At 72.3% G+C, this 57,671-nt stretch carries 42 protein-coding genes and 1 pseudogene (1 of these 43 running past the window's edge); 17 read left to right on the plus strand and 26 right to left on the minus strand.

All coding sequences use genetic code 11. The annotated features are described in order from the left end of the window. Nucleotides 1–106 precede the first annotated feature (106 nt). From Pma05_RS34975 to Pma05_RS34985, 3 genes are all read left to right on the plus strand, one after another. Nucleotides 107–1,732, plus strand: coding sequence for a sigma-70 family RNA polymerase sigma factor (locus tag Pma05_RS34975; protein ID WP_203861809.1), 1,626 nt, complete (start codon nt 107–109; stop codon nt 1,730–1,732). 575 nt (nt 1,733–2,307) lie between these two features. Continuing rightward, nucleotides 2,308–3,570 carry an endonuclease/exonuclease/phosphatase family protein gene (locus Pma05_RS34980; RefSeq protein WP_203861810.1) on the plus strand — a complete coding sequence of 421 codons (1,263 nt, stop codon included), beginning with the start codon at nt 2,308–2,310 and terminating at the stop codon, nt 3,568–3,570. A gap of 182 nt (nt 3,571–3,752) precedes the next feature. Then, nucleotides 3,753–4,922 (plus strand): Rossmann-fold NAD(P)-binding domain-containing protein, encoded by a 1,170-nt coding sequence (locus tag Pma05_RS34985; protein ID WP_203861811.1) that lies wholly within the window; start codon nt 3,753–3,755, stop codon nt 4,920–4,922. A 131-nt stretch (nt 4,923–5,053) separates the two neighbouring features. Here the strand turns inward: Pma05_RS34985 and Pma05_RS34990 are convergent, their stop codons facing one another. The 3 genes from Pma05_RS34990 to Pma05_RS35000 all read right to left on the minus strand — a co-directional run bounded on the left by Pma05_RS34990 (nt 5,054) and on the right by Pma05_RS35000 (nt 8,063). After that, nucleotides 5,054–6,601, minus strand: a complete 1,548-nt coding sequence (locus tag Pma05_RS34990; protein ID WP_203861812.1) for a golvesin C-terminal-like domain-containing protein — start codon at nt 6,599–6,601, stop codon at nt 5,054–5,056. Between the two features lie 216 nt (nt 6,602–6,817). Next, entirely contained in the window at nt 6,818–7,546 is a 729-nt protein-coding gene (locus Pma05_RS34995) for a hypothetical protein (RefSeq protein ID WP_203861813.1), read from the minus strand. 262 nt (nt 7,547–7,808) lie between these two features. Next, complete coding sequence (locus Pma05_RS35000; protein WP_203861814.1) at nt 7,809–8,063, minus strand: hypothetical protein; 255 nt, start codon at nt 8,061–8,063, stop codon at nt 7,809–7,811. 73 nt (nt 8,064–8,136) lie between these two features. Between Pma05_RS35000 and Pma05_RS35005 the strand changes: the two genes are divergently transcribed. The 3 genes from Pma05_RS35005 (at nt 8,137) to Pma05_RS35015 (ending at nt 10,962) form a co-directional block, all read left to right on the plus strand. Further along, nucleotides 8,137–8,985, plus strand: a complete 849-nt coding sequence (locus Pma05_RS35005; RefSeq protein WP_203861815.1) for a copper resistance CopC family protein — start codon at nt 8,137–8,139, stop codon at nt 8,983–8,985. 279 nt (nt 8,986–9,264) lie between these two features. Further along, complete coding sequence (locus tag Pma05_RS35010; RefSeq protein WP_203861816.1) at nt 9,265–9,642, plus strand: cupredoxin domain-containing protein; 378 nt, start codon at nt 9,265–9,267, stop codon at nt 9,640–9,642. 6 nt (nt 9,643–9,648) lie between these two features. Further along, a complete protein-coding gene (locus Pma05_RS35015) occupies nt 9,649–10,962 on the plus strand; it encodes a hypothetical protein (protein WP_203861817.1) in 1,314 nt (437 codons plus the stop codon). A gap of 112 nt (nt 10,963–11,074) precedes the next feature. Here Pma05_RS35015 and Pma05_RS35020 read toward each other — a convergent pair whose 3' ends face one another. Continuing rightward, entirely contained in the window at nt 11,075–12,004 is a 930-nt protein-coding gene (locus Pma05_RS35020; RefSeq protein ID WP_203861818.1) for a diacylglycerol/lipid kinase family protein, read from the minus strand. A 75-nt stretch (nt 12,005–12,079) separates the two neighbouring features. Then, on the minus strand, nt 12,080–13,174 hold the full coding sequence (locus Pma05_RS35025; protein ID WP_203861819.1) for an NYN domain-containing protein: 1,095 nt from the start codon (nt 13,172–13,174) through the stop codon (nt 12,080–12,082). 146 nt (nt 13,175–13,320) lie between these two features. Here Pma05_RS35025 and Pma05_RS35030 point away from each other — a divergent pair, with 146 nt between their 5' ends. Beyond that, a complete protein-coding gene (locus Pma05_RS35030) occupies nt 13,321–14,385 on the plus strand; it encodes a serine hydrolase (RefSeq protein WP_239313746.1) in 1,065 nt (354 codons plus the stop codon). Between the two features lie 59 nt (nt 14,386–14,444). Here the strand turns inward: Pma05_RS35030 and Pma05_RS35035 are convergent, their stop codons facing one another. From Pma05_RS35035 to Pma05_RS35075, 9 genes are all read right to left on the minus strand, one after another. Then, complete coding sequence (locus Pma05_RS35035; protein WP_203861820.1) at nt 14,445–15,431, minus strand: NAD(P)-dependent alcohol dehydrogenase; 987 nt, start codon at nt 15,429–15,431, stop codon at nt 14,445–14,447. Nucleotides 15,432–15,639: 208 nt separating this feature from the next. Further along, nucleotides 15,640–16,341 (minus strand): TetR/AcrR family transcriptional regulator, encoded by a 702-nt coding sequence (locus tag Pma05_RS35040; RefSeq protein ID WP_239313748.1) that lies wholly within the window; start codon nt 16,339–16,341, stop codon nt 15,640–15,642. Nucleotides 16,342–16,421: 80 nt separating this feature from the next. After that, a complete protein-coding gene (locus tag Pma05_RS35045) occupies nt 16,422–18,728 on the minus strand; it encodes an alpha-glucuronidase (RefSeq protein ID WP_203861821.1) in 2,307 nt (768 codons plus the stop codon). Continuing rightward, nucleotides 18,725–20,815, minus strand: a complete 2,091-nt coding sequence (locus Pma05_RS35050; RefSeq protein WP_203861822.1) for a beta-galactosidase — start codon at nt 20,813–20,815, stop codon at nt 18,725–18,727. The genes Pma05_RS35045 and Pma05_RS35050 overlap by 4 nt, the downstream gene beginning before the upstream one ends. After that, entirely contained in the window at nt 20,812–21,501 is a 690-nt protein-coding gene (locus tag Pma05_RS35055; protein ID WP_203861823.1) for a DUF624 domain-containing protein, read from the minus strand. Before Pma05_RS35055 ends, Pma05_RS35050 begins: the two co-directional genes overlap by 4 nt. Before the next feature lie 72 nt (nt 21,502–21,573). Then, on the minus strand, nt 21,574–23,214 hold the full coding sequence (locus tag Pma05_RS35060) for an ABC transporter substrate-binding protein (protein WP_203861824.1): 1,641 nt from the start codon (nt 23,212–23,214) through the stop codon (nt 21,574–21,576). A gap of 56 nt (nt 23,215–23,270) precedes the next feature. Continuing rightward, nucleotides 23,271–24,233, minus strand: a complete 963-nt coding sequence (locus tag Pma05_RS35065) for a carbohydrate ABC transporter permease (protein WP_239313750.1) — start codon at nt 24,231–24,233, stop codon at nt 23,271–23,273. After that, nucleotides 24,230–25,225 (minus strand): ABC transporter permease, encoded by a 996-nt coding sequence (locus Pma05_RS35070; protein WP_203861825.1) that lies wholly within the window; start codon nt 25,223–25,225, stop codon nt 24,230–24,232. Before Pma05_RS35070 ends, Pma05_RS35065 begins: the two co-directional genes overlap by 4 nt. Beyond that, the gene (locus Pma05_RS35075) at nt 25,222–27,651 is read right to left on the minus strand and encodes a beta-xylosidase/alpha-l-arabinosidase (RefSeq protein WP_203861826.1); all 2,430 of its coding nucleotides are present in this window, start codon (nt 27,649–27,651) and stop codon (nt 25,222–25,224) included. Before Pma05_RS35075 ends, Pma05_RS35070 begins: the two co-directional genes overlap by 4 nt. A gap of 310 nt (nt 27,652–27,961) precedes the next feature. Here Pma05_RS35075 and Pma05_RS35080 point away from each other — a divergent pair, with 310 nt between their 5' ends. Then, a complete protein-coding gene (locus Pma05_RS35080; protein WP_239313752.1) occupies nt 27,962–28,981 on the plus strand; it encodes a LacI family DNA-binding transcriptional regulator in 1,020 nt (339 codons plus the stop codon). A 123-nt stretch (nt 28,982–29,104) separates the two neighbouring features. Here the strand turns inward: Pma05_RS35080 and Pma05_RS35085 are convergent, their stop codons facing one another. Continuing rightward, nucleotides 29,105–30,487, minus strand: coding sequence for a cation:dicarboxylate symporter family transporter (locus Pma05_RS35085; RefSeq protein WP_203861828.1), 1,383 nt, complete (start codon nt 30,485–30,487; stop codon nt 29,105–29,107). 85 nt (nt 30,488–30,572) lie between these two features. On the opposite strand from Pma05_RS35085, the gene Pma05_RS43625 reads away from it, so the two are divergent. Both Pma05_RS43625 and Pma05_RS35095 read left to right on the plus strand, forming a co-directional pair. Then, the gene (locus tag Pma05_RS43625; protein ID WP_203861829.1) at nt 30,573–32,144 is read left to right on the plus strand and encodes a sensor histidine kinase; all 1,572 of its coding nucleotides are present in this window, start codon (nt 30,573–30,575) and stop codon (nt 32,142–32,144) included. Further along, complete coding sequence (locus Pma05_RS35095) at nt 32,141–32,824, plus strand: response regulator (protein WP_203861830.1); 684 nt, start codon at nt 32,141–32,143, stop codon at nt 32,822–32,824. The genes Pma05_RS43625 and Pma05_RS35095 overlap by 4 nt, the downstream gene beginning before the upstream one ends. A 102-nt stretch (nt 32,825–32,926) precedes the next feature. Here Pma05_RS35095 and Pma05_RS35100 read toward each other — a convergent pair whose 3' ends face one another. Then, nucleotides 32,927–33,841 carry a cation diffusion facilitator family transporter gene (locus Pma05_RS35100; RefSeq protein WP_203861831.1) on the minus strand — a complete coding sequence of 305 codons (915 nt, stop codon included), beginning with the start codon at nt 33,839–33,841 and terminating at the stop codon, nt 32,927–32,929. Between the two features lie 439 nt (nt 33,842–34,280). Further along, complete coding sequence (locus Pma05_RS35105; RefSeq protein ID WP_239313754.1) at nt 34,281–35,270, minus strand: LacI family DNA-binding transcriptional regulator; 990 nt, start codon at nt 35,268–35,270, stop codon at nt 34,281–34,283. Between the two features lie 420 nt (nt 35,271–35,690). Here Pma05_RS35105 and Pma05_RS35110 point away from each other — a divergent pair. Continuing rightward, nucleotides 35,691–36,896 (plus strand): annotated as a pseudogene (locus tag Pma05_RS35110) (MFS transporter); the annotation flags it as partial. A gap of 166 nt (nt 36,897–37,062) precedes the next feature. Here Pma05_RS35110 and Pma05_RS35115 read toward each other — a convergent pair. Further along, nucleotides 37,063–39,195: an MMPL family transporter gene (locus tag Pma05_RS35115; protein WP_203861834.1), complete on the minus strand. Its 2,133-nt coding sequence runs from the start codon at nt 39,193–39,195 to the stop codon at nt 37,063–37,065. 184 nt (nt 39,196–39,379) lie between these two features. On the opposite strand from Pma05_RS35115, the gene Pma05_RS35120 reads away from it, so the two are divergent. Both Pma05_RS35120 and Pma05_RS35125 read left to right on the plus strand, forming a co-directional pair. Then, a complete protein-coding gene (locus Pma05_RS35120) occupies nt 39,380–40,540 on the plus strand; it encodes a sensor histidine kinase (protein WP_203861835.1) in 1,161 nt (386 codons plus the stop codon). Then, complete coding sequence (locus Pma05_RS35125; protein WP_203861836.1) at nt 40,537–41,184, plus strand: response regulator transcription factor; 648 nt, start codon at nt 40,537–40,539, stop codon at nt 41,182–41,184. Before Pma05_RS35120 ends, Pma05_RS35125 begins: the two co-directional genes overlap by 4 nt. A 70-nt stretch (nt 41,185–41,254) precedes the next feature. On the opposite strand, the gene Pma05_RS35130 is transcribed toward Pma05_RS35125, so the two are convergent. The 4 genes from Pma05_RS35130 to Pma05_RS35145 form a co-directional block, all read right to left on the minus strand. Continuing rightward, the gene (locus tag Pma05_RS35130; protein WP_203861837.1) at nt 41,255–41,980 is read right to left on the minus strand and encodes a cutinase family protein; all 726 of its coding nucleotides are present in this window, start codon (nt 41,978–41,980) and stop codon (nt 41,255–41,257) included. Nucleotides 41,981–42,216: 236 nt separating this feature from the next. Further along, nucleotides 42,217–43,533, minus strand: coding sequence for a family 43 glycosylhydrolase (locus Pma05_RS35135; RefSeq protein ID WP_203861838.1), 1,317 nt, complete (start codon nt 43,531–43,533; stop codon nt 42,217–42,219). A gap of 195 nt (nt 43,534–43,728) precedes the next feature. Continuing rightward, on the minus strand, nt 43,729–45,372 hold the full coding sequence (locus Pma05_RS35140; RefSeq protein ID WP_203861839.1) for an MDR family MFS transporter: 1,644 nt from the start codon (nt 45,370–45,372) through the stop codon (nt 43,729–43,731). Beyond that, nucleotides 45,369–45,872 (minus strand): MarR family winged helix-turn-helix transcriptional regulator, encoded by a 504-nt coding sequence (locus Pma05_RS35145; protein ID WP_239313756.1) that lies wholly within the window; start codon nt 45,870–45,872, stop codon nt 45,369–45,371. Before Pma05_RS35145 ends, Pma05_RS35140 begins: the two co-directional genes overlap by 4 nt. Before the next feature lie 108 nt (nt 45,873–45,980). On the opposite strand from Pma05_RS35145, the gene Pma05_RS35150 reads away from it, so the two are divergent. Both Pma05_RS35150 and Pma05_RS35155 read left to right on the plus strand, forming a co-directional pair. Further along, nucleotides 45,981–46,562 carry a TetR/AcrR family transcriptional regulator gene (locus Pma05_RS35150; RefSeq protein WP_203861840.1) on the plus strand — a complete coding sequence of 194 codons (582 nt, stop codon included), beginning with the start codon at nt 45,981–45,983 and terminating at the stop codon, nt 46,560–46,562. Beyond that, nucleotides 46,559–47,188 (plus strand): TetR/AcrR family transcriptional regulator, encoded by a 630-nt coding sequence (locus Pma05_RS35155; protein WP_203861841.1) that lies wholly within the window; start codon nt 46,559–46,561, stop codon nt 47,186–47,188. Before Pma05_RS35150 ends, Pma05_RS35155 begins: the two co-directional genes overlap by 4 nt. A gap of 128 nt (nt 47,189–47,316) precedes the next feature. On the opposite strand, the gene Pma05_RS35160 is transcribed toward Pma05_RS35155, so the two are convergent. From Pma05_RS35160 to Pma05_RS35170, 3 genes are all read right to left on the minus strand, one after another. Further along, a complete protein-coding gene (locus Pma05_RS35160) occupies nt 47,317–50,700 on the minus strand; it encodes an AfsR/SARP family transcriptional regulator (RefSeq protein WP_203861842.1) in 3,384 nt (1,127 codons plus the stop codon). A gap of 298 nt (nt 50,701–50,998) precedes the next feature. Continuing rightward, complete coding sequence (locus Pma05_RS35165) at nt 50,999–52,039, minus strand: TolB-like translocation protein (protein ID WP_239313759.1); 1,041 nt, start codon at nt 52,037–52,039, stop codon at nt 50,999–51,001. Next, nucleotides 52,036–53,376: an MFS transporter gene (locus tag Pma05_RS35170; protein ID WP_239313762.1), complete on the minus strand. Its 1,341-nt coding sequence runs from the start codon at nt 53,374–53,376 to the stop codon at nt 52,036–52,038. Before Pma05_RS35170 ends, Pma05_RS35165 begins: the two co-directional genes overlap by 4 nt. A 276-nt stretch (nt 53,377–53,652) precedes the next feature. Between Pma05_RS35170 and Pma05_RS35175 the strand changes: the two genes are divergently transcribed. After that, nucleotides 53,653–55,044 carry a CBM96 family carbohydrate-binding protein gene (locus Pma05_RS35175; protein ID WP_203861843.1) on the plus strand — a complete coding sequence of 464 codons (1,392 nt, stop codon included), beginning with the start codon at nt 53,653–53,655 and terminating at the stop codon, nt 55,042–55,044. Nucleotides 55,045–55,134: 90 nt separating this feature from the next. Here Pma05_RS35175 and Pma05_RS35180 read toward each other — a convergent pair whose 3' ends face one another. Then, on the minus strand, nt 55,135–57,024 hold the full coding sequence (locus Pma05_RS35180) for a pectate lyase-like domain-containing protein (RefSeq protein WP_203861844.1): 1,890 nt from the start codon (nt 57,022–57,024) through the stop codon (nt 55,135–55,137). Between the two features lie 576 nt (nt 57,025–57,600). Between Pma05_RS35180 and Pma05_RS35185 the strand changes: the two genes are divergently transcribed. After that, nucleotides 57,601–57,671, plus strand: the 5' end (the start) of a protein-coding gene (locus Pma05_RS35185) for a M14 family zinc carboxypeptidase (protein ID WP_203861845.1). The gene runs 2,596 nt beyond the window's last position; 71 of the gene's 2,667 nt are visible here — the first part of the coding sequence; its start codon is at nt 57,601–57,603; the stop codon falls past the right edge of the window.

A 57,671-nucleotide genomic window follows, 5' to 3' on the forward strand; every position in this document is an offset into this window, starting at 1 on the left:
GGGAATCTCCGCCCTTTAGAGCGGAGAGGATGTCAATTCTTGACTCGGCCGCCAGCGTCCATCACAGTCAACCACCACCGTCCAGGCCATCTGACAGCGATGGGACATGCGAGCTACCCGTACGAACGAGACGAGTCTGGTCGTCGCCGCACAGGCCGGCGACCGGCAGGCGCTTGACGAGCTCACCGTCGCGTACCTGCCGATCGTGTACACGTTGGTGCGCAGGGCGCTGAGCGGCGATCCGGACGTCGACGACGTCGTGCAGGAGAGCATGCTCCGCGCCCTGCGGGAACTGCGGATGCTGCGGACGCCGGAGAGCTTCCGGCCCTGGCTGATGGCGATCGCGTTGCGCCAGGTCAGCACGCATCTACAACGGCAGCAGCGCGCCGCCGAACGCGCCGTACCCCTGGACGAGGTGGTCGCGGAGCCGGACGCCGACGCGGACTTCGAGGATCTGACGCTGCTGCGCCTGGACCTGTCCGACCAGCGCCGGCAGGTGGTACGCGCCGGTCGCTGGCTCGACCCCGAGGACCGGGCGCTGCTGTCGCTGTGGTGGCTGGAGACCGCGGGGCGGCTGAGCAGGGCGGAACTGGCGGCATCGCTCGGCGTCGGCGTGGCCCACGCCGCGGTACGCGTCCAGCGGATGCGCGGCCAGTTGGACCTCAGCCGGACGCTCGTGGCCGCGTTGGACGCCAGGCCCGGCTGCGACCGTCTCGGGACCGTGCTGGTCGGCTGGGATGGCCGGCCGAGCCCGCTGTGGCGCAAGAGGATAAGCCGGCACACCCGGTCCTGCCCGGTCTGCCTCCGCCGCGCCGACGGCCTGGTCGCGCCGGAGCGCCTGCTGGTGGGTCTCGCGCTGATCCCCGTGCCCCTGGCGCTGGCGGCGGCGCTGACCGCCAAGGGCGCGGTGTCGGGAAGTGCCGTCGGTGCCGTCTCGACGGCGGTCGTCTCGGGCGCGAGCGGCGTCGGCGGCTCCGGGACGCTCGGCGCGGGCCTCAAAGCCGGGCTCCTCGGTCAGCTCGGCCAGCTCGTCGGGGCGCACCCCGTCGTGGCCGCGGTCGCCGCCGGTACGGTCGTCGCCGGTGCCACGGTCACCACGGCGACCTGGCCGACGCCGGACCCACGGCCACCGGTGGGCATCGCCGCGCCGACATCGGCACCTGCCGCCGCCGCGCGGTCGGCGTCGGCACCCGCGGTCGTCGTCCCGCCGACGTCGGCGCCCCGCCCGGCCAGCCCGAGCCCGAGCCGCCGGAGCCCGACCGACGCCACGCCGCCGAGCAGCGGACCGCGACCGCTTCCGCCGGGGGACGTGTCGATGGAGTCGATCAACCAGGTGGGGCTGGTCGTCACGACGGCCGAGGGTCTCGGAGTACTGGCTCGGGTCGGCGCGGACAGCGACGGGGCAGCCCGGCAGCGGGCGACGTTCGAGGTGGTTCCGGGCCTGGCGGACGCCGGCTGTGTCTCCTTCCGTGCCGAGGACGGACGGTACCTGCGCCACTCGTCCTGGCGGCTCCGGTTGAGCGGGGACGAGGGCAGCCGACTGTTCCGTGGTGACGCGACGTTCTGCGTGCGTGCGGGCACGGCGCCGGGCTCGGTGTCGCTGGAGTCGTCGAACTACCCCGGCTGGTTCCTGCGGCACCGCAACCTCGAGCTGTGGGTGGACCGGGCGACCGACAACCCGGGATTCCGTACCGACGCGTCCTTCCGGGTCCGGCCCCCGCTGGTCGGGTAGCAACCGCCCGTCGCTGTTCCCGTCGCTGTCGTCGTCCCCGTTCCCGCCGGCGGCCTCGGCGTCGCGACCGTCCGGCACCGGTGTCGATAACAGAAAACGACGTGAGACTTCTGCCGGTAGCCGATCCGCTCGTCGTAGGTGAAAGGTGTTATCGGTCGCCGGTGTCCGGGGCGGAGTAGGAGTGAGCCCGTGTACGCCTTCCGGGGAGCGGGGTTCCGGTTCATGTATTGACGAGTCCTCTTGAAAGACCTCGAAATAGTCTGCCAATGTGCGGTACGTCCGCCCGAGCGGTTCACCGAGGTTCCGTTTGATGTGGTGGGACATCCCGATGTCAGCGCTAACACGCGCTCGCCCCGTTCGGCGGCTACCAGCAGTCCGGCGACGGCCGCGAGTTCGGCTGCGCCGGGCCCGACGGGCTGGGTACGCGGATCCGCGGCTCACCTTCGACGAGGCCAGCGGCCGAGGACGCACCGACAACCAGACGCGGCGGGACGCCTAGTATTCACGTCCTCGCCACCGGCTGGTCGGTGCCCGGCGATAGACACGCGGACGGATATCAACGCCTAGGAGGAAGCATGTCCCTGAGTTCCAGGCGAACCGGCCGGCTCGCGGCCCGTGCGGGGTTGCTCGCCGCCGCCGTCACCGTCGCCGGTCTCCCCGCCGTCGCGTCGCCGGCCGTGGCGCACGGTGGCGGTGAGGTGCGGTTCGCCACCTTCAACGCATCCCTCAACCGTGGCGCCGAAGGGGCGCTGCGGTCCGACCTTTCCACTCCCGGCAACGCCCAGGCCCGGACGATCGCCGAGATCGTGCAGCGCACCCGGCCGGACGTGGTGCTGATCAACGAGTTCGACTTCGACCCGGTGGCCGCGCGGCTGTTCCAGGAGAACTACCTGTCGGTCGGCCAGAACGGTGCCCGGCCGGTCGGATATCCGTACCGGTTCATCGCGCCGAGCAACACCGGCATCGCCTCCGGCTTCGACCTGAACAACGACGGTGTGGTGGTCACCCAGCCGGGCGCGGCCGGCTACGGCGACGACGCGCTCGGCTTCGGCGCCTTCCCCGGGCAGTACGGCATGGTGGTCTACTCCCGCTATCCGATCGACGTGCGGCAGGCCCGTACCTTCCAGAACTTCCGCTGGAAGGACATGCCCGGTGCGCTGCTGCCGGACGACCCGGCCACCCCGGCGCCGGCCGACTGGTACTCGCCGGAGGAGTTGGCGGCGGTCCGACTCTCGTCGAAGAGTCACTGGGACCTGCCGATCCAGCTCGGACGCCGTACGGTGCACTTCCTGGTCAGCCACCCCACGCCGCCGGTCTTCGACGGCGCGGAGGACCGCAACGGGCGGCGCAACTTCGACGAGATCCGGTTCTGGGCCGACTACGTACGGCCGGGTGGTGGCCGCTACATCCACGACGACCGGGGCCAGCGGGGCGGCCTGCGGCCCGGCGCGGAGTTCGTGATCGCCGGGGATCTGAACTCGGATCCGTACGACGGTGACAGCATTCCCGGCGCGGCGCAGCAACTGCTGGACCACCGGTGGATCGACGGCCGGTTCGTGCCGTCGAGCGCGGGCGCACCCGAGGCCAGCGCCGCGCAGGGGGGTGCCAACACCACGCACCGGAGCGACCCGGCGCACGACACGGCCGACTTTGCCGACGTACCGGGGCCGGGCAACGTGCGCGCCGACTACGTGCTTCCGTCGCGGGGGCTGGACGTGCGCGGCGGGGGCGTGTTCTGGCCGGCGGCCGGCGATCCGCTGTCGCGGCTGACCGGGACGTTTCCGTTCCCCAGCTCCGACCACCGGCTGGTCTGGCTGGACCTGCGCGTCCGGCGGTAACGACTACCGGTCCTGATCCGGCGCATCCGTCGGTGCCCCTGGCGAGGCAGCCCGGGGCACCGACGTCCGGGCTACGGAGGACGCGGGAGGTGGCAGGCGTACCAGGCGTGCCGGCCGATCTGAACGGTTGACTGGGCGGCGGTCGACGGCGGACTGTCGGGGGCGGGTAGTAGCTTGCCCGGGTGACCGAGATCGACGCCGGAGAGTTCGCGACGCTGCTGCACGCGTACGGCCGGGCCAGCGACACCCCCGAGCACCTGGCCGCACTGGTCGATGCCGACCCGGCCGGCCGGCGGGCCGCGCTGGAACACCTGTGGTCGGCCGTGATCCACCAGGGCACGCCATGGACGGCGACCCCGCCCGCCGCCGTCACGGTCGCCGCGTTACTCGGCGATCCCCGGCTCTCCGGCGCCGCCGACGCGGAGCTGCGGGCCGACCTGCTTCGATTCCTCGCCGCCGTCGCCGAGGCCGGCCGGTCGCACCCCGACCCCGACGAGTTCGCCCCGCCGGCCGGGTTCGACGTGGACGCCGCCCTGACCGCCGCGCTCGACTCCGGCGACGAGGACGAACTCTATGCGGACGAGGTGATGGCCAACGCCCTGTACGCCCGCGCCGTACTGGGCTGCCGCGAGATCGTCCCCACCCTGCTCACCGCAGCCGCGTCGGCGCTCTCCGACCCCGAACCGACGGTACGCGCGGCGGCGGCGCACGCGGTCGGCGCGTGCTGCGCGGCGCCGGCCGCCACGACCGAGGTGATGCCCCTCGCCCGGCGCCTCGACGCCCTTGCCGCCGAGGCCGGGCCGGACGAGCGTGCCGCGCTGGTCCTGGCAATGGGCGAGCTGGGGCTGGAACCGCGCGGCTACCTGGACGACCCGCATCCGGGTGTGCGAGCCTGCGCCGCGCTGGCACCCGCCCTGGCCGACGATCCGGCCGCCACCGCCGAACTCCTCGCCGCCCTGGCGGACCCGGCCGCCACCGACGGCTGGTTCACCCACCGCCCGCCGCAGATATCCACCTGGATCCGGTTCACGCTCGTCGCCGCGGCGATCGCCCGGGTCGACGGCCCCGGCCGCCTGTTGCCGGCCGCACTGGCCATCGCTCCGATCGCCAGCCGCTACACGGCGCAGCGCGACTGGGGACCGCTGCTGCACGCGCTCTTCGCCGGCCGCGACCCCGGTCCGCTCTCCCCGGCTCAGCGCCGCTACCTCGGCGCGCTCGTCGACAACGAGGATCTGTGGGACCCGAGCAACGGCAGCGTCGGCCTGGTATTCCGCGACGCCGGCCTGCCCTACGACCGGGACGCCTGCCGCGACCTGGTCGGGGAGAGCACACCGTCCGCACCGACACGTTAGGCTCGGCCCTTCGTCGACGACCCCCGGGCGGTCACCGCGTGCCGGGACCGCGCATCCGCCCGGAGCAGCCAGCCGACAGGGCGGAAGAGCGGCGTTCAGCGGCGGGCCGCCAGGAGGTCGACAACCGACGCTCAGACCCGGGTGACCCGCACCGCGTCGGCGATGACGTAGCCGGTGCCCGATGTCCATCGGCTCACCCCCACCGTGTTCGCATCTCCCGCGGCCAGGGTGAACACCCCGAGTGACACCCATCGGCCGCCGTTGCCGCGCTGGTTCACCCGTACCGTCTGGTTGCCGCTGGTGGTGGCCACGATGAACGGCGTCGAGTCGTTGTATCCGGGGTCGGCCGGATACCAGACCGAGACCGCGTAGCTGGCGGTCTCCGGGATGTTCACCCGGTACCAGGCGACGTCGCTGGACAGGACCGGGTCGGCGAATCGGTAGTCGGCTCCGAACCGCTGGCTGGAGTAGCTGGACGTTCCCCAGTTCGCGCTCGCGGTGAACCGGTCGGCGGTGGTGTTGTCGACCGTACTGCTCCACGGCTGTGCGGTCGAGACGAAGCCGATCCCGTTCGGCACCGCTCGTTGCGCGCCGTCCGACGGCGTGTTGCGGACCGACACCGAGGTCGCTCCGGGCATCCGGGCGACCAGGGTGCTCGAACCTCCGCCGTCGAGGTTGATCGCGTCGTCGGCACCGAGCGACTTCATGTAGTTGGCGAGTTCCACATAGGTCATGCCGACGCTCGCGCTGGACCGCCCGTCCACCACGACCATCCACATGGTGAGACCGTCTGCCGAGAAGCCGACCGCGGTGCGGGGATTCCGGGGATGCGACACCGTGGTGGCCGCCCCGTCCTTGACCAGTACGAGGTTGCCGCCGATCGCGACCTGGGCTCCGGTACCGCCCCGCGGCGAGTAGTTGACCGTGACCGTGTCGCCGACCACGATCCCGGCCAGGGCGTCGGCACCGGTGTTCACGCCGAGCACGACGACGGACCCGGCCGCGACCTTGCCGCCGGGAGTACTGCTGACCCTGCTCACCCGGCCACCGGCAATCTCCACCTCCCGGCTGCGGGTGGCGCCGTCGAGTACCTGACTGCGGGGCTGGTCGCCCCAGAGCGCGTTGTAGACGCCGATGCCGTTGGCGGCGATGTTCGGCGAGTTGAGGTTGGTGGCGGTGAGCTGGGTACCGCCGGGCAGGGTGATCTTCGCGTCGAGGAAGATCTCGGCCAGGCCGCCCCGGCTGCCCGCGCCGTTGGCGTAGAGCGCGGCCACGTTGTTCCAGCCGGACGCGGGACCGTGCAGCAGCGTGCCGTCGTCCAGCCCTGTCCCCCGGGGTGCTCCGGTGGCGCCGATGTCGAAGAAGTCCCCGTTCACGGCGGCGACCGCACCCACCCGGTTCGCCTGGGTGGTCAGGGTGGCGGTGGCGCCGACGGTCCCGGGATTGAGGTATTTCGGTTTCAGGGTGGGCTCGGACAGGTTCGCGGTGAGGACGTTGATCTGATTCGGACCGGCCGCCGAGCTGGTGCTCAGGGAGAGGCCGGGGGCCAGCGACGTGGTGGCGAGCGTTCCGACGTCGGAGCCGACGACGACCGCGACCGCCGGGGCGGGTGTCGCGGCAGCGATGCCGACGAAGGCGATCAGTGCGGAGAGCGGGACAGCGAGGGCTGATCGTCGCATGGCGTCTCCCGTGAGCGCAGGGGGGCGAGATCGGAGATCGGCGAAACCGTGCGAAAGTTATTGTCACGTGCCGATGTGCACTTGGCAACAAACTCCGCCGCACCCATGCTCCCGGGAGGCGGCACGACCGTACCTTTCTGGACGCGTGAAACCCGCGAGGAGTTCGCGATCTCGTCGAAGCTGGCCTTGGACCGGCCGTCGGTTCGGTCGTACTCGTCAGCGCACTTGTTCAGCGTTCCCGAATTCGTCGACCCTGGTCGTCGCGTCCCGGAACAAGCCGGAGAACCAGTACGTCGGATCTTTCTCTCGGGTGGCCTGTCGCAGGGTCGCCCGCGCGTCGTCGGCTATCGCGTCGGCGTCCCGCGCGGCGATCCGCGGGTTGACCTCCGCGCTCGCCACCGTGAACCCGACCAGTGTCAGGTGGAACAGGCCGCGGGGTCCGGAGATCGTCCTCGGCTCCGCCGAGTCCCGGGTCTCGACGACCCGGTCCGCCGCCGCCATGGTGTCGTATCCCCGTTGGACCCGTGCCTCCGCCGCCCCCCACTCGGCCCAGATGTCCCCTGGCCGGGCGGCGAACTCGTCGTGCTGGAACCGGTCTCCGGTCGGTGGGGCCGGCAGCGTCCGACCGTGGCGACGCAGCACGGCCATGGCCAGCATCGCCTTGTCCTGGGCGTACTGGAGCGCGTCGAGGATGGCTGAGGCGACCCCCGACGGACCCAGCGTGTACCACCAGTCGGAGCGGACGCGCAGGTCCACGAAGTCGCCCCGGGCGTCGACCACGCAGGTGACCGTGCCGGTCTGGTCGTCGCCCCCGATGCGGTCCAGCCCGTCGACCGGCAGGTGACGGGGCGTGCTCGCCAGCGACTCCTCCAACTGCCGCACGAAGCGCCGGGCCTGATCCAGCCGGGGGTCGTCAGGAGTGACGGTGCGCGATGTCTGCAACATGCTTCCCCCATGCCCCGTCGCCGTGGCGGAGAACGGATCCGATCCAGGATCCCGGCCTCCGGCCGGCCCACCTCGTGGTTCTCAGGGGCTCGATGGTAGCCGATCAACGCCGGTCCTGGTGGCGCCCTGTGAGCGGTCGACGTCGCCCCGTGAGTCGGAGTACGGTGTGCCGCTGGTGGCGTTCCTGCGCCGCACCTGAGGGCGGTCGGCCGGGTGCGCCGCCGGTGCCGGGACCACCGGCCCGACCCGCCGTCGGGCGAGTTCACCGCCCCGTGGCTCTCCGCTCGAACGTGCCCGCGACCGCATGGTCGGTGTCGGTCACCGTCCCGGTCTCCAGTACCTGCTTGAGCCGGCGCAGGTTCGCGGCCACCTCGGCGGCGGGCGGCTTGCCGACCAGGGTCAGCACGATGCCGCGCGGGCCCACGATCGGCCACCGGAACACCGCTGGGCCGACCCGTTCGACGGGCATGACGTCGCCGAGCAACCGGGGCAGATTCTCGAAGTTTCGTCGAGACATCGAAAAGTCTATTCAGATCTAACAAAAGCGGTTAGCCTCGCGGAAGGTTTCTACCCGAGAGCCGAGGTACCCGATGGGTCGTGCGGCACCGCGCCTGCTCGCCGCCGTTGCGCTGAGCCTGCTCACCGTCGCGCTGGGCAGCACCGTGCCGGACCCCCGACCGGCGTACGCGCACGGGCAGCTCGCCGTCTCCACCCCGGCCGACGGCGGCACCCTGACCGCGCCGGTCGAGTCGGTGTCGCTGGCCTTCACCGAGCAACCCGCGCCGTTCGGGTACTTCACCGTGACCGCGCCGAGCGGGGTCCGGGTCGACCGGCGCTGGTCGACCGGCGCCCCGATCCGGCTCGACGAACCCGTGCGCGAATACCAGTTGGTCGACGGCGCATGGCAGCCGCGGCTGTACCACGTCGGGTTCACCGTGCAGGTGCCGGTGGCGTACTGGCCGGAGCAGGGCCGGTACGTGGCGCGCTACCAGACGGTGGCCTCCGACGGCGAGGAGGTCGAGGGCGAGGTCCGGTTCACCTACACCGGCGCCAGTACCCCCGCCCCGGCGGGCTGGCAGGCCCCCACCGACCAGCCCGCTCCGGAACTGGTCGCGGCGGCCGGGCAGGCCCGGCCCACCGCCGGAGCGACGGTACCCCCGTCGGCCCCGCCGTCGGTGTCGGCCGCGCCTCCGGCCTCCGACGGTGGACCGAGCGTCTCCGTCTGGCTGGTGCCGGCGCTGCTGCTGGTCGGGGCCGCCGTCCTGATCGCCGGGGTCGCCCGCCGCCCGGCTCGCGCCGGCCCGGCCGCCGCCCGCCGCAGCACCCGGTCCGGCTCGGCCGGCTCCCGCGCCACCTCCCGCTCACGCGACCCGGCCGGCGCCTCGACGCGCCGCCGGGCCGGCCCCGCCCCCGCCGCGAACCGCCGCAAGCGCCGCTGACCGCCCGTCCCTCCCGACACCCACAGGCGTCGCCGACCGTCCCCCTGGCGGATCGCGGATGTCGCCGACCGTCCCCTCCCGGCGTCACGGGCGTCCTGAACCCGCTCTCCCGGCGCCAACAGCGTCGTCAACCCGCTCTCCCAGCGCCAACAGCGTCCTGAACCCGCTCTCCCGGCGCCACCGGCGTCGCCAAACCGCCCCTCCCAGCGCCGCAGGCGTCGCCAGACCGTCCCTGGAGACCACGCAAGCGCCGCTGACCGTCCCCTGGAGACCCCCGCCATGATGCCGCCCCACCCCCGGCGACCCCGGTCGGCGTACGCCGCCGTCGCGCTGCTCGCCCTGCTCCTGATCGGACCGACCGCGTGCGGGGACGGCGAGCCGGCCGCCACCGGTACCGTCGAGACCGTCACGGTCACCGTCGCCGGCGGCACCGTCTCGCCCGCACCGAGCCGGATCGAGGTGACCCGGGGCCAGACCGTCCGGATCACCGCGACCAGCGACGTCGCGGACATGGTGCACGTGCACGGGTACGACAGGTCGGTGACCCTGCAACCCGGAGTCGCCGGCACGGTCGAGTTCGTGGCCGACCGCGACGGGCTCTTCGAGGTGGAGACGCACGGGCAGGACCTGCAACTGTTCCAGCTCGTGGTCCGGTAGCCGGCGTTGTGGCTCGCACACGGCGTCGGTGGACGCCAGGACCTGCCCATCCCGTTCGGACTCGCCCTGACCGGCGCACTGGTCGCCCTGGTGGTGTCGTTCGTGGCGCTGGGTGCGCTCTGGCGGGAGCCGCGACTCGGCACCGGTACCGAGCCGCCGCGACCGTTGCCGGCACCGGTACAGCGGGTGGCGTCCGCCCGGGCCTGGCCGTGGCTGTGCCGGCTGGTCGGGCTGGTCGTCGCGGCGTACGTCGGGCTCGGCTTCGCGGGTCCGGACACGGCCGACAACCCGACGGCCGGCGTGGTGTACGTGCTGTTCTGGGTCGGGCTGCTCCCGCTGTCGCTGCTCTTCGGTCCGGTCTGGCGGGCCCTGAACCCGCTGCGTACCCTGCACCTGCTGGCCTGCCTGGCGCTGCGCCGGGACCCGTCGCGCGGCCTGCGTGACCTCCCGTCCGGGCTCGGCTACTGGCCGGCGGCCGGTGGGCTGTTCGCCTTCGTCTGGCTGGAACTGGTGGCGCCGCATCGGGTGAGCCTCCCGGTCATCGGCGGCTGGCTCGGCGGCTACGCCGTCGCCATGCTGGCCGGCGCGGTCGTCTACGGTTCCCGGTGGTTCGACCGGGGCGACGCGTTCGAGGTCTACAGCGCCGTCGTCGGGCGGCTGGCGGTACTGGCCCGGCGCCGGGACGGGACGCTGGTCCGACGGCATCCGCTCGACGGGATCGCCGGGCTGCGACCGGCTCCCGGCCTGGTGGCCTTCGTGGTGGTACTCCTCGGCTCCACCATGTACGACAGCCTCTCCAACGCCCCGATCTGGGTCCGTGTACTCCAGTCGGGCGCCGCGCCGGCCCCACTGCTCGGCACGATCGGGCTCGCCCTGGTGTGCGCGCTGGTGCTCGCCGCCTACCTGGGCGCGACCGGTCTGGCCGGCCGGTTCGGTGGCCGGCCGGTTCGGGAGTGCGCCGGGGAACTGGCCCACTCGATCGTGCCGATCGCCGTGGGCTACCTGGTCGCACACTACTTCACGCTGTTCGTGCTGGAGGGGCAGCGTACCCTCGCCCTGCTCGCCGATCCGCTCGGTACCGGCGCGGACTGGCTGGGCACCGGATCGTGGACCGTACGGGCGCTCGGCACCTCGCCGGCCGGTACGGCGCTGCTCCAGGTGACTGTGATCGTTCTCGGCCACGTCTTCGGCACAGTACTCGCGCACGACCGGGCGTTACGGCTCTTCGACCGGCGTACGGCGGTGGTCGGCCAACTGCCGCTGTTGGCACTGATGGTGGTCTACACGACGGCCGGACTGCTGCTCCTCTTCGCCGCCTGAGCGACGGCTACCGCCGGGACGCGCCGGCCAGGCGGTCGAGCCGAGGACGTCACCGTGAGGCAGCGGCCGAGGACGTCACCGTGGGTCAGTGGCCGAGGACGTCGCGGTGGGTTCAGCGGTCGAGGGTGTCGGTGGGGGCCATCACCCGCAGCGCGTTGGCGTCGAGTCCGATCCGGATCGGGGTACGGCCGCGTACCTCGCCGTCGACCTCGACCGGCGCCGGCCGGTCGGTGGAGAGCAGGATCTCACCGGCGGTCAGGAAGGGCTCGTCGTCGAGGGTGCGGCGATGGCCGGTCGCCGCGTTGCGCGCCGTCGCCCGCAACAGGTCGCGCCGGGTCGGACCACCCACCGGGTACGCGACCAGCAGCCGGTCGTCGGCGTTCGCGTCCGCGGTGATCGGCCGGCCGGCGTGGAAGCCGCCGTTGGCGACGTAGAGCTGGTGGGTGACGAACTCCCGGGCCTGCCCGTCGGCCAGCACCGTGACCCGCATCGGGCGGTGTCCGGTGAGCAGCGCCAGGGCGGTCACCGGGTACGCCAGCCGGCCGGTGACCCGCTTGAGCCGGGCCGGTGCCCGGGCCATCACGTCGGCGGAGAGCCCGATCCCGACGTGGTTGGCGAACGGCATGCCGTCGGCGAGCCCGAGGTCGACGTCGACCACCTTGCCACCGGCCAGGGTCGCGACGGCCGCGTCGAGGTCGAGTGGGATGCCGATGGTCCGGGCGAAGTTGTTCGTGGTGCCGAGCGGCAGCAGCCCGAGCGCGATGTCCCGGTGTGCGAGCAGCCGTGCGGCGGCCCCGATGGTGCCGTCCCCGCCACCGACGGCCAGCAGGTCCGGGGCCAGCTCGGCGGCGGCGGTCAGGCTCGCCTCGAGTTCACCCGGCCGGTCCGCCGGGAACGTGCCGAGCAGCCTGAAGCCGGCACCGGTCAGCCGGGTACGCGCCTCCGCGTAGAGCCGGCGGCCCCGGCGGGAGCGGGCGTTGACCACCAGTGCCGCCCGGCGCTCCCGCCGGATGTCGGCGTCCAGCTCCTGCTTCGACCGCATGGGCCAAGACCCTATCGCCAGCCGTCCACCCGGCCCCCGGCGGCGGGGAACCGGCGCCACGGTCGGGGGCCGGGGTCAGCCGGGGCGCGCGGTGAGCAGGTAGTCGTCGGTCTCAGGGCTCCACCGCAGTTCGACCGCACCGCCGGTGGCAGCCGCCTTGCAGAACTGGAGGAAGCTGCGGTAGCCGAGCTTCTTCTCGCTGAAGTCGGGGCGGGCCCGGCGGAGCTGGTTCTTCAGCCCGGAGAGCGCCACCGAGCCGTCCGTGCCGGCCAGGTCGAGGACCACGGTACGCAGCAGCCCGAACGCCACCTCCCGGTCGCCGTGCTCGGGCAGCGACACACCCGGGTCGCCCTTTGCCGGGCCCTCGGTCAGCTCGACCACGTTGTGCTCGGCGAGGTGCCGGAGCAGTTCGCCGAAGGCCCGGAACCCGTAGTCGGACTCGCTGAACGTCGGGTCCTTGCGCAGCAGGGTGCGCTTGAGCGTGGAGGCGGTCACCTCCCCACTGGAGCTGCCCTGCAACCCCGCCACCGTCTGTGCGACCAGTTCGGCGAGGGTGTCGACGTCGCGTACCGGCTCCTCGATCCCCTGCGCGGGCTCGGCTCCCGGCTCCGCCTGCTGGCCAGGCTCGGCCTGCGGCGCCTCCGGGCCGGCGGGCCGGGCCGGCCGACCCCGCCGGGGGCGGGCCGAGGGGATGTCCACACCTTCGAGCCGGTCGTAGTAGAGGAACTCGTCGCAGGCGGGTGGCAGCAGTGCGGAGGTGGACTTCTCCACGCCGACGCCGATCACCCGCTTGTTGAGTTCGCGGAGCTTGTGCACCAGCGGAGTGAAGTCGCTGTCGCCGGTGCAGATCACGAAGGTGGAGAGATATCCGCGCTCGAAGGCGAGTTCGACGGCGTCGACCGCCATCTTGATGTCGGCGGCGTTCTTGCGGCTCGCACCCATCCGCTGCGGGATCTCGATCAACTCCACATGTGACCGGGTGAGCATCCGGCGGTCCTCGTCAAAGAACGACCAGTCGGCGTACGCCCGGCGGACCACCACCCGGCCGCGCTCGGCCAACGCGTCGGCGATCGGGCGGAAGTCGAAGACCAGGCCGCCGAGATGGTCCCGCGCGCCGAGCGCGAGATTCTCGTAGTCCAGGAAGAGGGCGATCCGGTCTTCTTGATCCACGTGGCTCAGCCTACGCCCGGCGGACCGCGCTGGCCGGGCGCGTGGGCGGTGCCGCTCGGCGTGTCCGGTCTCGTCCGGGTTGTTGCCTGAAATCACGCTCGGTACGCTCCACCACGGCAGTCTTCGATGATCACGGGGGAGGAACTGTGCCGGAGCACGTCAGTCGCCGCGCGGCGATCGGGATGGGAGCGGCGGCAGCCGCACTGGTGGCGACCGGTCGGCCTGCTGCCGCCGCACCGGCCAACACGGTGGCGGTCGGTCGGGCACCGGTCGCGGGGCCGGGCGTACCGGGCGGCTCGCTGGGCCCGACCGGCACCTCGCAGACGGCGATCCAGCAGGCGTACGCCACCCAGAAGGCCCGGGCCGGCGGGGTGTGGCACTCGCACATCGCGATGGTCAACGCCGCCGGAACGCTGGAGACCGTCGTGGCGGACGACGCCGACCGGGTGACCCACGGCTACAGCGTGCAGAAGCTCGCGGTGGCGGTGGCGGTGATGGACAAGATCGACCGTGGACAGCTCCGGCTCGACCAGAAGCTCGACCTCACCGCCGACATCATCCTCGGCGGCACCGGGATCTACTTCCTGCACACCGTCTGGGGCGACGACGTCACGGTCGCCAACTTCCTCACCGCGATGCTGCTGGTCTCGGACAACACGGCGGTCCGGATGTGCGGCCGGGTGGTTCCGGCGCTGGAGATCAACGAGATTCTCGCCAGCAAGGGCTTCACGCACACCAGGGTCGAGCCGGTCGCCAACCCGAACCGGTTCTTCCTCGGCGTCACCACGCCCCGGGAGACCCACGACCTGCTGTGGCGACTGGCCAACAAGACCATCGTGACGCCGAAGTCGGCCGACTTCCTGCTCGGCATCCTGCGCTGGATCAACGGATACCACGACGGGGTGCGCCGCAACATGTCGTCGGCCGAGCGCAGCCGGGTCGCCACCAAGTACGGCGCGGACTTCGACGAGCGGGGCGCGGCCCGGCACGAGGCCGGGATCATGTTCGACGCGGGCGGCGCACCGACGCTGACGTACGCGATGTTCGCCGACTCCCTCGGCGACCGGGACAACTACGGGGCGACGCACCCGGCGGTGCAGGCGCACGCGGCGCTCGGCCGGGTCATGTTCGGCGCGATTGCGACGATCACCAACCGGACGGCGAAGTCCCGGCACTCGGTCGACCCGTTCCGCCCGGTCAGCGGCGGCTGACCAGCGCCGATGCCCGGCCGCCGGGGCGACCGAGGTCGCACCGGCCGCCGGGCGGGCGCTCAGAGCGTCACGACCACCTTTCCCGCGCTGTGCCCCTCCTCCTGATAGCGGACGGCCGCCCGGATCTCGGCGAACGGGTAGCGGCGGTCGATGACCGGGGTGACCTTGCCGTCCTCGATGAGTTCGGTCAGCAGCCGCAGGCACTGCTTCTTCTCCGGGGTGCGGACCGCGTCGGCCAGCGCGATCCGCTGGGACACCAGCGGGCTCACCGCGAGTGCCGCGAAGACCCGGCCGGCGGGCTGTAGCCAGCGGCTGGCCGGGCCACCGACGACGACGAGGGTGCCGTTGCGGGTGAGCGCCCGCCGGTACGCCGACACGGAACGGCTGCCCGCGTTGTCCAGCAGCAGGTCGTAGCGGCGCCCGCGCCGGGTGAAGTCCTCGGTGGTGTAGTCGACGGCCTCGTCCGCACCGAGTGAGCGGACCAGCTCCACGTTCCGACCGCTGCACACCCCGGTCACGGTGGCGCCGAAGACCCGGGCGAGTTGTACGGCGAAGGTGCCCACCCCGCCTGAGGCGCCGTTGACGAGTACCTGCTGGCCGGGCTGGAGCCGACCCGAGTCGCGCAACCCGACCAGGGCGGTGACGGCGGCCATCGGCACCGCCGCCGCCTGCTCGTAGGAGAGGTTCGCCGGCTTCGGTGCCAGCAGGTCCTCCCGGACGCAGACGTACTCGCCGAAGCCGCCTCCCGGCAGCAGGGCGTAGACGTCGTCGCCGGGGCGGAACTCCGTCACGTTCCGACCGACCGCCTCGACCTGACCGGCCATGTCGCAGCCGAGGATGCCGATGCTCGGTCCACGCAGCGCGGGGCCGTCGGGCATCAGGCGGGCCACCAGCGGCTCGCCGCGGATGTGGTGCCAGTCGTACGGGTTGACCGAGGTGGCCCGGACCCGGACCAGTACCTCGTCGTCGCCGGGAGCGGGCTGCTGGACGTCGGTGAGGTCCAGGGCATCGGGTGGGCCGTACGAGCGCAGGACTGCCGCCTTCATCGTCGTCTCCTCGTCCGGGGTGGTCGGGGGGCGGATGGGCGGCGTCCGAGTGGACCCGGCAGCCGCCCTTACGTTGTAAGTCTTACGACGTAAGGTACTCGTACGGCGTAAGGTTGTCGAGGGGGTTCGGGCGGGGCGATACCAACGGGGGAGTGGAGTCAGGCCGTCCGGCCGAGACGAGCGGGACTGGCGGGGCGGGCGGGGCGGGTCAGGCCCGCTCGCGGATCCGGTCCAGGCCGTCCAGGATCAGGTCGAGTCCGAACTCGAACTCGCTCTGGTCGTCACACCAGCCCAGCGTCGAGTCGGGATCGTCGTGGGCGATCTCGGCCAGCATCCCGACCAGATTGGGGAACTGCCCGGCCATCTCCGCCAGGTCGGCCGCCTGATCGGTGGCACCGGCGCCGCTGTTCGGGTCGAACAGCTCCTGGGTGAAACCCAGCGCCCGGCTGCCCAGCGCGTGCAGCGCGTGGTGCGCCAGGTCGTTCGAGAAGCCGCCCGCGCGCATCAGCCCGAGCAGGGCGTCGTAGTAGCGCAGCACCGCCAGGCTGGTGTTGGTACGCGTCTCGAAGACCCCGGGCGCCCACGCGTGCCGGAGCAGCACCTCGCGGGCGGAGAGGATCCGCTGGCGTACCGCCTTCTTCCAGTCGGCGCCCTCGGCCGGTACGTCGATCCGGTCGACGACCTCGTTGATCTCCGTGGCGATCACGTCCACGACGCCGTCGAGCACGTCTTCCTTGTTGGCCACGTGGTAGTAGAGGGACATCGCCTCGGCCCCGAGATGCTCCGCGAGACGGCGCATCGTCAGCGACTCGATCCCGCCGGAGTCGGCAACGCTGATCGCGGCCCGCAGCACCCGCTCACGGCTCAACGGGGTCCGGGGCTCGGCACCGGGCACGGCTTGGCTGGCCACCTACCTCAACTTTCCTCCGGGACGACATCGTACCGGGCACGCCGGGACCCGGACCGCAGGTGGCGGCTGGCCCGGCGGGGTCAGTAGATCCGTCGGCCGTGCGCGTCCGGTACTCCGGACTTGCGGAGGAAGTAGGTGTTGACCTTGTCGCGCCACTCCTCGGCACAGCGCTGCTGCTCGGCGAGCCGGTCGGTGACCCGGGCGTGCAGCGCCGGGTCCACCAGACCCGCCGGGCCGATCCGCTCCCACCGCCGTACCAGCTCCGCCACCTGCTCGACCCCGGCGAAATGGGTGTCGTAGATGTGCTGGATCACCGTCGACCCGGAGTGCAGCACGTGCCGGTAGGGCACGTGGTGGAAGAAGAGCAGCAGCTCGTCCGGGCAGGTTTCCAGCGACTCGTAGCGGTCCGCCCAGGGCTGCGGGTACTGGCCGGTGAAGCCGGTTCCGGCGGCCCGGGTGCGGTCTACCCCGACGCCGTCCCGGTCGGCGAAGTGGTAGGTGCCCCACCGCGAGTACTCGTAGCCGTCCACGTCGGGGCCGTAGTGGTGGCCCGGCGCGACCATGAAGCCGACCCCGAGCGGTGCCGTGTACCGCTCGTACGTGCGCCACGAGTCGTCCAGCAGCGCGTGCAGGGTGTCGCGCAGCAGTTCGGGATCGGTGCTTGCCGACGGGGTGAAGGTGAGGTCGATCCACTCGTCGAGTACGGCCAGCGGGTCGAGGTCGGGTGCCCAGCCGAGCCGGCCGATGGCGTACAGGTTGGCCTGGGCGAGCGGGTGGCCGGTCCAGTAGTGGTCGGCACCGACGTTGGAGACGACCACCAGACCGCCGCCACCCGACGGGGCTGCGCCGTCGTCTCCCGCCGAGCCGGCGGCCACCGAGGCGACCGTCGGCCGGCCCGGTCCCCAGGGGGCGAACCGCAGCACCTCGCTCCACCATGGACCCAGATAGCAGACGTGCCGCTGCTGCCCGGTGTATTCCTGGGTCGCCTGCACCTCCAGAGCCAGCCGGGTGTGCGGCATCGCCGCGAGCACCGGGGAGACGGGCTCGCGCGTCTGGAAGTCCATCGGGCCGTGCTTCACCTGCACGATCACGTTGTCCCGGAACTGGCCGTCCAGCGGGGTGAAGTGGTCGTACGCCGCCCGGGCCCGGTCGGTGGAGCGGTCGCGCCAGTCCTGCCGGTGGTCGTAGACGAAGGCCCGCCAGTGCACCATTCCGCCGTACGGGGCGAGGGCGTCGGCGAGCATGTTCGCGCCGTCGGCGTGGGTCCGCCCGTACCGGTACGGGCCCGGCTGCCCCTCCGAGTCGGCCTTCACCATGAAGCCGCCGAAGTCCGGGATCGTCCCGTAGACCCGCTTGGCGGCCTCGGCCCACCAGGCCCGCACGTCGTCGTCGAGCGGGTCTGCGGTCGGCAGCTCGCCGAGGGTGACCGGCGCGGCGAAGTTGACCGACAGGTGCACCCGGATCCCGTACGGGCGGACCAGGTCCGCGATCGCGGCCACGTCGTCGAGCCGGTCGGTCAGCAGCCGGGTCGCCGTGCCGTGCACGTTGACGTTGTTGACCGTCATCGCGTTCATGCCGCAGGCGGCCAGCAGTCGCGCGTAGTCGCGTACCCGCTCGGGGTCCTGGCGTGGCGCCCCGTCGAGCCAGAAGATCGACCCGCCCGCGTAGCCGCGTTCGACCTGCCCCATCACCGGATGCACGTCGACGTTGTCCCAGTGGCTGACCAGCCGTAGCCGCAGCGCCGGCCGGTGCCGCTCGACCGGGCGGTCGGCGCCGAACGCCGCCGGGCCGAGCCGGACGACCTGGAACAGGCCGTGGAGCAGCCCGGCCGGCTCGTCGGCCAGCACCACCGTGACGGCGTCCCGGCGGGCCAGCGCGAAGCCCTCCGGGCCGAGTCCGCCCCGGTCCGCTCCGAGTTCCCGCCCGACCTCGGCCGCCGGCCCCGCACCGGCCGGCAGCGACCCGGCCGTACCGAGCGCGAGCACCAGGTCATACGACCCCGCTCCGGCCCGCCCTGGCTGCGCCCCTTGACCTGGCTCTGTCGGCAGGCCCGGCTCTGGCGGCTGGCCCAGCTTTGTCGGCTGGCCCGGATCTTCCGGCTGGCCCAGCTTTGTCGCCTGGCCCGGATCTTCCGGCGGGCCTGGCTTTGCCGCCTGGCTCGGCTCTTCCGGCGGGCCTGGCTCTGTCGGCTGGCCGGGCTGGGGCGGCTGGCTGGGGACGTGGTCGACCGTGCCGCCGTGGCGGGCGCAGGCCACGGTGACCTCGTCCCGCACCGTGTCCACCAGGGTGCCGGTGCCGTAGACGAGTGTCCGGCGGGAGCCGATCGCCTGGAACGCCTCCGGCGGCAACCAGGCCGGATGCGTGGACGCCGGGTCGGCGACGGTCATCGCGTCCCGTCCCGGTCCTCGTCGGAGTTCGTCGCCGGTCCGGCCGGGGAGGACTCCTCGCGCAGCACCAGTACGCCCTTCGCGGCGAGCCGGATCGGCTGGCCCGGCGCGATCCGCTCCCCGCCGAGCAGGTCCGTACCGGCGGCGTGTGCCGTCGTCTCGACCGGCTCGGTACCGTGGTTGAGCAGGAACCGCAGCCGCGTCCCGTCCGGGCCGACCCGCACCGTCGACTCCAGACCGGGCACGTCCGCGTACGGGCCGACGAGGTCGTGCCGCTCCAGTACCCGACGGACCACCCAGGAGACTCCCGGCTGGTCGAGGCCGGCGGCGACGTACCAGCCGTGGCCGGCACCGTAGCTGTTCCGGGTCACGGCCGGGGTGCCGGCGTAGAAGTCCGCCTGGTAGGTGCCGACCACCTCGGCACCCTGCGGGATCACCAGCTCGAAGAGCAGCCGCGACTCGACCTCGATCTCGGCCTCGGGGCCGGCGCCGTGCAGGCGTACCGGATTGACCACCTCGGGGCCACGGGCGTCCCACTCGTCGATCCGGATGCCGGTCAGCGGCCCGAGTGGACCGGGCACGTCCATCAGGAACGCGTTGTCGTCCTCGTCGACCCGGCCGGAGAGGAAGGTGGTCAGTACCGAGCCGCCGCGCTCGGCGACCGCGGCCAGCCGCTGCGCCAGGTCGCCCTTGAGCATGTGCAGCGCCGGCGCGACCACCACCTGGTAGCCGGCCAGGTCCGCGGTCACCGGCAGCACGTCCACGTCGACCCCGGCCTCCCAGAGCGCCCGGTAGTAGGCGTGCACGATCTGCTGGTAGCGGAGCAGCCGGGACGGGCCGTCGGAGATCTCCAGCGCCCACCAACTGTCCCAGTCGAAGAGCAGGGCGACCCGGGCCGGGGTCCGGGCGCCCAGCGTCGCCGGGCCGAGCCGGTCCAGCTCGGCGCCGACTTCGGCCACCTCGCGGAAGATCCGGGTGTCCTGCCGCCCGGCGTGCCCGACGACCGCGCCGTGGTATTTCTCGCAGGCGCCCCGGGAGGCGCGCAGCTGGAAGAAGAGTACGGCGTCCGCGCCGTGCGCCACCGCCTGCCAGCTCCACAGCCGCATCACCCCGGGCCGCTTCAGCGGGTTGACGTCCCGGGACGCGGTGTAGCTCGGGGTCTGCTCCATCAGCCAGAACGGCTGGCCGTCCTTGAGTCCGCGCATCAGGTCGTGGGCCAGCGCCATCCAGGCCGGGGAGTTGTCGTCGGGCGGGTAGTTGTCCCAGGAGGCGAAGTCGAGGTGCGGGGCCCAGCGGTGGTAGTCGATCGGCCGGTACATCCCCATGAAGTTCGTGGTCACCGGGACGTCGGGACTGGACTCGCGGATCGCCGCCTTCTCGTCCCGGAAGTTGCCGAGCATCGCGTCGGACATGAAGCGCAGGTAGTCGAGGGTGATGCCCTGGAAGGCGGTGTGGTTCGGCCCGCGCCAGTGCTCGGTCAGCGCCGACGGCGGCTCGATCTCGTCCCAGTTTGTGAAGGTGTGCGACCAGAACGTGGTGTACCAGGCCGCGTTGAGCGCGTCGAGGCTGCCGTACCGGTCGCGCAGCCAGTCGCGGAAGGCGGCGGCGCAGAGGTCGCAGTAGCAGGCGCCGCCGTACTCGTTGCCGACGTGCCAGGCGACGATCGCCGGGTTGCCCGCGTACCGCTGGGCGATCCGGCGGGCGAGTTCGGTGGAGAGTCGACGGAAGACGGGGGAGCTGGGGCAGGAGTTGTGCCGCTGGCCGTACCGGTGCTTGCGGCCCTCGAAGTCCGTCCGGGTCACCTCCGGATGGGCCCGGGCCAGCCAGGCCGGGTGCGCGCCGGTGCCGGTGGCCAGGCAGATCTGCCGGCCCTCCGCGCTGGCCCGCTCGACGATCCGGTCCAGCAGGGCGAAATCGTAGACGTCCGGGGCGGGCTGGGTCAGCGCCCAGTCGAAGACGCCGAGCGTGACGGTGTCGATCCGGGCGGCGTCGAAGAGCCGGTAGTCCTCCTTCCAGACGTCCTCGGGCCACTGCTCGGGGTTGTAGTCCCCGCCGAAGGCGACCTTGGAAATCCCGGGCAGGCTCACGCGGTGAACTCCTTTTCGACCTTGCTGACCAGCGGGCGGCAGTTGCGGAGCAGGGCCAGCGTCAGCACCGAACCGAGGAGCCCGAGGACCGCCTCGGAGGAGACCCAGACGACGCCGGCGGCCACCACCAGCAGGCAGGCGTTGCCGAGGGTCACCCCCGGGGCGTACCCGAGGAAGTGCAGCGCCAGCCGGGCGACGTCCCGGACCCGGAAGCGGAACAGCGACGTGATCACCAGGGCGTTGATCCCCCACAGGGTGACGCCGAGCGCGACCAGCAGCAGTGGTACCCGCCACCAGCCGGGCACCCCTGCGGCGCCGAAGTAGCTGAGGTTCAGCGCGACGATGGTCAGCCAGGCCAGCCACGGCACCCAGATCGCCAGTACGCCCCGGACGTTGGCTCGGTAGCCGCGCCAGAACAGGGTCGTCGGGTTCAGCTCGGTCAGGTCCGGGCGGTGCTGCCGCAGTGCGTACAGCGCGGCGGAGAGGGCCGGCCCGAGCGGCAGCGCGCAGAGCGCGACCAGCGGGAGGTTGCTGGCGTGCCGGTCCAGCAGGAAGAGCGGGACCAGGCCGGGCAGCGTGGTCAGCACCAGCAGCAGCTCCACCACCAGCAGGCTGTAGACCAGCGCCATGGCCCGGGAGAGCGGCCCGGTGCCGAACCGGCCGCCGGCCTCCACGGTGTTGTTCATTCCCGCTCCTTCCCTGCTGCGCCGACGTCCGGTCCGGTCGTGCCTGTCGAGGCACGACCGGACCGGGGGCGGTCAGCCGTGGTCCTTCTGGTACCGCTCGTACGCCTCCTGCACCTTGGCCATGTAGGCGTCCATGTTCTTGCCCTTGAGTTCGGTCAGGTAGGCGTCCCACTGGGCGAGGTCCCGCTGGCCGAGGATGAACTGGAGGGTCGCCTGGTAGACGAAGTCCCGCAACGGCGTCCGCCACAGCGACACCTGCTCGCGTTCCTCGTCGGTGAACGGGAACGGCGGCATCACCGCCCGCGGCGGCCGGGCGTTCATCACCTTCTGGAACTCCTGCTCCTCGGCGGAGAAGAACGACTGCACCAGCTCGGGCTTGCCGCCGTAGGCGAAGACGCCGTTGTAGAACCCGAAGTCCTTCTGGAGGTGCTTGGGTGCCTTGGGGTTGAGCCCGATGACGTTGACGTCGGGGGCCAGGGTGGACTTGCCGGAGCCGTCCTTGACGAAGGTCGTGCCCTCGACGCCCCACCGGGCGAACTGCTGCCCGTCGTCGGAATAGAACAGCCAGTCGATGAACTGCATCATGGCGACGAAGTTCTTGCTGTCCCGGGCCTTCTTGGAGATCATGACGCCGTTCTCCAGCCGGCTGGAGGGGTTGATCTCGCCGGCCGGTCCGACCGGCAGCGGGATCTTGGTCAGCGTCGCGTTCGGCAGGGTCTTCGCCAGGTCCGGGCGGTAGTCGTTGACCAGCGTCTGCGCGTTGCTGCTGATCACGAACGACTTGCCGTTGGCGAGCTTCTGTCGGGCCTGGTCGTCGGTCTGGGTGAAGCTCTCCGGGTCGAGCAGTCCTTCCTTCACCAGCTTGTTGAGGTAGGTCAACATCTGCTTGTACTGCTCGCTGGCGCCGGTGTAGAAGAGCTTCTTGGCGTTCGGGTCCCAGCTCACGTGCTGGAAGTTCCAGCCGGCGCCCTCCAGGCCGTACGAGGCGGCGAGGATGTTCAGCAGGTTGCCGGCCGGGTTGGGCTGGCTGAACCGGTCGGAGAACGGGGTGCTCTCCGGGTACTTCGCCTTCATCGCCTTGAGCACGGTGTAGAGGTCGTCCCAGGTCTTCGGGATCTCCAGGTTCAGTTCGGCGAGGATGTCGGTACGGACCGCGAGCGAGTAGTCGTGCCAGGGCTTCTCGTGTACCCCGGGCAGCAGATAGAACTTGCCGTCGGCCTGGCGCCGCTGGTTGATCTCAGGAGCCAGGTTCCACTTCTCGATCTTGTCCTTCAGGTTCGGCATCAGGTCGAGATAGTCGCTGACCGGCAGGATGGCCCCGGAGGAGACGAAGGTTTCCTCCTGGGGCGGGTACGTCTTCGGGATGATCATCGGTGCGTCGCCGGCACCGATCAGCAGGCTGCGCTTCTGCTCGTAGTCGCTCAGCGGTACGGCGACCGGCTCCAGCGTCACGTTGGTGCGCTTGTTCAGCTCCGTCCAGAACAGCCAGTCGTTCTTCAACGGATAGTTCGGGTGGTTGTTGTAGAGGATGGAGAACGAGACCGGTTCGGTCGCCTTGAACTGCTGGTTGACGCCGAGTTCGGCCATCGCGCCGGCGCGGTTCGCCGAGAGGTCCTCGGCCTCCGATTCGTCGCCACTGCCGCAGGCGACGAGCGAGAGAGTGAGCGCGCCGGCAGCGACCACCGCTGCTCGGCGCCGGGCTCGTTGGAACATCAGGCTTCCTTTCGCTGGTGGTTCGTGGGTTCGACGGCTCACCTCCGCCTGCCGGGCTATCCCTTCACCGCGCCGAGCATCACGCCGGACACGAAATACCGCTGCACGAAGGGGTAGACCAGCAGGATGGGCAGGGTGGTGAGCACGATGGTCACGGCCTTGAGCGTCGCCTCGGCCTGTACCTCGTTCGCCTCGTTGATGGCGCCGACGTTCTCCGCGCCGACGGCACCGGCGATCAGGTTGCGCAGATAGACGGTGACCGGCAGCAGGTCCTGCCGATCCATGTAGAGGAAGGCGGAGAACCACGAGTTCCAGAAGGAGACGGCGTAGAAGAGCACCATCGTGGCGATCACCGCCTTCGACAGCGGTAGCACGACCCGCAGCAGGATCCCGTACGTGTTCAGGCCGTCGACGGCGGCGGCCTCCTCCAACTCCACCGGCAGGCTCTCGAAGAACGCCTTCATCACCAGCAGGTTGAAGACGCTGATCGCGTTCGGCAGCACGATCGCCCAGATGGTGTTCGTCATGCCCAGGCTGCTGATCAGGACGTAGTTGGGGATCAGCCCGCCGTTGAAGAACATGGTGAAGACCGCGATGCCGATCAGCGCGGTACGACCCTTGAGGTGGTGCTTGGAGAGCACGTAGGCGAAGCAGGTGGTCAGCACCATCGCGATCGCCGTGGCGACGACGGTGTAGACCACGGTGTTCCGGTAGTTGGTCCAGAACAGCGAGTCCCTCATCACCAACCCGTACGTGTCGACGTTGAACCCGCGCGGCCACAACGTCACCCGGCCGGCGATGATGTACGCCTCGTCGCTCAGCGACCGGGCGACGATGTTGAGGAAGGGATACAGCGTCACCACCACGACGCCGGTCAGCACGATGGCGTTGACCACCTGGAACACCCGGTAGCCCCGGGTGGTCTGGATGCCGCGCCGCCGCCGGGGCCGGCCGAGCCGCTCGGCGGCCCGTTCCGGGTCGGTGGTCTCCGGCTCGACGGTGCTGGAATCCACGGTCACCACAGGCTCGTCCCCACTGTGCGACGGGAGATCGCGTTCGCGGACAGGATCAGGGCCAGCCCGATCAGGGCCTCGAAGAGCCCGATCGCGGCGGCGTAGCTGAAGTTGCTCGACTGGAACGCCATCCGGAACAGGTACGTGGAGATCACGTCCGCTGTCGGGTACGTCAACGGGTTGTAGAGCAGCAGGATCTTCTCGAAGCCGACCGCCATGAACGTACCGATGTTGAGGATCAGCAGCGTGACCATGGTGGGCCGGATGCCGGGCAGGGTGATGTGCCAGGTCTGCCGCCACCGGTTGGCGCCGTCGATCCGGGCCGCCTCGTAGAGGTTGTCGTCGATCGTGGTCAGGGCGGCGAGGTAGAGGATGGTGCCCCAGCCGACCGTCTGCCACACCTCGGAGGAGACGTAGATGGTCCGGAACCACTCCGGCTGTTGCAGGAACGGGATCGCGTCGCCACCGGTGGCCTTCACCAACTGGTTCATCGTGCCGTCGGTGGAGAGCAGCTGCATCACCATCGCGGCCACGATCACGATCGACAGGAAGTGCGGCAGGTAGGAGACCGACTGGACGAACCGCTTGAGCCTGCGGGTCCGGACCTCGTTGAGCAGCAGCGCCAGGATCACCGGCAGCGGGAAGCAGACGATCAGGGTCAGCGTGCCCAGGACCAGGGTGTTGGTGAAGACCTCCCAGAACGTGGGGTCGGAGAGGAACATCTTCACGTACCGCAGGCCGACCCAGTATTCACCGAAGACGCTGCCGCCGGGCTGGAAGCGCCGGAACGCGATGACGTTGCCGAGCATCGGCAGGTACCGGAAGACCAGGAAGAACAGCAGCGGCAGGATGGCCAGCGAGTAGAGCTGCCAGTCCCGGCGGATCGCCTGCCGCCACGTCCGGCGGTGTTTGCGGGACCGGCGGCGGGGCGCCCCGGAGGCCGGCCGGTCCGGGTCGACGGTCACGGGCGGCGGGCCTGCGGTGGAGGGTGCACTCATCGGAGTACCTCCGGGACGGTGGACGGGGACGTGCGGAGCGGCTCGACCCGGGCCGGCGACAGCAGGCGCCGCCGATGGTCGACCTCCCGTTCGGGGCCGGTGAGGCAGAGCCGGATCGTCGCCACCTGGTCGCCGCTCGACCGGCCGAACCGCAGCTCCACGTCGCCCGGCTCGACGATCCGCCGGCCGTCCAGCCCGGTGAACGAGGTGACGTCGGCCGGGACCACGAACGTCGCGTACGCCGCCTGGCCGGCCTCCAGCGGCACCCGGACGTAGCCGACCAGCCGGACCACCGGTCGGGTGGTCTGTGCGACGGGATCGTGCAGGTAGAGCTGCACGACCTCGGTGCCGGCCCGGGAGCCGCCGTTCCGGACCGCGACCCGCACCGTCACCTCGCCGTCGACCGGCCAGTCGGTGGCCGGCTCCGGATCGCGGTCGAGGTCACCCGCCGGCTGCCCGGCGGCTCCGACGACCTCCGGGGTACCCCACTCGAACGTCGTGTAGCTCAGCCCGTGCCCGAACGGAAACGCCGGGGTCGGGTCGACCGACGACACCTCCGAGCGGCGGCCCAGCGGCGGGGCGAGATAGCTGGTGGGGAGCCCGCCGGCGTCCCGGGGCACGCTCACCGGCAGCCGCCCGGACGGGTTCACCGCGCCGGTGAGCACCTCGGCGAGCGCCTGGCCGCCCCGCTGACCGGGGAAGAAGGCCGCCACGACGGCGGCGGCGGAGTCGAACTCGTCGCCGAGCGCGTAGGGCCGGCCGGCCAGCAGCACCAGCACCACCGGGGTACCGGTGCCGAGCACCGCCGCCACCAGTTCGGCCTGTACGCCCGGCAGCCGCAGGTCGACGGCGTCACATCCCTCGCCGGAGGTGCCCCGCCCGAACAGCCCGGCCCGATCGCCGACGGCGAGTACGCAGACGTCGGACTCCCGCGCGGCGGCCACCGCCTCGGCGAATCCGGAGGTGTCGTCGCCGGTGATGGCGCAGCCCGGCGCGTAGCGCAGTTCGGGGTGGAGCTGGCCGAGGGCGTCGCGCAGCGAGGGGATCTCCACCCCGAGCCCGTGCTCGGGATGCCGCACCCCGACGTGGGCGGGGAAGGTGTAGCAGCCGAGCATCCCGATCGGGTCGTCGGCGAGCGGGCCGACCAGCGCCACCCGTTGCCCCGGGGCGAGCGGCAGCACGGCGTCGTCGTTGCGCAGTAGGACGACGGACTCCCGGGCCAGCCGCAGCGAGATGTCCTGACCGGCCTCGTCGTCCAGGCGCAGCCGCTCGACGTCGTCGGGCAGCGGCTGCCAGTCCTCGTCGAGCAGGCCGAGTTCGGCCTTCTGCGCGAGTACCCGGCGCAGGGCCCGGTCGACCAGCGTCTCGTCGACCCTGCCGGCGCGTACCGCCTCGACCAGCGGGGCGCCGAAGGCATCCACTGTGGGCAGCTCGACGTCGATCCCGGCCCGCAGCGCGAGCCGGGCCGCGTCACCGGCGTCGGCGGCGACCCGGTGCAGGGTCTGGAGGAACCGGACCGCGAAGTAGTCGCCGACCACCGTGCCGGTGAAGCCCCACTCGTCGCGGAGCAGGCCGGTCAGCAGGCTCTGGTCGGCGGCGACCGGTACGCCGTCGATCTCGGCGTAGGAGTTCATCACCGAGCGGGCGCCGCCGAGCCGCAGCGCCATCTCGAACGGCGGCAGGATGACGTCGGCGAGTTCCCGGCGCCCCATCGACACCGGGGCGTGGTTGCGACCGCCCCGGGATGCCGAGTAGCCGGCGAAGTGCTTCAGGGTGGCGACGACGCCACCGTCCTCCAGACCCCGGACGTACGCCGCGCCGATCGTGCCGACCAGGTACGGGTCCTCGCCGATGGTCTCCTCGGTCCGGCCCCACCGGTAGTCGCGGGTGACGTCCAGTACCGGGGCCAGGCCCTGGTGCACCCCGGCCGCCCGCATGGAGTGGGCGATCCGCCCCGCCGCCTCCTCGACCAGCTCGGGGTCGAAGGAGGCGCCCCAGCTCAGCGGGGCCGGATAGACGGTGGCCCGCCAGGCGGCGAAGCCGGTGAGACACTCCTCGTGCACCTGGGCGGGAATGCCGAACCGGCTCGCCGCGACGATCTGCGCCTGGGAGGCCGCCAGCGAACGCGCGCCGGCCACCGGGTCGACCGGTGCGGTGCCGAACGGGCGGGTGAGCTGGCCGAGCCCGTGCCGGATGACGACGTCCCACCGCGGCGCGTCGTCCATCATCTCGAACTGGTACGGGGCGACCCCCTCGCCGGAGGCGTCGGCGCCGACCCAGACCCCGACCAGTTGGGCGACCTTCTCCTCCAGCGACATGAGTGGGACGAGCGCCTCGGCCCGCTCGGTGGCGGAGAGTCGCGGATCGCGCCACGCCTCGGCGGTGTCCGTCGTGGCGCCGTCGGCCACGGGCAACTGGCTCTTCATGCCACCCCTTCGGGCCGACCGTGACACTGTCCGGTCTGGACGGTGGGCTGGTCAGGCCGGCGAGTTCTCGAAACTTTCGGCAATGTCCGCGTTACCTGTGCGGGGCAACCTATGCGGCGTGGTGAAGCTGTGTCAAGGGTGTCTGAACTGCTGGATCCGTGACCACATCGCATATCGTGCGCAGAGCGGACCGGGCGGTCAGCCGGATGTCCCTGCAAGATCGAGCCGCGGTCGGCCCGCCCGGTGTTAGGGTTTCGCACCGAAAGTTTCGGATAGTTGCGGGAGGCTGTCGATGACGAGGTCCCGGCGGATGGCCAGTACTGGTGCCGCGACGATCGCGACCATCGCCGACGAGGTCGGGGTATCCCTGACGACCGTCTCCAAGGTCCTCAACGGCCGTTCGGACGTCGCGCCCGAGACCCGGGCCCGGATCGAGGCCAGCCTCGAACGGCACCGGTACCGCCGCCGCGCGAAGCGCCGATCGACCGAGGTGGAGCAGATCGACCTGGTCTTCCACGAGTTGGCCTCGGGCTGGGCGACGGAGATCATCCACGGGGTGCACGCGGTCGCCGACGCCGCCAGGGTCGACGTGGTGCTCTCCCAGTTGGGCGGCAGGCACCGGCCATCGCAGCAGTGGTTGGAGAAGGTACTGCTGCGGCGACCACTCGGCGTACTGCTGGTGCTCTGCCACCTGACCGAGTCGCAGCGGCAGCAGCTCCAGCGCCGGTCGATCCCGCTGGTGGTGGTCGACACCGACAGCGCTACCTCGGCCTCGGTGCCGACCGTCGGCTCCAACAACTGGAACGGAGGGCTGCTCGCCACCCGGCACCTGCTGGAACTGGGCCACCGCCGGGTCGCCTGCATCTCCGGTCCCGAGGACGTACTGTGCAGCCGCGCCCGGGCCGCCGGCTTCCGCTCCGCGCACGACGAGGCCGGGATCCCGGTCGACCCCGCGCTGTTCCGGTACGGCATGTTCTCCGCACATGCCGGCTACCAGCACGGGCTGGAGCTGCTGAGTCGGCCGGACCGGCCGACGGCGATCTTCGCCGGCTCCGACATGCAGGCGCTGGGGGTGCTCCGGGCGGCCCGGCAGCTCGGTCTGGACGTGCCGGCGGACCTCTCGGTGATCGGCTACGACGACCTGCCGGTGGCCTCCTGGATCGGCCCGGCCCTCACCACGGTCAACCAGCCGTTGCGGGACATGGCGGGGACGGCGACGCAGATGCTGCTCGACCTGGCCCGGGGAGCGGAACTGTCGACCAGCCGGATCGACCTCGTCACCGAACTGGTCGTACGGGAGAGCACCGCGCCACCCCGGCAGCCCGGCTGAGTACCGGCGGGGCAGCGCGGTCCGGTCGGCGAGCCTGGTCGGAGGACTCCCGGGAGTGGCGGAGCGGCGCAAACGCGTACGGCGCCACCCGAGGGTCCGCCCGGGTGGCGCCGTACGGTCCGGTCAGGAGACCGTGGCGGTGGTCCGCTCCCCGGTCGGGGTGACGGTCTCCGGTTTCTCGTCCGGCTCGGCACCGTGGTGGTCGAGCATGGTGCTCTCGTCGAACGGGTCGCCGCCGGCCAACACCACCCGGGCCCGATCCCGGTCGAACTCCCCGGTCCAGGTCCCTACCAGCAGGGTGGCGACGGCGTTGCCGGCGAAGTTGGTCAGGGCCCGCGCCTCGGACATGAACCGGTCGATACCGACGATCAGTCCCACCCCGTCGACCAGGTCGGGGCGGTGGCTCTGCAACCCGCCGGCCAGGGTGGCCAGCCCGGCGCCGGTGATCCCGGCGGCCCCCTTCGAGGCGATGATCATGAAGACGAGCAGGGAGATCTGCTCGCCGACCGAGAGCGGGTCGCCCATCGCCTGGGCGATGAAGAGCGAGGCCATGGTCAGGTAGATCGCGGTGCCGTCCAGGTTGAAGGAGTACCCGGTCGGCACCGTGATCCCGACGACCGGCCGGCTGACCCCGACGTGCTCCATCTTGGCGATCAGCCGGGGCAGCGCCGACTCCGACGACGAGGTGGAGACGATCAGCAGGAACTCCCGGCCGAGGTAGCGGAGCAGGCTGAAGATGTTGATCCCGGAGACCAGCTTCAGCAGCAGGCCCAGCACCACGAAGACGAAGATCAGACAGGTGGCGTAGAAGCCGAGCATGATCTGCGCGAGGCTCTTCAGCGCGTCCACGCCCGTCGCGCCGACCACCGCGGCGATGGCACCGAAGGCTCCGACCGGTGCCAGCCACATGATCATGGCGAGGATCTTGAAGACCAGCCGTTGGAGGTGCCCGACGGTGCGCAGTACCGGCTGGCCGCGCTCGCCCATCGACTGCACCGCGAACCCGACCAGCAGCGCCACCAGCAGGGTCTGGAGGACCTCGCCGCCGGTCAGCGCGGAGAAGAGGCTCGTCGGGATGATGCCGAGCAGGAACTCGGCGGTGCTCTTGTCCGGGGAACTCCCGGCGGCGTTCTGCCCGGCCTCGGCGACCGACGGGTCGAGGTGCAGGCCGGTGCCCGGGTGGATCAGGTTGCCGACCACCAGGCCGATGGCCAGGGCCACCGTCGACATCAGCAGGAAGTAGCCGAGGGCCAGGCCGCCGACCTTGCCGACCTTGGCGGCCTGCCGGATCGAGCCGACACCGAGCACGATGGTGCAGAAGATGACCGGGCTGATCATCATCCCGATCAGGTCGACGAAACCGGTCCCGATCGGCTTCAGTTCCACGGCCACGTCGGGGACGAGGAAGCCGACGGCGATACCGGCGAGGACGGCGACGATCACGGCCAGGTACAGGTAGTGGGTCCGGTCCCGCCGTACCCGCGGGGGAGGGGTGGGGGTCTGCATGCCGCAGACTGTGGTCGGTGTCTCAGTCCGGGGCATCATTGCGTTCATTCTGTTCATTACGAGGACCCGGATCGGAAACAAGCCGATGACCCGACGCTGGAGCATCGCCCGGGAGCTGTTCGTGCTCCAGGTGCTGGTGGTGACCCTGCTGGTGGCGATCGGGATGGCCGGGGCGGTGCTGCTCGCCCGGGAGGACGCCCGGAACGCGGCGATCGAGGAGGTCACCGCCGTCGCGGAGACGATCGCCCGGTCTCCACAGGTCGCCGACGCGCTGCGCAGTTCCGACCCGAGTGCCCGGCTCCAGCCGTACGCCGAATCGGTCCGGGTCGGCACCGGGACGGACTTCGTCGTGGTGATGGCGCCGGACCGGACCCGCTACACCCACCCCAACCCGGCGCTGATCGGCCAGCCGTTCGCCGGCTCGGTGGCCGCCGCCCTGGACGGCGGCACGGTGCTGGAGGAGTACACCGGCAGCCTGGGGGAGTCGGTCCGGACGGTGGTGCCGGTGCGGGCGGACGACGGGACGGTGCTCGGGCTGGTCTCGGTGGGCATCACCACCGAGGCGATCAACCGCGAGCTGCTGCGTCAGGTGCCGGCGGTGGCGGTCGCGACGGCGGCGGCGCTGGCGCTGGCCGCGGCCGGGGCGGCACTGCTGAGCCGCCGGCTGCGCCGCCAGACGCACGGGCTCGGGCCCGCCGAGATGCGCCGGATGTACGAGTACTACGACGGCGTCCTGCACTCCGTGCGCGAGGGACTGGTGGTGGTGGACCGGGACGGCCGGGTGGCACTGGTCAACGACGAGGGGCGGCGACTGCTCGGGCTGGCCGGGGACGCCCCGCTCGACCGGCACACCGACGACCTCGACCTGCCGCCGGAGATCGCCGCCCTGCTCCGCTCCCGGCGTACCGCCGCCGACGAGCCGGTGCTCGCCGGCGACCGGGTACTGGTGGCCAACCAGCGGGTGACCCGGTTCGAGGGCCGTACCCTCGGCACCGTGCTGACCCTGCGTGACCACACCGAGCTGCGCGCCCTCACCGGCGAACTCGACCAGGTACGCGGACTCACCGAGGCGCTGCGGGCCCAGGCGCACGAGGCGGCCAACCGGCTGCATACCGTGCTCACCATGGTCGAACTCGGCCGCACCGACGAGGCGGTCCGGCTGGGCACCGCCGAGCTGGCCCTGGCCCAGCAGCTCACCGACCAGGTCGTCGGGGCGGTCACCGAACCGGCGCTGGCCGCCCTGCTGCTCGGCAAGTCGGCCCAGGCCAGCGAGCGGGGCGTGGAACTCGTGGTCGACGCCGAGTCCCGGATCGACGGCGAACCGCTGCCCAGCCGCGACCTGCTCACGGTGGTCGGCAACCTGGTCGACAACGCCCTGGAGGCGGTGGCCGGGACGGCTCCGCCGCGTACCGTGACCGTGCTGGTCACCCGCTCCGACGCCGAGGTGGTCGTCCGGGTCACCGACACCGGGCCCGGACTCACCGAGGAACAGGCCGCCGCCGCGTTCACCCGGGGCTGGACGACCAAGCAGCAGGGGCGGGGGCTGGGGCTGGCCCTGGTACGGCAGGTCGTCGAGCGGTACAGCGGTGGCTACCAGGTGTCGACCGGGCCGGCCGGCGGTGCGGTGGTCACGGTGCGGCTGCCGGTGCCGGGGTGACCGCCATCCGGGTACTCGTGGTGGACGACGAGCCGTTGATCGCGGACGCGCACCGGGCGTACACCGAGCGGGTCGACGGGTTCGAGGTGGTCGGTGTCGCGCTCAGCGCGCGGGACGCGATGGCCGCGTTGCGGGCCGAGCAGGTCGACCTGGTGCTGCTGGACCTGAACCTGCCGGACGTACCCGGTCTGGAGGTGTGCCGGGCGCTGCGTGCCGCCGGCAGCGACACCGACGTCCTCGCCGTCACCTCGGCCCGGGACATCGCGATGGTCCGGGCCGCCGCCGCTCTCGGGGTGACCCACTACCTGCTGAAGCCGTTTACCTTCGCGGCGTTCCGCGACAAGCTGGACAGCTACGCCCGCTACCGGGGTCAGTTGCTCGGCCCGGGCCAGGTGGCGGCGCAGCACGAGATCGACCGGGTCTTCGCCACGCTGCGGGCCACGCCGCAGGACTCGCTGCCGAAGGGGCTGGACGTCGGCACCCTGGACCGGGTGCTCGGGGCGCTGCGGACGGCACCGGGCGGGTCCGGGCTGTCGGCGGCGGAGGTGGCGTCCATGATCGGCGCGTCCCGGGTCACCGCCCGCCGCTACCTGGAGCACCTGGCCGAGACCGGTCGGGTGGTCCGCAGTCCGCGCTACGGCGGCCCGGGCCGGCCGGAGGTGGAGTACCGCCCGGCCTGACCGTCGCCGCCCGTCCCAGCCACGATGCCCGCTCCGCCCGCCAGTTCGGCGGTCCCCGCTCCCCGCCAGTTCGGCGGTCCCCGGTCCCCGCCGGTTCGGTGGTCACCAGTCGGCGTCCTGGCAGACCTTCTCGGCGGTGGGCGGCTCGATCTGGAGCGTGCAGTGGTCGATGCCGAAGCCGTCGTGCAGCCGGGCGCGCGCGGCTGCGAGTACCGGCGCGACGTCGGCGCCCGGTGCCAGGGCGAGGTGTGCGGAGGCGACGTCCATCCCGGAGGTCAGGGTCCAGACGTGCAGGTCGTGCACTCCGGCCACCCCGGGTACCCCGGTCAGGCTGGTCGCCACGGCGGCGACGTCGATGTGCGGCGGCGCGGCCTGCACCAGTACCCGGATCGCGGCCCGGGCCAGTTGCCAGGTGCGGGGCAGGATGAACAGGCCGACGGCGACCGCGACGACGAGGTCGGCGTAGCGCCAGCCGGTGGTGGCGATGATGACGGCGGCGATGATCACCCCGACCGAGCCGAGCAGGTCGCCGAGCACCTCCAGATAGGCGCCCCGGACGTTGATGCTCTCCTCGGCACCCGCGCGCAGCAGCAGGAACGCCACGATGTTGGCGGCGAGGCCGACGATCGCGACCACCAGCATCGGCCCGGCCAGCACCTCCGGCGGGTTGCCGAACCGGCGTACCGCCTCGACGATCACGAAGATCGCCACCCCGAAGAGCAGTACGGCGTTGGCCAGCGCGGCGAGCACCTCGAGCCGGTAGAGCCCGAAGGTGCGGTGGGCGTGTCGGGCGGCCCGGTTGGCGGCGGTGATCGCGGCCAGGGCCAGCCCGATGCCGAGCACGTCGGTGAACATGTGCCCGGCGTCGGAGAGCAGTGCCAGCGAGCCGGTCCACCAGGCCGCCGCCGCTTCGAGCAGCAGGACGGTGCCGAGGACGACTATCGCGGCCCAGAGTGGCTTGCGATGGCGCTCCCCCGCCCGAATCGCCTGGCCGCCGTGATCGTGACCCGCGCCCATCTGCCCAGCCTCCCGCCGTCGACGCCAATGGAGACAACATATGCTCACATTGCAATGTATGCAAGTTGAAACTGGATGCCGATGCAAGATGCCGAGGCGGGGGGATGCGAGGCGAGGGGGAGACGAGGCGAGGGGGAGGCGAGGTGGTGCGGTGCTACGCCGCCGACGTCAGCGCACACCGACGGCCCACCCGGCCGGGGCCGGCGGGATCGGGAACGTGGTCACCTGCCGATGACCGGTCAGGCTGTCCGGGCCCGGCCGGACCTGGACAGGCGCTCTCCCGGCGTTCTCTCGGAGGTGACCCGGTCGGGCGCTCTCGCGGAGGAGACCCGGTCGGGCACTTTCCCGGACGAGGCCCGGTCGGGCGCTTTCCCAGAGGAGACGTGTCAGGCGCTTTCCCGGAGGATCAGCGGTCAGGCGCTGTCGCGGAGGAGACGCGTCAGGCGCTCTCGCGGAGGATCAGCTCGGACGGGTAGGCGGTGGCCGGCGGTACCCAGGCCCGGTCGAGTACCGCCGTCGCCGCCGCCGTGGCGATCTGCTCGACCGGATGGCTCGCGGTGGTCAGGGCCGGCGCGCTCAGCGCCGCGAACGGTACGTCGTCGAAGCCGGCCACGGCGACGTCGCCCGGCACGTCGACTCCGTGCCGCCGCAGCGCCGCCAGCGCCCCGAGCGCCATCGCGTCGCTGTTCGCGAACACCGCGTCGGTGTCCGGCCAGCGCTCCAGGATCGTCAGCATCGCGGCCTGGCCGCCGGTGGCGGTGAAGTCGCCCGGCACCAACCGGATCGGCAGTCCCGCCGCCCGGATCACCTCCCGGTAGGCGGTGACGGGCCGCCGGGTGCAGGGCATCCAGTCCGGGCCGGTGATCATCGCGATCCGGCGCCGCCCCGAGCCGAGCAGGTGGCCGAGGATGGTACGGGCCGCACCGCCGTTGTCGACGTCGAACGACGGTACGGTGCGGGAGCCGATGCCGATCGACACCGTCCGGCCCTGTAGCGCGCTCGGTACCGCCGCCAGGATCAGTTCCGTGGTGTTGACGATCAGTACGCCACGGACGCCACGGTCCTCGGCCAACTGCCGCAGTCGGGCGGGCGCGTGCAGCGGCAGCCACTCCAGCGAGACTCCGACCTCCCGACGTGCGCAGACCTCGGCCGCGGCCCGTACCACCCGGTCGACGTACGGGTCGTGCAGCACCGTCGGCACCGCGCCGGCGACCGCCACGACCAGGCGTACCCCGGCACCGGTGGCCAGGGCCCGGGCCGCCGGGTCGGGTGCGTAGCCGAGTTGCGCGGCGGCTGCGACGACCCGGTCCCGGGCGGTCGCGGAGGCGGCGCCGTAGCCGGCGATGACCCGGGAGGCCGTGGACCGGGAGACTCCGGCCACCCGGGCCACGTCCTCCAGGGTGGCCCGGCGCGGCGCCCGGCTAACCACGCCGGCTCCCCGGCGCGACCTGGCACGGACACTCGGGTGGTGCGGCGACGTAACGACCGGGCTGACGCATGGGGAAATGATGCACCCGCGAGGCCGGCGCCGGCGAGCCGGTGGTCGGGAGCGGGACAACCAGCCTCTGCCGACCTGCCCTCGTGGTTCGTGGTGGCCGCCGGTGGCCACCGGGCGCGGTCGCCCCGCGCCGTTCCGGTCGCGCGACGTTCGATCGGTGGACGCGCCGTTATCGGGTTGCGTCGAGAGCGTTCCCAGGGGTGCGATCACTGGAGCCCCTTCCGAGCCGGCCAGCGCGGCCCGTGCGCCTCGACTCCCACCCATGGGACACGACGGACCGCGAGCGCAGGTGGGAAAGGGGCCACTCGGCGGCTCGGCCGACCGGGAAGTCGAGGAAGCGGAGGGAACCAGGTGAACGCGTCTGCCGGCACGGTCCGGCCACCGGTCGTACCGCGGCAGGTCCTTACCGCCCGGACCGGCGTCGCCGTCGTCTTCGGGCTCAACGGACTGGCCGTCGCCTCGTGGTTCGGCCGCGTGCCGGCGGCCCGGGACGCGCTCGGGCTCACCCCGGGACGGTTGGGCCTGCTGCTGCTGGCGCTCTCCGCGGGCGCCCTGCTGGCCCTGCCGGTCGCCGGGGTGCTGACGCAGCGGCTGGGCACCGCCCGCACGGTGGCCGCCGCGGCCGCGCTGGCCGCGCTCGGACTCGCGCTGGCCGGGGTCGCCGCCGGAACCTGGCACGCGGTACCGGCGGTCGCGGTCGGGCTGTTCGCCCTCGGGTACGGCTCCGGCACCTGCGACGTGGCCATGAACGTCGAGGCGGCGGCGGTCGAACGGCGGCTCGGCCGCACCGTGATGCCCCGGTTCCACGCGGCCTGGAGCCTCGGCACCGTGGCCGGGGCGGTCGCCGGGGCCGGCAGCGCCCGGTTCGGCGTCCCGATCGGGCTGCACCTCGGGCTGGCCGCCGTGGCGATGCTCGCCGGTACGCTGCCCGCGGTCCGGTCGTTCCTGCCGGCCCGCGCGACCCCGCCGCCCGACCCGGCGACCGGCCCGACCCGGGGCACCGGCGCGCTGGCCGCCTGGCGTGAGCCGCGTACCCTGCTGATCGGCCTGCTGCTGGTGGTGATGGCCTTCACCGAGGGGACCGCCAACGACTGGCTGGCGCTGGCCTTCGTGGACGGCCACCGGGTCTCCGACGCGGTCGGCGCGCTGGCCTTCGGGGTCTTCGTCGCCGCGATGACGCTCGGCCGCACCGCCGGCACGATCGCGCTGGACCGCTGGGGTCGGGTACCGGTACTCCTCAGCACCATCGTGCTGGCCGCGATCGGCGCCACGGCGGCGGTACTCGCCAGCCCGTGGCCGCTGGCGATGGCCGGGGTGCTGCTCTGGGGGCTCGGCGCCTCGCTCGGCTTTCCGATGGGGATGAGCGCGGCGGCCGACCAGGAGGACCGGGCCGCCGCCCGGGTCAGCGTGGTGGCGGCGATCGGCTACACCGCCTTCCTGGCCGGGCCGCCCCTGGTCGGGCTGCTCGGCGACCGGGTCGGCAGCCTCCGGGCCCTGCTGGTCGTGCCGCTGCTCCTGCTGCCCGCGCTCCTCCTGGTGCCGGTCACCCGCCCACCCGCCGACGCCCGAGCCGAGCCTGCCGACAGTCGAGACGGATCCGCCGACGCCCGAGCCGAGCCCGCCGACAGTCGTGACGGATCCGCCGACGCCCGGGACGAACCTGCCGAGGGTCGTGACGGATCCGCCGACGCCCGGGACGGAGCCGAGGGGGAGCGGTCGGCGGTCAGTTCTCCCGGAGGTGCCAGCGCTGGTGGAGCCGCCTGAGCGGCGCGGGCGCCCACCAGTTGGCCCGACCGGCGAGCCGCATGACGGCCGGTACCAGCAGTCCACGGATGACGGTGGCGTCCACCAGGATCGCCAGCGTCAGGCCGATCCCCATCAGCTTCAGGAAGCTCATCCCGCTGACTCCGAAGGCGGCGAACGAGACGGCCAGCAGTACGGCCGCGGCCGTGATCAGCCGGCCGGTCCTGGCCAGCCCGGTGGCGATCGCCCGGGTGTTGTCGCCGGTGCGGTCGTACTCCTCCTTGATCCGGGAGAGCAGGAAGACCTCGTAGTCCATCGACAGGCCGAAGGCGACGCAGAACATCAGGATCGGCATCGACACGTCGAGCTGGCCGGTGGCGGTGAAACCGAGGAGGCCGGAGAGATGCCCGTCCTGGAAGATCCACACCATCGCGCCGAAGGTCGCCGTCAGGGAGAGCAGGTTCAGCAGGATCGCCTTGACCGGTACCAGGATGCTGCCGAAGACGGCGAAGAGCAGTAGCGCGGTGGTCGCCGCGATCAGCGCCAGCGCCAGCGGCAGCCGGTCCCCGATGGCGGCCTTGGCGTCCACGAGTTCCGCCGCGTCACCGCCGACAGCGAAGTCGAACGGCGGGTCCAGCGCCCGGATCTCGTCAACGAGCCGCTCGCCCTCGGCGGAGCGCAGCACGACCGAGGGGACCACGCTCAGCCAGGCGCCGGCCGGCGTCACCTGCGGCGCGACCTCGGCGACCCCGTCGACCGCACCGACCTGGCCGGCAAAGGTCGCCACCGCCCCGGCGTCCGCACCGTCGGCGTCGACGCCGGGCAGGGCGATCCCGAACTCCTCGGTCCGGTTGCCGGCGAACCCGGTCTTGATCGCCTCGACCACCTGCCGGGCCTCATTGGACGGCGGCAGTGCCTGGTGCGACGGCAGCCCCGGGTCGACGCCGAGGAACGGGATGCCGAGCGCCAGCAGGAAGAGCACGACTCCGGTCGCCACCGGCACCGGTCGGCGCATCACCGCACCGGCGAGCCGGTACCAGAAACCCGACTCGGCCGGCCGGCTCGGTCCGCCCGTACGCCGGCGCCACCGCAGCGATCCGGCGTTCACCCTCGGCCCGAGGACCGCCAGCAGGGCGGGCAGGGTGAGCAGGGCCCCGGCTGCGGCGCTGACCACCACCGCCACCCCGGCGTAGGCGAACGAACGCAGGAAGGACAGCGGGAAGACCAACAGCGCCGAGAGCGAGACGGCCACGGTGAGCGCCGAGAACGCCACGGTACGGCCGGCGGTCTGCACCGTACGCACCACCGCCTCGTACGTCGGCCGGCCGGCGGCCAACTCCTCGCGGAACCGGCTCAGCACGAACAGCGAGTAGTCGATCGCCAGCCCGAAGCCGAGCCCGGTCATCAGGTTGATCGAGTACACCGAGACGTCGGTGAACCGCGCGATGCCGGAGAGCGCGAGGAGCGCCCCGAGTACCGCGACCACCGAGACGGCCAGCGGCAGGGTCGCCGCCACGATCCCGCCGAAGACGATCAGCAGCAGGAGCAGCGTCACCGGGACCGCGATCAGTTCGGCCCGGATCAGGTCGGTGTCGAGCTGCTCGCCGATGGCCTCGTCGATCGCGTACCCGCCGCCCACCCGGACGGTGAGCGGGCCGTGCCCTCCGGTGTGCTCCGCCGCGATGCCGGCCGCCGCCGCCTCGACCTGCTCCTCGTCCCCGGCCAGGTCGACCACGACGAGCGCCGCGCTGCCGTCGGTCGAGCGGAGCGCCGACTGCCCACCCGTCGACCAGTACGAGCTGATCCCGAGTACTGCGGGATCGTCGGCGAGTTCCTCGGTCAGCGCGGTCCCGGCCGCCGCCACCGCCGGATCGTCCACCCCGGTGCCGTCGGCGGCCTCGACCAGCAGCACCAGTTCGGGCCGGGGTGCGCCGACCTCGGTCAGGAAGGCTTCGGCCCGGGTCGACTCGGCGTCCGGGTCCGCGAAGCCGCCGCCGCCGAGCTGGCCGAACACGCCGGATCCGGCCGCACCGGCGGCGACGAGGAAGAGGACGGTCAGGGCCAGCACGAGCCGGCGACGGCGGACGACGAAGTGACCGATTCTGCGGAACACGGTGATCTCCTCGGTACGCGAAAAGGGGCTGGCCGCCATCGTCTGCTCCCGCCCCGTCCGGCCACATCGGACCGGCGACCGCTTCCGGCCCGGGCCCGGGTCGGGTCCGGACCCGTACCGGGGAACGGATCGGGGCGTACCCGGGGACGGGGTGTCCGGTCCGGCCCGGCGGTAGTCTGCGGACGTGGAGCAGACGGGGTTGCGGGCGTGGGGTGGCTCGTTCACCACCGGCCTGGCCTTTCCGCTGGCGGCCCTGGCGGCGGCGCTGCTCGTCTTCCTGACCACCGGCATCACCGCCGGGCTGGTCGGCACCCTCGTCGTCGCCCTGGTGCCCTGGGCGCTGCTGGCCGGCCAGGTCCGGGTCGGGCCGTGGCCGATGGCGGTGCTCGGCGTCGGCGTGCCGGCGCTGGTCACCTTCTGGTACGACGCGCCGGGCGCCATCTTCCTGGCCATGCTCGCGGTGGCCTGGTTGGCGGCGCTGGGCCGGTCGTGGCCGGCCGAGATGGTGGCCGCCGTCGGCGCGGGCGTCGTGCCGGTGGCGCTCGTCGCGGTCGAGGGCGAGTGGCGCGAGGACTATCCCGCCGTCGTCTTCTTCGGCACCGGGACGCTCTTCACCTGGCTGATCGGCCGCATCCTCCGGCGGGAGCGGCAGCTCGTCGCCGCGCTGACCGAGGCACACGACCGGCTCGACGTCGCCGCCGCCGCGGCCGAGCGCCGCCGGATCGCGCACGACGTGCACGACGCGGTCGGGCACGGGCTCACCGTCGTACTGCTCAACCTGGTCGGCGCCCGACAGGTGCTGGACCGCGACCCGGCGGCGGCGGCCGAGGCGCTGGACCGGGCCGAGCAGGTCGGCCGGGACAGCCTCCAGTCCGTACGCGCGATCGTCGGCCTGCTGCGCGATCCGGCCGAAGGCGGTGGCGCCGCCCGACCGCCACTGCCCGGTGCGGCGGACATCGTCGACCTGGTACGGGGCGCGGCCGAGGCCGGGCTGCCGGTCCGTACCGAGCTGGTCGGCGAGCTCGGGTCCGTCGACACCTACACCGGGCTCGCCGCGTACCGGATCGTGCAGGAGGCGGTCAGCAACGTCCGGCACCACGCCCCGGGGGCCGAGGCGGTGGTCCGGATCGTCCGGCACCCCGACCGCCTCGCGGTGTCGGTACGCAACGGTGCCCCGACCCGGACCCCCACCCCGACCGGTCGGGGCGGCGGCACCGGGCTGGACGGCATGCGCCAGCGCGTCGACCCGCTCGGCGGCACCGTGTCGGCCGGACCGGACGGCGACGGTTGGCTGGTCGAGGCGTCGCTGCCGGTGCGGCGTACCGGCGCGGGGGTGGCCGGGTGATCCGGATCGTACTGGTCGACGACCAGGAACTCGTCCGGGCGGGACTCCGGCTGATCCTGTCTGCGCACGACGACCTCGCCATCGTCGGCGAGGCGGCCGACGGCCGGGCCGGAGTCGACCTCGCGGGTCGGCTGGAGCCGGACGTCGTACTGATGGACGTCCGGATGCCGGTGCTGGACGGGATCGAGGCGACCCGGCGGTTGGCCGGCGCCGAGGGGGCACCGCCGGTGCTGGCGCTCACCACGTTCGAGGACGACGAGGTGCTCTGGGGGGTCATCGAGGCCGGCGCGGCCGGTTTCGTGCTGAAGGACGCGCCCGCGGCGGAGTTGGTCGGCGCGATCCGGGTCACCGCCCGGGGCGGCTCGTGGTTCGACCCGCAGGTCGCCGCGCGGGTGCTGGCGCTGGTCCGGGGCCGGCGCGCGGGCCGGCCAGCGTCCTCGGTGGCCGCGCTGACCGGCCGCGAGCTGGAGGTGCTCCGGCTGGTGGCGTCGGGTGCGAACAACGTCGAGATCGCCGCTTCGCTGCACCTGAGCGAGCGGACCGTGAAGGGGCACGTCTCGGCGATCTTCCTCAAGCTCGGTGTCCGGGACCGGGCCGGCGCCATCGTCCGGGCCTACGACGCCGGCATCGTGCCGGGACGGTGACTCCCCCCGGCCGCCCTGTCAGGGACGGTGTGCCGCCGGTGGATCATCCAGCCCGCGACCACCAGCAGGGTCAACCGCCGAAGTCGGCGCTCGCCTGGGCGGCGACGAACTTGGTGGCCTGGCCCAGGGAACTCCGATAGTCCAGGTGCGCGGCGAGGCTGGTCCCGCTCTGGCAGAACTGGTCGTTGGCGTTGCAGTAGGACTGGATCCGGTCGGCGAACGCGCTCAGCTGGCCGGCTCTGCGGGGGAGGATGCCGGAGGCCGGGCGATTGGTGACGTTGAACGACTCGCCAGCGGTGAACGTCGGGTCGCCGAAGAGCAGCACGGAGGAGATCCGGGAGGCGAGATCGGCGGTGAGTGGCGAGCTGCCAGCGAAACCTCCGCCGACCAGCGCATCGCCCATCACCTGGGCGCCCTGCGAGTAGCCCGCCAGGACGAAGCGGGTGTCGGCGCACTTCGCGGCGGTGGCCGTCATGACCCGCTGGACCTCGGCGACGCCCTGTCGGACGCTGCCGGTGTAGTTGAACAATGTCGCCGGGTAGGCCAGTGCGGTGGCACGGACGGTCTGCGGCAACTGCTGCGTGATCTGCTGGGCCAGCGGCGTGAGGTTGAGGCCGAGGCCGGGAGCTTGGAGGCTGCCCCGGGCGCCGATGATCTCCACTTGCGGGCAGGTGTTGGCGGGTGCTTGGGCGGCGTAGGTCGGCGACGCGACCGCCAGCCCGGCTATCGTGGCCGCGCCGGCGACCACGAAGGCCGGCAGCCGCCGTAGGCGTGTTCGGGTACTGCTTCCGTTCATGTTCTCAGCTCCTTTTCCCAGGTCAACGAGGGTAAGGGCTCGGGAGCAGGAAGGATAGGGGCCTGGGTAGAGATTAAACAATTTCGATGAGCGTTCTCGCAATCCGCGATGGTCGTGTGCCATCCGACGGGCGTTTTGTGTGCCTTGCGACTGGCCGGAGTCGCACCGGACAGGCGGCCTCGACCACCGCCCGGGACGGCGACCTGCCGGCAGCCGGAGGGTCGCTCAGCGGTCTCCTAGGCGATCTCGATGTGGTCGAGTTCCGCCCACCGGCTGCGGTGGTTCAACCGCAGGGTGTTGACTCCGGCGGCCAGGGTGACGCTGACCGCCACCTGCCGCCAGTTCTCCCAGCCGGAGTTCGGATAGTCGACGACCTGGGCAGCGCCGCCGTTCACCGTCAGCGTGTGCTGGGCGTCGCCGTAGCCGGCGGCATAGCTGACGTACGCGGTGTAGCCGCCGGCCCGGGGCGCGAAGACGCTGACCTCGACCCAACTGTCCGGATGGTCGAGGTACGCCACCACCTGTCCCTGCGATGCGCTCGCGGTACTCCGTACGGCGCAGTTGTTGAGTACGCCGCGCTCGGCTTCGTAGCGCACCCTACTGCCCCGGACCACGGGATATCCGCCGCTCCAGCCGAGCGCCGCGACGTACATGCCACGGGCGGTGTTCCCGGGCAGCCAGCCGTGGAAGACGACGGAGTCGCCACCGGGCTCGCGTACCAGATCGGCGCCGCCGGGTCCGGTGACGTGCGCGTCGGTGCTCGCCGTCGTGATCAGCGACCGGTACGCCTTGGTGTACGGCCCGGTCAGCGAGGTCGAGGTGGCGTAGCTGGTCTGGTATCCGGTGCCGCCGTAACCGCCGAGCGAGTAGAACAGCACGTAGCGGGAGTCGACCCTGGTCAGCACCGGTGCCTCGATCACGCCGGCCTCCTCCGGGCGATCATTGCGCAGCAGTTCGACCCGGGCGCCCTGCGGGGTCACCCCGTCGGCGGCGACCCGTTGCAGCCAGAGGCTGGTCGGCTGCCCGATCGCGTTGCCGTCGTCCTTGTAGAGCAGGTAGCGCAGTCCGGTGCTGTCGACGAAGCTCGACGCGTCGATGTCGCCGCCCTCGCCGCCGTTGCAGACCAGCGGTTCGGTGCCGACGGCGCTGAACGGGCCGAGCGGGGAGTTGGCGACGGCCGCGCCGATGCACTGCCGGCCGACGGCTCGGCTCCGGGCGGTGTAGTAGAGCAGGAACGTGCCGTCGGCCCGCGCCGAGACGTCCGGCGCCCAGGTCAGGCCGCCGCTGGCCCAGGCGCCGAGGCTTGGCAGCGCGTCCGGCCGCCGGGTCCACGGGCCGGTCAGGGAGCTGGCCGTGGCGACCGGGACGTTTCCGTTGCCGTTGTTGGTGGAGTAGGCGTAGTAGGTGTTGCCGTGCCGGATCACGTCCGGGTCGGGGAAGTCGCTGCCGATGACGAGTGTGGCCGGCACCGTCGCGGCGGCGGCGACCCCGGGACTGACGAGCACTGGGCTGGCCGCGAGCGCGGCGACCGCGAGAGCGAGACCTCGACGCATAGAGAACTCTAACTTTTTCGATCGAAAACGTGAAGCATGCGTCCGAGTCGGCGGCTAGGGCTGTCTCGCGGATCTCCACCGAGATCCACGAGACAGCCCTAGCCGACGCTGGACGACCAGCCCGGATGGGCCGGTCGTCCGGATCGCACGTGGCCCGCCGGCCGGGTCACGGCCGGCGGGCACCGGTGGGCACGGTCAGCGCCGGGTCGCCGCCCCGTCCGGGGCCGGCGATGCGCCGTCGACCGGGGCGCCGTCGATGGCACCCGCCGCGGTGGCGGCGCTGGTGGCCGGGTCCGGCAGGTCGAGGCTGGTCCGCAGGGTGACCGGCTTGAGCAGGGCGGCGGCGATCACCCCGATCACCGCGATGGCCGCGGAGATCAGGAAGATGTGCCCGGTGGCGTCGCCGTAGGCGTTGCGCACGATCTGCACGACGGCGTCCGGCAGGCCGGACAGGTTGAGACTGCCCCCGGCGCTGCCGGCCCCCGAGGCCGGGATTCCGGCCGCGGTCAGGTCCTGGGTGATCTGCTCGGTGACCCGGCGGGCGAGCACCGCACCGAGTACGGAGACTCCGATGGTGCCGCCGAGCGAGCGGAAGAACGCCACCGAGGAACTCGCCGCGCCGATGTCCTTCAGCGGTACGGCGTTCTGCACCGCGAGTACCAGGTTCTGCATGGTCATCCCGACCCCGATCCCGACGAGCAGCATCGCCCCGCCGATGAAGACCAGGGAGGTTTCGTGGTCGATGGTGCCGAGCATCAGGAACCCGGCGACCAGGACGATCGCCCCGACCACGATGTACGGCTTGATCCGCCCGCTGCGGGTGATCATCCGCCCCGTCACGATCGACGACGCGAGTACCCCGGCCATCATCGGGATGGTGAGCAGGCCGGCCTCGGTCGGGCTGTAGCCACGGCCGATCTGGAAGTACTGGCCGAGGAAGACAGCCCCGCCGAACATCGCCATCCCGACCGCCAGGCTGCCGACGATCGACAGTGCCGTGGTGCCCTGCCGGACGATGTCCAGCGGTACGACCGGCTCGGCGGCGCGGGCCTCGACCAGGACGGCGAGGGCGAGCAGGACCACGGAGGCGCCGACCATGGCACCGGTCTGCCAGGAGAGCCAGCCGAACGAGCCGTCGACGAACGAGATCCAGATGAGCAGCACGCTGACCCCGGCCGCGATCAGGCTGGCGCCGAGATAGTCGATCTTCACGTTCTCCCGACGGACCGTGACCAGGTGCAGGGTGGCCTGGAGGACGAGCAGCGCGATGATCGCGATCGGTACCCCGACGAAGAAGCACCAGCGCCAGCCGAGCCAGGAGGTGTCGACGATGAGTCCGCCGAGCAGCGGTCCGCCGACGGTGGCGAGCGCCATCACGCCGCCGAGGTAGCCGTTGTACCGGCCGCGTTCCCGGGGCGGGATCATCGCGGCGATCACCACCTGGACCAGGGCCTGCAAACCGCCGACCCCGATGCCCTGGAAGGCGCGGGCGGCGATGAGCTGGCCGGCGTCCTGGCTCAGCCCGGCCAGTACGGAGCCGACCAGGAAGATCACGATGGCCGTCTGGACCAGGGCCTTCTTGTTGAACAGGTCGGCCAGCTTGCCCCAGATCGGGGTGGTCGCGGTCGCGGTGAGCAGGGTGGCGGTGACCACCCAGGTGTACTGGGTCTGCGAGCCGTTCAGGGTGCCGATGATCTTGGGTAGCGCGGTCGAGACGACGGTGCTGCTGAGCATCGCGACGAAGAGCACCAACAGCAGGCCGCTGAGCGCCTCCAGGGTGCGCCGATGGCTCATCGGCTCCGCTTCCGGCGCGGGTGCGAGGGTTGTCGGTGCGCTCATCGCGCGGCCTCCAGGTTTTCTTGAGAGTTGATCTGTCCAGGGGCCCGGTCGAGGCTGGCCTGGATGTCGGTGACGAACCGGTCGAGCGCGCCGGTCAGCGCGTCGATCTCCGCCGGGCTCCAGTCGGCGAGTGCGGCGCCGAGCAGTTCGCCGTACCAGTCGCGGGCGTCGGCCAGTGCCGTACGCCCCTCGTCGGTGAGCACGACGAAGTTGGCCCGCCGGTCGGCCGGGTCGGCGTGGCGGGTCACCAGGCCCCGTGCCACCAGCGCGGCGACCGCCCGGCTGACCGTCGACGGGTCGAGTCCGGAGCGGTCGGCCAGTTCCTTGGCGTGGCAGCCGGCCGCCTGGTCGGCCAGCTCGTCGATCTGCAACAGCATGCCGACCAGGCCGGACGGCACGGCCGGCCGTTCGATCGAGCGTCGGTGCCGGATCAGCCGCAGGGCCGACATCAGGTCACGGAGCCGGTCACCGAGCCCGGTGTGCCGAGCGGTGGTGTCCACCTCGCCTCCTCGGGCGGTTGGTTGTCACACACAAGGATTCCCGAATAGCTGCCCAGTGTGCAAGTTTTCGCTTTGAGAAATGAGTCACCGACACGTACGCTGTTCCCGATGGATGAGACGGTGGGGCGGCGGGAGCGCAAGAAGGCCGCGACGCGGGAGGCACTGCACCGGGCGGCACTCCGGCTCGCCGCCGAGCAGGGGCCCGACCGGGTGACCGTGGAGGCGATCGCGGATGCCGCCGATGTGTCCCGCCGGACATTCTCGAATTACTTCGCGAACAAGGAAGAAGCTCTGTTCCACGCCGATCTGGTGCGGATCCGCCGGCTGCTGGAGTTGGTACACGCCCAGCCGCTCGACGAACAGCCCTGGCCCGCCCTGACCCGGGCCGCCGAGCAACTGGCCCGGGAGAGCGACGGCCTCGACCCGCTGTGGCTGGCCCAGCGGCGCCTGATCCGCAACCATCCCAGCCTCGCCGCCCACCAGATCACCGCGTACGGCGCCGTCGAGCAGGAGTTCACCGCCGAGATCGCCCGTCGGCTGCCCGAGGCACCGGAGACCCCGCTACACGCCCGGGTACTCGCCGGGACGTTCCTGCACGCGCTGCGTGCGGCCACCCAGCACTGGACCGACCATCAGGAGCGCCCCCTGGTCGAGGTGGTGCGGGCCGCCCTCGGCTACGTGACCCCATGACCGGCGGACCGGCTCCGACCGGTCGCCGGAGCGGGCTCCGGACCGGTGACACCCGGGCCCGGATCCGGGACGTCGCGCTCGACCTCTTCGTCGCCGACGGCTACGACCGCACCTCGCTGCGCGAGGTCGCCGACCGGCTCGGCCTGACCAAGGCCGCGCTCTATTACCACTTCCCGGCCAAGGAAGACATCGTCGACAGCCTGATCGAGGAGCGGATCGACGCCCTCGACGAACTGTTCGAGTGGGCGGAGCAGCAGCCGGATCCGGCCCGGATGCGCCGGGAGTTCGTCCGGCGCTACGCCACCGGCCTGTACGAGACCGGCCGGCAGGCGGACATCAGCCGATTCGTCGCCCGCAACCCGACCGTGGTCAGCGCGCTGCCCAGCGGTCGGCGGTTGGCCGCCCGGATGCGGCGGGCCGTGGAACTGCTCGTCGTGCCGGACGAGCCGCTGGGCGCGCAACTGCGCCGGATCCTGGCCATCTTCTGCCTGCACGCCGGTGACCTGCTCGGGGAAGGGCTCGGCGACGAGCGGGAACGCCGGGTCGCGCTGCTGGAGATCGCGCTGGAGACGATGGAGAGCGCGGACGGCGCGGCCCGCCGGGCACCGGCGACCCGGCCGAACTGAGCACCCGTCCCCGCCTGCCGAGCGGGTCTCCGGCAGCAGCTTCCCGAGTCGCCGGTCAGGAGGTCTCGGGCGGCGGCTCCCCGCGCCGCCGCTCAGGCGGCTTCGGCAGCGGCTTCGCGTCTCGCCGGTCAGGCGGTCTCCGGCAGCGGCTCCCCGCGCCGTGCCGGATCCTTCGCGAGCCGTGCCTGGGGCTCCGCCGCGAACGGCGAGCCGATCCGGGTGAACAGCTCCGCCGCCTCCCGCCACCGTTCCGCCGCCTCCGGGTGGTTCCGGAGCGCGGCGACCTCGCCGAGCAGGACCAGCGCCTGCGCCTGGCCGAGCCGGCATCCCGACTCCCGGTGCAGCGTCAGCGCCAGCTCCGCGTCGTCCGACGCCTCGTCGAGCCGACCCCGCCGCAGCCCCACCCGGGCGCGCAGCACCAGGGCCTTCGCCTCCATCAGCCGCAGTCCGGCCGCCCTCGCCCGGGCCACCGCATCCGGCCGATCCCGGGTTGTCGCGGTGCCAGCTGGGTCGGCGCGCATGGTCGACGGCGTGCCGGGGCCTCCGGTCGCCGGCGTACCGGCCACCGCGATCGGTGCGTCCGGCCGGGACGGCGACGGGTCCGGGACCTTCGGAGCGGGCGCGTCGGTGTCGACGGCCTCCAACAGGGCGATGCCGGCCAGCGACTCGATCTCGACCCGGGGGTAGCCCAACTCGACCGCGAGATCGTGGCTGCGCGCGTAGTGTGCCGCCGCCAGCTCCGGCCGGTCGGTCAGCAGGTAGACCGAGGCGAGGGTGGCGAGCGAGTCGGCGGCGTACCGCCGGTGCCCGATCTGCTCGGTCAGCTCGACCGCGAGCCGGGCCTGCTCCTCGGCCCGGTCGTAGCGTCCGGCGTCCCGGTGCGCCGTCGCCAACCCCTGCCGCGCGATCGCCTCCTCGGGGCGTGCCCCGCACTCCTGGTATCTGCCGAGCGAGTCCTCGAAGAGGATCAGTGCACGGTCGAGATTGCCCAGCTCCAGCTCCACCCCGGCGAGGTTGACCAGCGCGGTCGCCACGCTGAACGGCGAGCCGTGCGTCTCGGCCAGCAGCAGGGCACGCGCGAAGTAGGTCCGGGCCCGGTCCAGCTCGCCGAGTTCGAGGCGGGCGACGCCCAGGTTGATCAGGGTGGAGATCGTCCGGGGCCGGGCCGACTCACCGATGACGTCGACCCAGCGCAGCGAGCGGTCGAACTGCTCGGCGGCCTGGGCCAGCTCGCCGAGGTTGAGGTGGACCAATCCCCAGATGTTGGCGATGCTCGCGGCCAGCTCGGCCTGCTGGTGCGCCTCGGCCAGCGGCTGCGCCTCGGCGAGGTGGTCGAGCGCCTCCTGGAACCGGTTGGTGGTCACCCCCAGCGTCCCCCGGGTCAGCAGCATCGTCGCCTCGGCCCGCTGGTCGGCCGTACGCCGGGCGGCGTCCAGCGCGGCCTCGCTCATCGCGTCCAGCTCGGCCATGTGGTAGCGGAGCAGCATGTCCGGCCGGATCGCATAGGTGAGCAGCCAGGCGTACGGGGTCGGGCCGTGTCGCGCGGCGTGTTGCACGGCGGCGCCGATGCCGGCCCGCTCGGCGTCGAGCCAGTCCAGGGCGGCCCGGGCCGACTCGTGCTCGGGTGTGCGCAGCTCGGACGGTGGTTCGGGCAGGTTGGCCGGGTACATCATCGGATAGCACCGGATCGCCGCGTCGTTGGCGCCGTGGAGATACCAGTCGAAGAGGCGACGCAGCGCCGCCGCCCGCTCGTCCGCCGACTCGTCGGCGCAGGCCCGGTCGGCGGCGTAGAGCCGGAGCAGGTCGTGCAGGCGGAACCGTTCCATGGTGTGTCGTTCCACCAGGTTCGCCGCGGCGAGCTGGTCCAGCAGCCGGCCGGTCTGCTCCTCGTCGAGACCGAACAGCGCCGCCGCGCCCGGCACCGACACGTCCGGCCCGGGCACCAGCCCCAACAGTCGGAACGCCCGTCGCTGCGCCTCGTCGGAGCTGGCGTACGACAGGTCGAACGCCGAGCGGACGGTGAGGTTCTCGTCCCCGTCGGCGGTGAGCTTCGCCAGCCGGTCTCCGGCGGCCAGTTGGCCGGCGTAGCGGGCCGGGCTGAGCGAGGGCCGGCCGGCCAGGTTCGCGGCGACGATCCGCAGCGCGAGCGGCAGCCTGCCGCAGAGGTCGGCCAGCTCCGCCGCCTCGCGGGCGCCGAGCTGGTCCGGCCCGACGATCCGGCGGAGCAGCTCGTGTGCCTCGTCGGGGACGAGCAGGCCGAGCGTCAGCCGGCGGGCACCGTACAGTGCCGTCACCCCGCCGAGGTCCGACCGGCTGGTGATCAGGACGGCGCAGCCCGGCCGGCCGGGCAGCAGCGGCGCCACCTGTGCGGCGTCGGCGGCGTCGTCGAGGAGCAGCAGTACCCGACGGTCGGCCAGCCGGGACCGCAGCAGGGCGGCGCGTTCGTCCGTCCCGTCCGGCAGCCCGACCGGGTTCACCCCGGCGGTACGCAGCAGCTCCGCGAGTATGTGTGCCGGGTCCCGCCGGGCCGGGCCGGCGCCGCGCAGCCGGACATACCACTGGCCGTCCGGGAAGTCGGCCCGGAGCTGGTGGGCGACCCGGATGCCAAGTGCGGACTTGCCCACCCCCGGCGGCCCGCTGACCACGACGACGGCTGGCCCGCCGCCCGCCGGTGGCCGCAGCCCGTCGAGGAGGTGCTTGAGTTCCCGGCCCCGGCCGACGAAGTCGCCGACGTCCAGCGGCAGTTGCCAGGAGTTCGTCCACGGCGCGGCTGCCGGGACGGCCCCGGTCGGGTTGGCGGTGTCGCCGGTCGGCGGCGGGTCACCCCGGAGCAGGGCGAGGTGGACCCGCTGCACCTCCTCGCCGGGGTCGACGCCCAGCTCCTCGCGCAGGCGCCGCCGCACCTCGCGATAGACGGCGAACGCCTCGCCGCGCCGGCCGGACCGGGCCAGGCCGATCATGAGCTGTACCCAGAAGCGCTCCCGCAACGGATGCCGGCCGGTCAGGCCGTGCAACTCGGCGACCAGGGCCGAGTGGTCGCCGGGCGCCCGCAGGTCGAGGTCGATGCGGCGTTCCAGTGCGGCCAGCCGGAGTTCGACCAGTCGGGGTACGACCTCGCGGTCCAGATAGTCCGAGCGGATGTCGACCAGGGGCTCGCCCCGGCACAGGTCGAGCGCTGCCCGGAGGGCCGCCGCCTCCGTCGCGGGCTCCGCCGCCTCCCGGGCTGCCTCGGCCCGCCGGAGCGCCGCCTCGAACCGGCCGAGGTCGACGTCCTGCGGGCCGATCGCCAGCCGGTAACCGCCCACCTGGCGCTCGATCCGGACCGGTTCGGTGCCGGCCGCTTCGAGACTGCGGCGCAGCCTGGTAACGCAGGTGTGCACGGCGGCACGGGGATTCTCCGGCGCGGCCGACCCCCAGATGGCCTCCACCAGATCGTCGACCGCGACGGACCGGGCCGGGTGGACCAGCAGAGTGGCGAGCAGTGCCCGCTGCCGGTTGGAACCGATCCGCACGGGACCACGAGCCGAGTGGATCTCAAGTGGTCCCAGGATCCCGAAACGCATTCCTCGCCTCCCCCCGCAAGGATGCTCTGAGTCTATGCCCCGGGTACGTCACTCTCGCCACGGGATGTCCGGGTTGCGATCGGGGAAGAACCGATGTCTCGCTTCCTCCTGGTGTTCGTGCCCAGTCCGCTGCTCAGGCCGTACGGCTGGGCACCGACAGCCGACTGTGGGCAGAGCGGGGCAGGCCGTCGCCACGCCCGATCTGCGGGGGCGCCGACGAGCTGCGCCGGGCGATGGGGCGCGGGAGTCAGCCGAGGGCGGCGGGTGACTCGGCCTCCGGGACGAGCAGCCGGGGCGCGCCGGTGCCGTCGGCCGGTACGGACCAGACGTCCGGCCGGCCGTCGCTGTCGCGCAGCGTGTAGCCGAGGGTGTCGGCGTCCAGCCAGGCGGCCTGGTCGTCCACACTGGATCGCTCGGCCGAGGCGGTGACCCGCATGCTGGCCAGGTCCAGCACCGAGAGTCGCCAGCCCTTCGCCGGATCGCCGTCGACGGCCCGTTTGAAGGCGATTCGGGTGCCGTCGGGGGAGAGCGACGGGCACTCCACGTTCTCCGCCATGGTGCGTACGGTCCGGGCGGCGAGGTCGCCCTGCACCAGATAGCGCTTCCCGGCCGTCGACATGGTGGCGTAGAAGCGGTTGTCGTCGGCGGCGAAGGTGACGCCCCAGAAGTTGACGTCGGCCGCCCGGTACGGCCGGCCGTCCCGGGTCACCGCGAACTCCTCCAGACTCGACACACGCACCCCGGTCCGGGTGTCCAGGATGCCGGTACGGGTGGAGAAGCCGCCGCTGTTGTAGGAGTCCCCGCCGACGAAGGTGGTCCAGGCGACCATCCGGCCGCTGCCGGAGACCCGGGCCCGGTTCGGCAGGCCCGGTACCGGAAAGGACCGGGTCGGTCGCAGGCCGCTGTCCAGTACCACGAGCTGGTAGGACCAGGCCGTGTCGGGGCGCAGGCAGACGCCGGTACCGGCGGCGGCGTAGACCCGGACGCACTCCAGGTCGGCGACGTTCCGCCCGCCACCGGGGTCGTCGGCGGCGACGATCGCCAGGTGCCGGTCGGTGACGGTGAGCAGCCGGGGACCGGGCGCGAGGGTGAGGTCGGCCTGCCCTGCCGCGCCGCGTACCGGTGGCTCGTCCGGGGGGTCGCCGCCGCTGACCACGGTGTAGCCGACCGCAACCCCGGTGAGCAGCACTGCGGCCAGTGCGGTGAGCATGATCCGCTTCTGTCGGGACAGGCCCGGCCCGCCACCGCCGCCGATCACTCCCGTTTCCTGCTCGGCTGCGCGGCTCATCCGGCCACCCCCGCTCGGGCGGTCGGCCGGGCGGCCAGCAGCAGTACCGTGCCGACCAGTGCCGCGCCGACGCAGGCCGCCGCCACACGGGTCGCGGTCGCCGGTCCCCAGGTCTGCCAGGCCAACCCGAACAGCACCGAGGAGAGCAGGTAGGCGAGTGCCTGCCCGGTCTGCACCAGCGCTATCCCGGTGGTGCGCAGCCGCTCCGGCAGCAGCGGGCCGGCGAGCGCGATCAGGACGCCGTCGGTGGCGGCGTAGAAGAGGCCGTACAGGCCGAGCACCAGGGCCAGCAGCGGCCAGCCGTGCACCGGGCCGGGCAGCAGCAGGTACGTCCCGAGCAGCGCCAGATAGCCGCCGAGCACCACCGGCAGCCGCCCCACCCGGTCGGCGAGTACGCCCAGCGGGGCGGCCAGCAGCAGGTAGCTGAGGCTGGTGCCGACGGCCAGCAGCGGGAACCAGACCGCACTCAGCTCCTCGCGGCGCTGCAACAGCAGGTAGACGAAGCCGTCCCCGATGGTGGCGAGCCCGAGCAGTACGGCGGCGAGCAGCAGCCGCCGTACGCCAGGGGCGCGGAACAGCCCCAACGCCTCGGATACCGTCACCGGCTCCGGCCTGCTACTCGCCAGCACCGGCCGGCCGCCACTCCCGCCGACGGCGGCGGCCTCGGGGCGGGCCGGGGCGGGACGGTCGCGTACGAAGAGCACCAGCACCACCACCCCGAGCGCAGCCACGCAGAAGCTGCTCACGAAGACGGCGTCGTACGACCCACCGGCGGCGGCCAGCACCGCCAGCGCGACCAGCGGGCCGAGGAAGGCACCGGCACCGTCCATCGCCCGGTGCACGCCGAACGCCCGGCCGAGCGAGCCGGCCGGGGTGGAGAGGGTGATCATGGCGTCCCGGGGTGCGGTGCGCAGTCCCTTGCCGAGCCGGTCGGCGGCGATGACCAGCCCGATCGCCCCGGCCGACCGACCGGCGGCGAGCAGGCCCAGCTTGGCGACGGCGGAGAGGGCGTAGCCGATCCCGGCCAGCAGCTTGCGGGCCTGGATCCGGTCGGCGACGAAACCGCCGACGATCCGCAGCAGCGCCGTCGCCCCGGTGTAGACGCCGTCCAGCACGCCGTAGGCGAGCGGGCTGAGCTGGAGGCCGAGTACCAGGTACATCGGCAGCACGGCGCTGACCATCTCGGACGAGACGTCGGTGATCATGCTGACCGTGCCGAGCGCGACGACGTTGCCGCCGACCAGCGCCCAGCCCCGGCGGCGGGACCGGGACCGCTCGGCCCCCGCACCAGCGTCCGGGTCGGTCGGGTCGGGCCGGCCCACCGTGGACAGGTACACCGCCGATCACCTCCGTACCCGCTGCCGGCACCGGTGCAGGTGCCGAACCGCCCGGCACCCGGCCGCCCGGTCGGCGCCGGGCAACCACTGTGCAATCCGGTACCCGCCGGGACAACCGGAACGGGGCGGCCGGCAGGTGTGCGTCGGGTGAACGGGCGGTGGCGCGGGAAGCGTTCGCCGGCCGGGCACCGAACTGTTCATCCGGACGTGCGACGGCGGTTCATCCACGTCATTAGATTCCCGACGCCTGAACCTCCCGAGGGAAGGAAAGACCGGATGGGTACCCGCCACATTCGACTGGGAGTCGCCGCCGGTGCCACGGTCGCACTGGTGGCCACGACCGCCACGGTGCTGCTCACCGCGACCGCCCCGGCCGGGGCCGCGACCGCCACGTTCACCCCGGTCGCCGACACCTACGTGCAGAACGACACCCCGAGCACCAACTACGGCACCTCGGCCCAGGTCGTGGTGGACAACTCGCCGGTCCGGCGTACCTTCCTGCGGTTCACGGTGAGCGGCGTCAGCGGGCAGTTCACCGGGGCGAAGCTGCGGCTGCGGACGATCAGCGGCAACAGCGGCAGCCCGAGCGGCGGCAGCTTCCGGGCGATCTCCAGCAACGCCTGGTCGGAGACCGGCACCACCTGGAACAACCAGCCCGCGATCGACGGCGCCTCGGTCGGCTCGATCGGCTCGGTGACCAGCAACGCCTGGTACGAGCTGGACGTCGCCGCCGTGGTGACCGGCAACGGCACGTACAGTTTCGCCGGCACGTCGAGCAACGGCGACGGGGCGTACTTCGACACCCGGGAGACCGGGGCGGACGCGCCGCAACTGGTGGTCACCACCGGCAGCACCACCCCGCCGACCACCCCGCCGTCCTCCGGTGACCCGGTGCTGGTCGGCGCGGGTGACATCGCCACCTCGGGCTCCGGGGACAGCGCCACCGCCGCCCTGCTGGACAGCATCGCCGGTACGGTCTTCACCACCGGCGACAACGTCTACGACAACGGCACCGCCAGCGAGTTCAACAGCTATTACCAGCCGACCTGGGGCCGGCACAAGGCGCGGACCCGGCCGTCGCCGGGCAACCACGACTACAACACCTCGGGCGCCACCGGCTACTACAATTACTTCGGCTCGACCGCCGGCCCGGCCGGGCAGGGCTACTACTCCTACGACCTCGGCAACTGGCACGTCGTCTCGCTGAACTCCAACGTCAGCATGTCGGCCGGCTCGGCCCAGGAACGCTGGCTCCGCGCCGACCTGGCCGCCAACACCCGACCGTGCACGCTGGCGTACTGGCACCACCCGCTCTTCACCAGCGGTGCCAACCACGCCCCGTCGACCGCCACCCGCCCGCTCTACCAGGCGTTGTACGACTACGACGCGGACGTCGCGGTCTTCGGGCACAACCACCAGTACGAGCGGTTCGCGCCGCAGAACCCGAGCGGTGCCCGGGACACCAGTCGGGGCATCCGGTCCTTCGTGGCCGGGATGGGCGGCGCCAGCCACTACGGCTTCGGCACGATCGCGCCGAACAGCGAGGCCCGGAACAGCGACACCTACGGCGTGCTGAAGTTCACCCTGCACGCCAACGGCTACAGCTGGCAGTTCGTACCCGAGGCGGGCAAGAGCTACGCCGACAGCGGCACCGGCACCTGCCACTGAACCTTTTCCACCTGAACCGCGCGGCGCGCACCCACCGCGTGCACGGCGGCCGGCCGGAGACCCCGGGCCGGCCGCCGTCGGTGGTCCGCGTTACGCGGCCGGGTACTCCGCGAGGTAGACCGGTGCGCCGACCCGGGTGGTGTCGGCCGGCCCGCCGACGCCGTTGACCACGTGGTCGATGACGCCCGCGCTGAGGTTGACGGTCATGATGTGGTGCAGCCGGACGCCCGGCCTTTCCGGCACCTCGAAGCCGTTCTCGGTGTGGATCGACGGGTTGTTCTGGTTGAAGACGTACACGCCGCCGCCGTAGAGGGTGTGCCGCTTCACCCGGTCGCCGACCTTGTAGCCGGCCCAGCCCTCGACGTCGCCGTTCATCCAGTCGGCCTGGGTCGGCGGGTCGTACGGCAGTTCGTTCTGGTAGAGGATCGTGGTGCCGTCCTCGCCGTTCCAGACCGTGTTGTACCGCTGGAAGTGCTCGACGAAGAGGCCGGTCGCGGTCACGTGGTCCCCGTTGATGACGGCGCCGTACCGGCCGGTGTTGGTCCGCCAGCGGTCGGTGTCGCCGTTGACGCCCTCGGTGAAGCCCTCGACGCCGTGGTCGCCGCGCCAGACCCAGGTGTGGTCGATGAGCACGTGGTCGGCGTTCACCTCCAGGGCGATGTTCGTCCGGCCGATGTGCGGGCCGCCGACCCGGAAGTACACGTCGGAGAGGGTGATCGGGTTCTGCGGGGTGCTGTGGTTGCGGCCGTGCCGGCTGCCGACGCGGAGCAGCACCGGCGACTCCCGCGGCCCGGCGTCGACGGTGACCCCGGCGACCACCACCCCGGGCACCCCGGCGACCTCCAGCGGAACCGCGCCGTTCACGGCGGTCAGCGTGGCGTGCCCGATGCCCAGCACCACCGTGTCGGGGCGGTTGACCTCGATGCTGCGCGCCACGTCGTAGCCGCCCGGGGTGAGCAGCAGGTGCTTGCCCCGGGCCAGTTCCCGGTTGATCACCTGTACCGGGTCGGACGGCCGCGCGACGAAGAAGTCCCGCAGCGGGATCGTCCGGCCCGGCGTCAGCCCGGCACCCCAGGTGATGCCCCGGGTGTCCCGCCGCACCGCCGGCACCCGGACCTGGTAGGCACCCTTCGCGTCCACGAAGAGGTACGGCTTCTCCCGGCTCAGCGGCGTGCTCTCCAGCGTCGTGTACGGCGGGTCGGGGAATCCGGCGTCGTCGGGAGCGCCGACCACCCCGGCGAAGACCTGGTTCCAGACCGCGTTCGACCAGCTCGCGACCTCGGTGTTCCGGGTCAGCCACTGCTGTTGCGAGCCGTTGGTGGTGGCCGGCAGCCGCGAGTCGGCGATGAAGCCGCCGCTGGCGTACTGCGGGCCGGCGGTGCAGTAGTCCATCAGCGACAGTCCGCCGCCGCCGATGTTCATCCGGCGCAGCGAGACCGCCTGTGAGACGGCCCAGAAGTTCGCCGACGCCCGGCAGTCGTCCTGCCCCTTAGCGACGATGTTGAGCGACAGGTTGGAGAGGGTACGCCAGAAGTTGACCAGGGCGATGCAGTTGCCGGTGCCGCCGCCCTCCAGACAGCGGTTGTAGACCTCGACCTTGCCGTTGATCACGACATCGGTGGGTGAGGCCCCGAGCCCGGAGATCTCGGTGTAGTAGCCGACCTTGATCTGTAGTGGCTGCTCGGCGCTGCCGTAGCTGCCGGGCTTGAAGAGGTACGCGTACCGGTCGGTGCCCATCTCGTTGCCGACCTGCCGGGCGTGGGTCGCGTCGAGGGTCGCCTGGATCTCGCTGACCGGCATGCTCGGGTCGAAGACGGTGACGTTGCGCCCGAGGTCCGGGGTACTGGGCCGGGGCGGGTGGGCGTTGGCCGGCACGTTCGTCGCGGCGGTGGCGGTGGCCAGCACGAGGCCGAGCACGAGCACCCGGCGGAACCGGTGGCGCGCGGTGCGCCGCCGGAGGCCGGGGGAGTGGGTCGTCATGCGGTTCGTCCGTCCTTTCCGCTGGCCGGGGCCGGGGCCGGGCCGGTGCGCCGGTGGCGGACCGGGTCCGTCGGAGCCGGGCGCAGCGACGGGGTGGGGTTGCTGCGGTGGGGTGCCCGAACGGAATCGGGCACCGGTGCTGCTGCGTCGTCGTCGACGCACCTCTTCGGAGGGTGGCGGTGGCACCCGGGTCGGATTCAGAGAGCGCTCTCTGCACCGTCCGACGAGCACCACCTCGCCGCGCGAAGTGGATTGAGATGTTTCTACCGGCAACCCGGGCCGTACGCCATTGGGCGAGGGGTTGGTCTCCGGTGTCGGCACCACGGTGTGACGTCGTGATGGCCGGCCTGGGCCAAAAATGTTGATCTCTATTGCCCGAGGGTCGGTCCGACTGGTACTCAATGGAGGCAGGTGATCAACGAACGGCCGGGAGGCGTCGATGATCGTTGCCATCCCTGGGCCGAACCGCCGTCGAAACCCCCACACCCAGACCTACTGGTAGCGGCGCGGGGAGTGCTCTCTCCCCGGGCCAGACGACGGCCGGCCGTGCGAGCCGGCCACGGAAGGCGGCACCAGATGACAAACAGTGAAGGCTCAGGGCTGTCCCGTCGTACCCTGCTCAGGTCCACCGCGGCGGCCGGCGCCGC

Source organism: Plantactinospora mayteni (assembly GCF_016862935.1).
Classification (GTDB): domain Bacteria; phylum Actinomycetota; class Actinomycetes; order Mycobacteriales; family Micromonosporaceae; genus Plantactinospora; species Plantactinospora mayteni.

Excerpts from the sequence above, each read along its gene's own strand:
- Pma05_RS35165 (WP_239313759.1), bottom strand. The coding sequence starts at position 52,039 with ATGAGCCGCGCAGCCGAGCAGGAAACGGGAGTGATCGGCGGCGGTGGC.
- Pma05_RS35070 (WP_203861825.1), bottom strand. The coding sequence starts at position 25,225 with ATGAGTGCACCCTCCACCGCAGGCCCGCCGCCCGTGACCGTCGACCCG.
- Pma05_RS35055 (WP_203861823.1), bottom strand. The coding sequence starts at position 21,501 with ATGAACAACACCGTGGAGGCCGGCGGCCGGTTCGGCACCGGGCCGCTC.
- Pma05_RS35155 (WP_203861841.1), top strand. The coding sequence starts at position 46,559 with ATGACCGGCGGACCGGCTCCGACCGGTCGCCGGAGCGGGCTCCGGACC.
- Pma05_RS35075 (WP_203861826.1), bottom strand. The coding sequence starts at position 27,651 with ATGAAGAGCCAGTTGCCCGTGGCCGACGGCGCCACGACGGACACCGCC.
- Pma05_RS35020 (WP_203861818.1), bottom strand. The coding sequence starts at position 12,004 with ATGCGGTCGAAGCAGGAGCTGGACGCCGACATCCGGCGGGAGCGCCGG.
- Pma05_RS34975 (WP_203861809.1), top strand. The coding sequence starts at position 107 with ATGCGAGCTACCCGTACGAACGAGACGAGTCTGGTCGTCGCCGCACAG.
- Pma05_RS35000 (WP_203861814.1), bottom strand. The coding sequence starts at position 8,063 with ATGTCTCGACGAAACTTCGAGAATCTGCCCCGGTTGCTCGGCGACGTC.
- Pma05_RS35175 (WP_203861843.1), top strand. The coding sequence starts at position 53,653 with ATGGGTACCCGCCACATTCGACTGGGAGTCGCCGCCGGTGCCACGGTC.
- Pma05_RS35060 (WP_203861824.1), bottom strand. The coding sequence starts at position 23,214 with ATGTTCCAACGAGCCCGGCGCCGAGCAGCGGTGGTCGCTGCCGGCGCG.
- Pma05_RS34980 (WP_203861810.1), top strand. The coding sequence starts at position 2,308 with ATGTCCCTGAGTTCCAGGCGAACCGGCCGGCTCGCGGCCCGTGCGGGG.
- Pma05_RS35080 (WP_239313752.1), top strand. The coding sequence starts at position 27,962 with ATGGCCAGTACTGGTGCCGCGACGATCGCGACCATCGCCGACGAGGTC.
- Pma05_RS35035 (WP_203861820.1), bottom strand. The coding sequence starts at position 15,431 with ATGAAGGCGGCAGTCCTGCGCTCGTACGGCCCACCCGATGCCCTGGAC.
- Pma05_RS43625 (WP_203861829.1), top strand. The coding sequence starts at position 30,573 with ATGACCCGACGCTGGAGCATCGCCCGGGAGCTGTTCGTGCTCCAGGTG.
- Pma05_RS35150 (WP_203861840.1), top strand. The coding sequence starts at position 45,981 with ATGGATGAGACGGTGGGGCGGCGGGAGCGCAAGAAGGCCGCGACGCGG.
- Pma05_RS35085 (WP_203861828.1), bottom strand. The coding sequence starts at position 30,487 with ATGCAGACCCCCACCCCTCCCCCGCGGGTACGGCGGGACCGGACCCAC.
- Pma05_RS35135 (WP_203861838.1), bottom strand. The coding sequence starts at position 43,533 with ATGCGTCGAGGTCTCGCTCTCGCGGTCGCCGCGCTCGCGGCCAGCCCA.
- Pma05_RS35140 (WP_203861839.1), bottom strand. The coding sequence starts at position 45,372 with ATGAGCGCACCGACAACCCTCGCACCCGCGCCGGAAGCGGAGCCGATG.
- Pma05_RS35100 (WP_203861831.1), bottom strand. The coding sequence starts at position 33,841 with ATGGGCGCGGGTCACGATCACGGCGGCCAGGCGATTCGGGCGGGGGAG.
- Pma05_RS34995 (WP_203861813.1), bottom strand. The coding sequence starts at position 7,546 with ATGTTGCAGACATCGCGCACCGTCACTCCTGACGACCCCCGGCTGGAT.
- Pma05_RS35045 (WP_203861821.1), bottom strand. The coding sequence starts at position 18,728 with ATGACCGTCGCCGACCCGGCGTCCACGCATCCGGCCTGGTTGCCGCCG.
- Pma05_RS35005 (WP_203861815.1), top strand. The coding sequence starts at position 8,137 with ATGGGTCGTGCGGCACCGCGCCTGCTCGCCGCCGTTGCGCTGAGCCTG.
- Pma05_RS35130 (WP_203861837.1), bottom strand. The coding sequence starts at position 41,980 with ATGAACGGAAGCAGTACCCGAACACGCCTACGGCGGCTGCCGGCCTTC.
- Pma05_RS35180 (WP_203861844.1), bottom strand. The coding sequence starts at position 57,024 with ATGACGACCCACTCCCCCGGCCTCCGGCGGCGCACCGCGCGCCACCGG.
- Pma05_RS34990 (WP_203861812.1), bottom strand. The coding sequence starts at position 6,601 with ATGCGACGATCAGCCCTCGCTGTCCCGCTCTCCGCACTGATCGCCTTC.
- Pma05_RS35010 (WP_203861816.1), top strand. The coding sequence starts at position 9,265 with ATGATGCCGCCCCACCCCCGGCGACCCCGGTCGGCGTACGCCGCCGTC.